The organism is Glycomyces rhizosphaerae (assembly GCF_042647865.1).
Lineage (GTDB): Bacteria > Actinomycetota > Actinomycetes > Mycobacteriales > Micromonosporaceae > Glycomyces > Glycomyces rhizosphaerae.
The window spans coordinates 368,023-424,201 of record NZ_JBHRWO010000010.1 but is presented as its reverse complement, the minus strand read 5'-3'; the positions used below and the strand labels follow the sequence as shown (position 1 = coordinate 424,201).

General features: G+C 70.2%; 51 protein-coding genes (1 of these 51 cut by a window edge). 23 read left to right on the top strand and 28 right to left on the bottom strand.

What is annotated here, in order from left to right; genetic code table 11:
• Window positions 1-85 precede the first annotated feature (85 nt).
• From radA to ACFO8M_RS11610, 3 genes are read left to right on the top strand one after another with little or no spacing between them, the layout of a single operon-like run.
• Window positions 86-1,495, top strand: a complete 1,410-nt coding sequence (radA, locus tag ACFO8M_RS11620; RefSeq protein WP_387974960.1) for a DNA repair protein RadA — start codon at window positions 86-88, stop codon at window positions 1,493-1,495.
• 55 nt (window positions 1,496-1,550) lie between these two features.
• Entirely contained in the window at window positions 1,551-2,066 is a 516-nt protein-coding gene (locus ACFO8M_RS11615) for a GNAT family N-acetyltransferase (protein WP_387974957.1), read from the top strand.
• Between the two features lie 49 nt (window positions 2,067-2,115).
• A complete protein-coding gene (locus ACFO8M_RS11610; RefSeq protein ID WP_387974954.1) occupies window positions 2,116-2,442 on the top strand; it encodes a hypothetical protein in 327 nt (108 codons plus the stop codon).
• 7 nt (window positions 2,443-2,449) lie between these two features.
• Here ACFO8M_RS11610 and ACFO8M_RS11605 read toward each other — a convergent pair whose 3' ends face one another.
• On the bottom strand, window positions 2,450-2,806 hold the full coding sequence (locus ACFO8M_RS11605) for a MerR family transcriptional regulator (protein ID WP_387974951.1): 357 nt from the start codon (window positions 2,804-2,806) through the stop codon (window positions 2,450-2,452).
• Between the two features lie 60 nt (window positions 2,807-2,866).
• On the opposite strand from ACFO8M_RS11605, the gene ACFO8M_RS11600 reads away from it, so the two are divergent.
• Window positions 2,867-3,634 (top strand): alpha/beta fold hydrolase, encoded by a 768-nt coding sequence (locus tag ACFO8M_RS11600; protein WP_387974948.1) that lies wholly within the window; start codon window positions 2,867-2,869, stop codon window positions 3,632-3,634.
• Between the two features lie 99 nt (window positions 3,635-3,733).
• On the opposite strand, the gene ACFO8M_RS11595 is transcribed toward ACFO8M_RS11600, so the two are convergent.
• Window positions 3,734-6,463 carry an ATP-binding protein gene (locus ACFO8M_RS11595; protein WP_387974946.1) on the bottom strand — a complete coding sequence of 910 codons (2,730 nt, stop codon included), beginning with the start codon at window positions 6,461-6,463 and terminating at the stop codon, window positions 3,734-3,736.
• 85 nt (window positions 6,464-6,548) lie between these two features.
• Complete coding sequence (locus tag ACFO8M_RS11590; protein WP_387974943.1) at window positions 6,549-7,151, bottom strand: NADPH-dependent FMN reductase; 603 nt, start codon at window positions 7,149-7,151, stop codon at window positions 6,549-6,551.
• Window positions 7,152-7,361: 210 nt separating this feature from the next.
• Here ACFO8M_RS11590 and ACFO8M_RS11585 point away from each other — a divergent pair, with 210 nt between their 5' ends.
• Entirely contained in the window at window positions 7,362-7,643 is a 282-nt protein-coding gene (locus ACFO8M_RS11585; protein WP_387974940.1) for a hypothetical protein, read from the top strand.
• A complete protein-coding gene (locus ACFO8M_RS11580; protein ID WP_387974937.1) occupies window positions 7,568-8,671 on the top strand; it encodes an MFS transporter in 1,104 nt (367 codons plus the stop codon). The genes ACFO8M_RS11585 and ACFO8M_RS11580 overlap by 76 nt, the downstream gene beginning before the upstream one ends.
• A gap of 221 nt (window positions 8,672-8,892) precedes the next feature.
• On the opposite strand, the gene ACFO8M_RS11575 is transcribed toward ACFO8M_RS11580, so the two are convergent.
• Window positions 8,893-11,739 carry a helix-turn-helix transcriptional regulator gene (locus tag ACFO8M_RS11575; RefSeq protein ID WP_387974935.1) on the bottom strand — a complete coding sequence of 949 codons (2,847 nt, stop codon included), beginning with the start codon at window positions 11,737-11,739 and terminating at the stop codon, window positions 8,893-8,895.
• A 201-nt stretch (window positions 11,740-11,940) separates the two neighbouring features.
• Between ACFO8M_RS11575 and ACFO8M_RS11570 the strand changes: the two genes are divergently transcribed.
• Window positions 11,941-12,579: a hypothetical protein gene (locus tag ACFO8M_RS11570; RefSeq protein WP_387974932.1), complete on the top strand. Its 639-nt coding sequence runs from the start codon at window positions 11,941-11,943 to the stop codon at window positions 12,577-12,579.
• Between the two features lie 287 nt (window positions 12,580-12,866).
• Here ACFO8M_RS11570 and ACFO8M_RS11565 read toward each other — a convergent pair whose 3' ends face one another.
• The 5 genes from ACFO8M_RS11565 to ACFO8M_RS11545 form a co-directional block, all read right to left on the bottom strand.
• On the bottom strand, window positions 12,867-13,772 hold the full coding sequence (locus ACFO8M_RS11565; protein WP_387974929.1) for a hydroxymethylglutaryl-CoA lyase: 906 nt from the start codon (window positions 13,770-13,772) through the stop codon (window positions 12,867-12,869).
• 233 nt (window positions 13,773-14,005) lie between these two features.
• Window positions 14,006-14,593 carry a TetR/AcrR family transcriptional regulator gene (locus tag ACFO8M_RS11560; protein WP_387976358.1) on the bottom strand — a complete coding sequence of 196 codons (588 nt, stop codon included), beginning with the start codon at window positions 14,591-14,593 and terminating at the stop codon, window positions 14,006-14,008.
• A gap of 261 nt (window positions 14,594-14,854) precedes the next feature.
• Window positions 14,855-15,739, bottom strand: coding sequence for a mechanosensitive ion channel family protein (locus tag ACFO8M_RS11555; protein ID WP_387974926.1), 885 nt, complete (start codon window positions 15,737-15,739; stop codon window positions 14,855-14,857).
• A gap of 99 nt (window positions 15,740-15,838) precedes the next feature.
• A complete protein-coding gene (gene dcd, locus ACFO8M_RS11550; protein ID WP_387974923.1) occupies window positions 15,839-16,414 on the bottom strand; it encodes a dCTP deaminase in 576 nt (191 codons plus the stop codon).
• A 62-nt stretch (window positions 16,415-16,476) separates the two neighbouring features.
• Window positions 16,477-18,639 carry a hypothetical protein gene (locus ACFO8M_RS11545; protein WP_387974921.1) on the bottom strand — a complete coding sequence of 721 codons (2,163 nt, stop codon included), beginning with the start codon at window positions 18,637-18,639 and terminating at the stop codon, window positions 16,477-16,479.
• A gap of 95 nt (window positions 18,640-18,734) precedes the next feature.
• Here ACFO8M_RS11545 and ACFO8M_RS11540 point away from each other — a divergent pair, with 95 nt between their 5' ends.
• Window positions 18,735-19,430: a glycosyltransferase family 2 protein gene (locus tag ACFO8M_RS11540; RefSeq protein WP_387974918.1), complete on the top strand. Its 696-nt coding sequence runs from the start codon at window positions 18,735-18,737 to the stop codon at window positions 19,428-19,430.
• 27 nt (window positions 19,431-19,457) lie between these two features.
• On the opposite strand, the gene ACFO8M_RS11535 is transcribed toward ACFO8M_RS11540, so the two are convergent.
• The 5 genes from ACFO8M_RS11535 to ACFO8M_RS11515 form a co-directional block, all read right to left on the bottom strand.
• Complete coding sequence (locus ACFO8M_RS11535) at window positions 19,458-21,071, bottom strand: serine/threonine-protein kinase (RefSeq protein ID WP_387974916.1); 1,614 nt, start codon at window positions 21,069-21,071, stop codon at window positions 19,458-19,460.
• Between the two features lie 1,493 nt (window positions 21,072-22,564).
• Window positions 22,565-23,128, bottom strand: a complete 564-nt coding sequence (locus ACFO8M_RS11530) for a LutC/YkgG family protein (protein ID WP_387976355.1) — start codon at window positions 23,126-23,128, stop codon at window positions 22,565-22,567.
• A 47-nt stretch (window positions 23,129-23,175) separates the two neighbouring features.
• A complete protein-coding gene (locus tag ACFO8M_RS11525) occupies window positions 23,176-24,516 on the bottom strand; it encodes a LutB/LldF family L-lactate oxidation iron-sulfur protein (protein WP_387976353.1) in 1,341 nt (446 codons plus the stop codon).
• A 110-nt stretch (window positions 24,517-24,626) separates the two neighbouring features.
• Complete coding sequence (locus ACFO8M_RS11520) at window positions 24,627-25,343, bottom strand: (Fe-S)-binding protein (protein WP_387974913.1); 717 nt, start codon at window positions 25,341-25,343, stop codon at window positions 24,627-24,629.
• Between the two features lie 82 nt (window positions 25,344-25,425).
• On the bottom strand, window positions 25,426-26,286 hold the full coding sequence (locus ACFO8M_RS11515) for a GntR family transcriptional regulator (RefSeq protein WP_387974910.1): 861 nt from the start codon (window positions 26,284-26,286) through the stop codon (window positions 25,426-25,428).
• 91 nt (window positions 26,287-26,377) lie between these two features.
• Between ACFO8M_RS11515 and ACFO8M_RS11510 the strand changes: the two genes are divergently transcribed.
• The 7 genes from ACFO8M_RS11510 (at window position 26,378) to ACFO8M_RS11480 (ending at window position 32,257) form a co-directional block, all read left to right on the top strand.
• Window positions 26,378-27,367: an aldo/keto reductase gene (locus tag ACFO8M_RS11510; RefSeq protein WP_387974907.1), complete on the top strand. Its 990-nt coding sequence runs from the start codon at window positions 26,378-26,380 to the stop codon at window positions 27,365-27,367.
• Window positions 27,364-28,215 (top strand): amidohydrolase family protein, encoded by an 852-nt coding sequence (locus ACFO8M_RS11505; protein WP_387974904.1) that lies wholly within the window; start codon window positions 27,364-27,366, stop codon window positions 28,213-28,215. The genes ACFO8M_RS11510 and ACFO8M_RS11505 overlap by 4 nt, the downstream gene beginning before the upstream one ends.
• The gene (locus ACFO8M_RS11500) at window positions 28,212-29,042 is read left to right on the top strand and encodes a fumarylacetoacetate hydrolase family protein (protein ID WP_387974901.1); all 831 of its coding nucleotides are present in this window, start codon (window positions 28,212-28,214) and stop codon (window positions 29,040-29,042) included. The genes ACFO8M_RS11505 and ACFO8M_RS11500 overlap by 4 nt, the downstream gene beginning before the upstream one ends.
• Entirely contained in the window at window positions 29,039-30,328 is a 1,290-nt protein-coding gene (locus ACFO8M_RS11495) for an enolase C-terminal domain-like protein (RefSeq protein ID WP_387974898.1), read from the top strand. The genes ACFO8M_RS11500 and ACFO8M_RS11495 overlap by 4 nt, the downstream gene beginning before the upstream one ends.
• Window positions 30,328-31,077 (top strand): SDR family NAD(P)-dependent oxidoreductase, encoded by a 750-nt coding sequence (locus ACFO8M_RS11490; protein ID WP_387974895.1) that lies wholly within the window; start codon window positions 30,328-30,330, stop codon window positions 31,075-31,077. Before ACFO8M_RS11495 ends, ACFO8M_RS11490 begins: the two co-directional genes overlap by 1 nt.
• Before the next feature lie 225 nt (window positions 31,078-31,302).
• Entirely contained in the window at window positions 31,303-31,734 is a 432-nt protein-coding gene (locus ACFO8M_RS11485; RefSeq protein ID WP_387974893.1) for a peptidase inhibitor family I36 protein, read from the top strand.
• Between the two features lie 70 nt (window positions 31,735-31,804).
• The gene (locus ACFO8M_RS11480; protein ID WP_387974890.1) at window positions 31,805-32,257 is read left to right on the top strand and encodes a peptidase inhibitor family I36 protein; all 453 of its coding nucleotides are present in this window, start codon (window positions 31,805-31,807) and stop codon (window positions 32,255-32,257) included.
• Window positions 32,258-32,330: 73 nt separating this feature from the next.
• Here the strand turns inward: ACFO8M_RS11480 and ACFO8M_RS11475 are convergent, their stop codons facing one another.
• Window positions 32,331-33,335 carry a GlxA family transcriptional regulator gene (locus ACFO8M_RS11475; RefSeq protein WP_387974887.1) on the bottom strand — a complete coding sequence of 335 codons (1,005 nt, stop codon included), beginning with the start codon at window positions 33,333-33,335 and terminating at the stop codon, window positions 32,331-32,333.
• A gap of 116 nt (window positions 33,336-33,451) precedes the next feature.
• On the opposite strand from ACFO8M_RS11475, the gene ACFO8M_RS11470 reads away from it, so the two are divergent.
• Window positions 33,452-34,042: an isochorismatase family protein gene (locus tag ACFO8M_RS11470; RefSeq protein WP_387974884.1), complete on the top strand. Its 591-nt coding sequence runs from the start codon at window positions 33,452-33,454 to the stop codon at window positions 34,040-34,042.
• A 243-nt stretch (window positions 34,043-34,285) separates the two neighbouring features.
• On the opposite strand, the gene ACFO8M_RS11465 is transcribed toward ACFO8M_RS11470, so the two are convergent.
• Genes ACFO8M_RS11465 through ACFO8M_RS11455 form a run of 3 tightly spaced genes read right to left on the bottom strand, consistent with a single transcriptional unit; the run spans window position 34,286 to window position 36,597 of the window.
• A complete protein-coding gene (locus tag ACFO8M_RS11465) occupies window positions 34,286-34,828 on the bottom strand; it encodes a hypothetical protein (RefSeq protein WP_387974882.1) in 543 nt (180 codons plus the stop codon).
• 47 nt (window positions 34,829-34,875) lie between these two features.
• Entirely contained in the window at window positions 34,876-35,859 is a 984-nt protein-coding gene (locus tag ACFO8M_RS11460) for a VOC family protein (RefSeq protein ID WP_387974879.1), read from the bottom strand.
• Window positions 35,860-35,889: 30 nt separating this feature from the next.
• Complete coding sequence (locus ACFO8M_RS11455) at window positions 35,890-36,597, bottom strand: TetR/AcrR family transcriptional regulator (protein ID WP_387974876.1); 708 nt, start codon at window positions 36,595-36,597, stop codon at window positions 35,890-35,892.
• A 128-nt stretch (window positions 36,598-36,725) separates the two neighbouring features.
• Here ACFO8M_RS11455 and ACFO8M_RS11450 point away from each other — a divergent pair, with 128 nt between their 5' ends.
• Window positions 36,726-37,436, top strand: a complete 711-nt coding sequence (locus ACFO8M_RS11450; RefSeq protein WP_387974874.1) for a maleylpyruvate isomerase family mycothiol-dependent enzyme — start codon at window positions 36,726-36,728, stop codon at window positions 37,434-37,436.
• On the opposite strand, the gene ACFO8M_RS11445 is transcribed toward ACFO8M_RS11450, so the two are convergent.
• On the bottom strand, window positions 37,433-37,807 hold the full coding sequence (locus ACFO8M_RS11445; RefSeq protein WP_387974871.1) for a MerR family transcriptional regulator: 375 nt from the start codon (window positions 37,805-37,807) through the stop codon (window positions 37,433-37,435). The genes ACFO8M_RS11450 and ACFO8M_RS11445 overlap by 4 nt on opposite strands.
• Before the next feature lie 56 nt (window positions 37,808-37,863).
• Between ACFO8M_RS11445 and ACFO8M_RS11440 the strand changes: the two genes are divergently transcribed.
• Together ACFO8M_RS11440 and ACFO8M_RS11435 are read left to right on the top strand one after the other, a co-directional pair.
• Window positions 37,864-38,994, top strand: coding sequence for an alkene reductase (locus ACFO8M_RS11440; RefSeq protein WP_387974867.1), 1,131 nt, complete (start codon window positions 37,864-37,866; stop codon window positions 38,992-38,994).
• A gap of 244 nt (window positions 38,995-39,238) precedes the next feature.
• Window positions 39,239-40,267 (top strand): phosphatase PAP2 family protein, encoded by a 1,029-nt coding sequence (locus tag ACFO8M_RS11435; RefSeq protein WP_387974864.1) that lies wholly within the window; start codon window positions 39,239-39,241, stop codon window positions 40,265-40,267.
• Here ACFO8M_RS11435 and purM read toward each other — a convergent pair.
• The 3 genes from purM to ACFO8M_RS11420 all read right to left on the bottom strand — a co-directional run bounded on the left by purM (window position 40,233) and on the right by ACFO8M_RS11420 (window position 45,201).
• Window positions 40,233-41,354, bottom strand: coding sequence for a phosphoribosylformylglycinamidine cyclo-ligase (gene purM, locus ACFO8M_RS11430; protein WP_387976350.1), 1,122 nt, complete (start codon window positions 41,352-41,354; stop codon window positions 40,233-40,235). The genes ACFO8M_RS11435 and purM overlap by 35 nt on opposite strands.
• The gene (gene purF, locus ACFO8M_RS11425; protein ID WP_387974861.1) at window positions 41,309-42,826 is read right to left on the bottom strand and encodes an amidophosphoribosyltransferase; all 1,518 of its coding nucleotides are present in this window, start codon (window positions 42,824-42,826) and stop codon (window positions 41,309-41,311) included. Before purF ends, purM begins: the two co-directional genes overlap by 46 nt.
• A 377-nt stretch (window positions 42,827-43,203) precedes the next feature.
• Window positions 43,204-45,201, bottom strand: a complete 1,998-nt coding sequence (locus tag ACFO8M_RS11420; RefSeq protein WP_387974859.1) for a carboxypeptidase regulatory-like domain-containing protein — start codon at window positions 45,199-45,201, stop codon at window positions 43,204-43,206.
• A 358-nt stretch (window positions 45,202-45,559) separates the two neighbouring features.
• Between ACFO8M_RS11420 and ACFO8M_RS11415 the strand changes: the two genes are divergently transcribed.
• A complete protein-coding gene (locus ACFO8M_RS11415) occupies window positions 45,560-45,922 on the top strand; it encodes a sterol carrier family protein (RefSeq protein WP_387974856.1) in 363 nt (120 codons plus the stop codon).
• A 146-nt stretch (window positions 45,923-46,068) separates the two neighbouring features.
• Here the strand turns inward: ACFO8M_RS11415 and purL are convergent, their stop codons facing one another.
• From purL to purB, 4 genes are all read right to left on the bottom strand, one after another.
• The gene (gene purL / locus ACFO8M_RS11410) at window positions 46,069-48,345 is read right to left on the bottom strand and encodes a phosphoribosylformylglycinamidine synthase subunit PurL (RefSeq protein ID WP_387974853.1); all 2,277 of its coding nucleotides are present in this window, start codon (window positions 48,343-48,345) and stop codon (window positions 46,069-46,071) included.
• Window positions 48,342-49,040: a phosphoribosylformylglycinamidine synthase subunit PurQ gene (gene purQ, locus ACFO8M_RS11405; protein ID WP_387974850.1), complete on the bottom strand. Its 699-nt coding sequence runs from the start codon at window positions 49,038-49,040 to the stop codon at window positions 48,342-48,344. The genes purL and purQ overlap by 4 nt, the downstream gene beginning before the upstream one ends.
• On the bottom strand, window positions 49,037-49,297 hold the full coding sequence (purS, locus tag ACFO8M_RS11400; protein ID WP_387974847.1) for a phosphoribosylformylglycinamidine synthase subunit PurS: 261 nt from the start codon (window positions 49,295-49,297) through the stop codon (window positions 49,037-49,039). Before purS ends, purQ begins: the two co-directional genes overlap by 4 nt.
• A 107-nt stretch (window positions 49,298-49,404) precedes the next feature.
• Window positions 49,405-50,823, bottom strand: coding sequence for an adenylosuccinate lyase (gene purB / locus ACFO8M_RS11395; RefSeq protein ID WP_387974844.1), 1,419 nt, complete (start codon window positions 50,821-50,823; stop codon window positions 49,405-49,407).
• 380 nt (window positions 50,824-51,203) lie between these two features.
• Here purB and purD point away from each other — a divergent pair, with 380 nt between their 5' ends.
• Window positions 51,204-52,424, top strand: a complete 1,221-nt coding sequence (gene purD, locus ACFO8M_RS11390; protein WP_387974842.1) for a phosphoribosylamine--glycine ligase — start codon at window positions 51,204-51,206, stop codon at window positions 52,422-52,424.
• Between the two features lie 85 nt (window positions 52,425-52,509).
• A complete protein-coding gene (locus ACFO8M_RS11385) occupies window positions 52,510-53,484 on the top strand; it encodes a phage baseplate protein (protein ID WP_387974839.1) in 975 nt (324 codons plus the stop codon).
• A 20-nt stretch (window positions 53,485-53,504) separates the two neighbouring features.
• Here the strand turns inward: ACFO8M_RS11385 and ACFO8M_RS11380 are convergent, their stop codons facing one another.
• A complete protein-coding gene (locus tag ACFO8M_RS11380; protein ID WP_387974837.1) occupies window positions 53,505-54,719 on the bottom strand; it encodes an arginine deiminase in 1,215 nt (404 codons plus the stop codon).
• Window positions 54,720-54,810: 91 nt separating this feature from the next.
• Between ACFO8M_RS11380 and ACFO8M_RS11375 the strand changes: the two genes are divergently transcribed.
• Window positions 54,811-55,272, top strand: coding sequence for a hypothetical protein (locus ACFO8M_RS11375; protein WP_387974834.1), 462 nt, complete (start codon window positions 54,811-54,813; stop codon window positions 55,270-55,272).
• Window positions 55,273-55,283: 11 nt separating this feature from the next.
• On the opposite strand, the gene ACFO8M_RS11370 is transcribed toward ACFO8M_RS11375, so the two are convergent.
• A protein-coding gene (locus ACFO8M_RS11370; RefSeq protein ID WP_387974831.1) for a hypothetical protein crosses the window boundary here: on the bottom strand, window positions 55,284-56,179 show its end. The gene runs 1,048 nt beyond the window's last position; 896 of the gene's 1,944 nt are visible here — the last part of the coding sequence; the start codon falls outside the window, past its right edge — the gene reads right to left on this strand; its stop codon occupies window positions 55,284-55,286.

The following is a 56,179-nucleotide window of genomic DNA, read 5'->3' as shown; positions in this document are numbered from 1 at the left end:
GGTGTCCAGGTTGCACACGCCCGGCGGCGGGGCCGGGACGCGAATCGAACAGGGCGGTGTCGGGGCCGGAACGTAGGCTGGCGCCATGTCGAAGAGCCAGCGAATCGCCTACGCCTGCGGCGCGTGCGGAGTCCGCGTCCCGAAGTGGGTCGGGCAGTGCCCGGACTGCGGGGAGTGGGGGTCGATGGAGGAGACCGCGGCACCGCCGCGTCAGAGCGCGGGCATCGGCGCCGGCCCCGCATTGCCCGGCGCGCGGCGGCCCGCCAAACCCGCGCAGCGCATCGGCACGGTCTCCGCCGCGCAGGCCGCGAGCCTGCCCACCGGCATCGGCGAATTCGACCGCGTCATGGGCGGCGGCCTCGTCCCCGGCGGCGTCACCCTCATCTCCGGTGAGCCCGGGGTCGGCAAGTCGACGCTGCTTCTCGAAGTCGCCCACCGCTTCGGCGAAGCCGGGTACGGCAAGGCGCTGGTCGCCACCGGCGAGGAGTCGGCCTCCCAGGTGCGCCGCCGCGCCGACCGCACCGGCTGCCTCTCCGAAGAGCTCTACCTCGCCGCCGAGACCGACCTCGGCGCCGTCCTCGGCCACGTCGAGGACGTCAAGCCTTCCCTGCTCATCCTCGACTCGGTGCAGACCGTCATCGCCCCCGACACCGACGGCGTCCCCGGCGGCGTCACCCAGGTCAAGGCCGTCGCCAGCGCCATCACCGCAGAGGCCAAGGCGCGCAACATGGCCGTGATCCTCGTCGGCCACGTCACCAAGGACGGCGGCATCGCCGGGCCGCGCGCCCTGGAGCACCTGGTCGACACGGTCGTCCATTTCGAGGGCGACCGCCATTCGATGCTGCGGCTGCTGCGCGGGGTGAAGAACCGCTTCGGTCCGGCCGACGAGGTCGGGTGCTTCGAGATGACCGAGGACGGCATCGTCTCCCTCGCCGACCCTTCGGGGCTGTTCCTCGACGACGCGCCGACCGAGCCGACGCCGGGCACGTGCGTGACGGTGACGATGGAGGGGCGCCGGGCCGTGCCGGTCGAAGTGCAAGCGCTGCTTGGCAAGTCGGTGAAGGACGGCGCGGTCCCGCGACACACGGTGTCGGGTCTCGACCAGGCCCGGCTGAACATGGTGCTGGCGGTGCTCACCCGCCGCGGCGGGATGCGCCTGCTGGACCGGGAGGTGTACGCGACGACGATCGGCGGCATCCGGGTGCGCGAGCCCGCGTCGGACTTGGCGCTGGCGCTGGCGCTGGTGAGTGCGGAACAGGAGATCGCGGTGAGCACTGATCTGGTGGCGATCGGCGAGGTGAGCCTGACCGGGCAGGTGCGGCGGACGGTGAACGCGGACCGGCGCATCGGCGAGGCGGCGCGTCTGGGCTTCAAGACGGCGATCGTCCCGAAGGGATCGGTCGCGGAGCGCCACCGCGGCATCGAGGTCGTGGAGGTCGAGACGATCAACGACGCGAAGCAGGCGGCGGCGAGGACGTGGGCCCGCCGCGGATAGGGGGTGTCCGCAAGAGGGTTGCCGTGTCCGAGCGGTCGGGCCTACGGTGGCGGCTGTGACTGTTTCTTCTGATTCCGCGGCGGCCGTTGCCGATCTGCACACCGATCGCCTGGTCCTGCGCGTGTGGACGGCCGCCGAGGCGGGCACCGTGACCGAGGGCGGTCGCCTGGGCGACTGGGCCGAGGACTTTCCCGAAGAGGGCGACAAGGTGATGGCGCCGCTGATCACCGTCCAGTCGGCCTGGTTGGGGCCCTTCGGGCACCGCCTGATCGTGGAGCGCGAGAGCGGCCTGGTGGTCGGTTCGATCGGTCTGTTCTGGCCGCCGACGGACGGCGCTGTGGAGCTCGGGTACGGCGTGGTGCCGTCGCGGCGCGGCCGCGGCTACGCCTCGGAGGCCACGCTTGCCATGGTCGAACATGCTTACACCGCAACGGAGGTCGAAGCCGTGTTCGCGCATGTGGAGCCGTCGAACCCCGCCTCCGTTCGGGTGCTGGAGAAGTCGGGTTTCGCGCCGTACGGTCCCGGCGAGGAGGAGGGGACCGTCCGCTACGACGCCCCTGCCCCGCACTGAGCTGCAGCGAGTCCCCCGGCCGATGGCTTGGGGCCCTTAGACTCGGGGTATGACCACCGCAATCGTCCTCGGCGCCATCGGCATGCTCTTGGTGTTCGTCATCGTCAGGTACGGAACGCCGAGGGCGCGGGGCCGGCGGGCCGTCGAGCGGCGCAAGCGCCGGGAGATGGCCGAGTTGCGGTCACGGGTGGCCGCCAACGCCCGGGCCACGTATGATAGGCAGTTCCCGCGTGCGCGGCGCAGCCGCTCGGGCTCCACCTCGTATTCCGGTGGCACGGTCACGTACGGCGCCGATTCGGGGAGCTACGGCGGGTCCGGTTGCGACTCCGGCGGCGGGGATTCCGGTGGCGGCGGGGGCGACGGCGGCGGCTGCTGAGCCGCGATCAGTCGATGACCGGCCGGATGGTCTCCTCGGCCTGCCCGGCCAAGAGGCCGCGTTTGCGGTTCAGGTCGGCGATCTGGTCGTCGAGGCGGTCCAGAGCGCCGCGCATGACCGCGTGCGAATGGTCGCAGTGCAGCAGGCCATCCTTTGTGGCGCATGGGATGAGGTGCCGAATCTCGCGCGTCGAGACTCCCGCTTCGAGGAGTTTCCGGATCTGCTCGACCCGCACCGGGGCGTCCTCGGGATAGCTGCGGTAACCGTGCGCGTCCCTGCCGGGCAGCAGCAGCTCCTGCTCCTCGTAGTAGCGCAGCAGCCGGGTGCTGACCCCGGTGCGGCGCGACAGCTCTCCGATCAACATCGTGACCTCCGGCACAAGTGTGTGGCCTTCACACCGATGTGAAGTCATAACGTCGCGGGCATGACGAACATTTCCGCACCGCGCCCCGCGCTCACCACCGAGGTCCACGGCTACGGTCCCGGTATCGTCCTCGCCCACGGGGGAGGCGGCCGCATCGAGTCCAACTTCGGGACGCTCATTCCCCTGCTCGCCAAGGGCCACACGGTCACCGCGTCCTCCTACCCGGCGGACGACACGGTCCTCGACCTCGACTCGCTCGCCGACGCCCTGGTCGAGGCGGCCGCGACCGAGCGGTTCACGATCATCGGGTTCTCGCTCGGCACCGCCGTCGCGGTGCGCGCCGCCGCCCGCCACCCCGAACGCGTCCAAGGGCTCGTCCTCGCGGCCGGGATCGCCCGCCCGGACAACCGGACACGGCTCGCCCTCGACCTGTGGGGCTCGCTGCTCGCCTCCGGCGACCGGGACTCGTTCGCGCGCTTCGTACTCGGTTCGGCGTTCAGTCCGGCCTTCGTGAACGGCATGGCCGCCGCCGACGTGGCCGCCACGGTCGACCAGATCGCGGCGGACATCCCCGGCGGCACGGCCGCGCAGGCGGCCCTGATCTCCACGGTCGACACCACCGCCGACCTGGCCGGCATCACCGTGCCGACACTGGCGATCAGCGCGAGCGAAGACCTCCTGGTGGACCCGGCCAACCACCGCTATCTTGCCGAGCACATCCCCGGCGCGGAGTACGCCGAGATCAAGGCCGGTCACGTGCTCATGGCCGAGCAGCCGGACGCCTGGCACGACCTGGTCCTGGACTTCCTTGAGCGCCACAGCCTTTAAGGCGGCCCAATCGAAAATCGAGGCGGCGTCCGTGATCGCGCGGACGCCGCCTCCTCTGCTTCCCCGTCCGGACGGCCCGTGGTTCGGGAGCGCGGTCCGCTACAGGCCCAGCCGGGCCAGTTCGTTCCTGGAGGCCACGCCGAGTTTCGGGTAGGCCTTGTACAGGTGGTATCCGGCGGTGCGCGGGCTGAGGTAGAGCTGCTCGCCGATCTCGCGGTTGCTCAGGCCCGCGGCGGCGAGTCGGACCACTTGCAGCTCTTGGGGAGTGAGCTTGTCGGCCAGGTCAGGGGCGGCCTCGATCGGGCCCGCGTCGCCGGCCGCGCGCAGTGCGCGGCGGACGCGTTCGGCCCACGGTTCGGCACCGAGGCGTTCGAATACGGCTGCGGCCGAACGCAACCGGGTCTTGGCCTCGTTGACGCGCCGGGCCCGGCGCAGCCATTCGCCGAGGATCAGGTCGGTGCGGGCGGTCTCGAACGGGAAGCCGTCGTCCTCTTTGTGCAGTTCGGCGGCGCGTTCATAGTGCGCACCTGCTTCCCGCTCGTCCGCGAGCAGGCCCCGGCAGCGTTCGACCTGGGCCATGAGGTGCGGCTGCCCGCTCGCCTCGGCCCACTGCGTGAACCAGTCGAAGACGCCCGCGACCCGCTCCGGTTCGCCCGCGCGCACCGCGGCCTCGACGGCGATAGGGACGAGGGTCAGCGCCTCGCCGGGGGCATTCGAGTCGAGGAGTGCCATCAGCCGGTCCATGGCTTCCTCGTTGCGGCCCATGGAGAAGTCGAGCAGCGCGAGCGGCGAGTCAATGGCGACGACCGTGTCACCGGGCGAATCGGCTTGGGCCGCTTCGATGATCGCCCGGGTGCGCTCCTCCTCGCCGCGGAACGCGGCGGTCACAGCGAGGACGTGGGCGCGGGCTTTGACCGGTCCGATGCGGTGGCCCAGCTCGATCGAGAGGTCCACGGCGTTCTCGGCCAGCGCCTCGGCGTCGCGCCACCGTCCTCTTCGGAACTCGGTGATGCCGTTGAGGATCAGGGCTCGCGGCAACGCCCCGGCCGCACCCCTCTGGCGGGCGAGTCGCACGGTGTCCGAGGCGGTCTGCTCGGCGGCGTCGATGTCGCCGATGAGGAGCTGCCACCAGGCGACCATGCCCCGGTTCTCGGGGGTGACGGATTCGCCGGACTCGTTGTGGACGTTGATGAGCCGCCGCAAGGCGGCGACGGCCTCGCCCACGGTGACCGCGCACGACCGGTTGAAACCGGCGGTCGCGTTGGCGAGGTCTCGCACCAGCCAGGCGTGCTCGATGCCGAGGCGTTCGGCGTGCTCGGCGGCGACCTCGGCGCGTGAGAAGTCCCCTGCCTGCCAGGCAAGCTCGACCGCCCTGAACAGCGGATAGCCGGTCGACTGGTCCCCTGCGGCAATGAAGTGGTCGGCGGCCTGCATGTAGAGGCGGTAGGACTCGCGGATGTCGTTGTCCCAGGCCGTGACGAGGGCGACCATGAGGGTGGCGCGGGCGAGGATCTTGCGGTCGTCGGTGAAGCGGAGGATCTGGCCGTACAGCTCTTTCGCCTTGGGGCCGTTGCCGCCCGCCATGGCGGCTTCGGCGGCGCGCAGGAGGCGGCGGCCGCGTTCGTGCGGGTCGGGGGTGAACGCGGCGGCGCGTTCGAGGACGGCGTACTCGACGCCGTGCCCGCCGCACGTGCCGAGGCATTGGGCGGAGGCTTCGAGGGCCGCGGCGACCGTCTCGTCGGGGCCGGTGGCGGCGGCCGAGAGGTGGTAGGCGCGGCGGAAGTCGTCGGTGTCGAGGACGTCGGCGTAGACGCGGTGGGTCTCGATGCGGCGGAACACGGGCGCGCTCTGGTAGGCGGCGGTGCGGATGAGGGGGTGCCCGAAGGTGAAGCGGTCGCCGTGGAAGCGGACGAGGTCGTCGGCTTCGGCGGCGGCCAGGTCGGTGAGCTGCGCGCCGAGTTTCGCGGCGACGTCGATGACGAGGCCGGTGTCGGCGGTGTCGTCGGCGGCGATGACGAGCAGGAGCGTGCGGGTGGCCTCGGGGAGGCGGTCGATACGGTCGCCGAAGACCTGTTTGAGGCGGCTCGTGGTGGAGCGCATGCCGGTCCATTCGGCGGCGAGGCGCGCGTCCGATTCGACCAGCGGCAGTTCGAGGAGCGCGAGCGGGTTGCCCTCGGCGGAGCGCAGGAGCTGGTCGCGGTCGACGGACTGGTGGCCGCGCAGGCGTTCGGCGAGAAGAGAACCGGCGGCCTCCTCGTCGAGGGGGCCGAGACGGATCTCGTCGAGCCCCGGCGTCGGGAAGTCGGGGGCGTAGCCCTCGCGGACGGTGAGAATCATCAGGGTCGCTTCGGCCGCAAGGCGTTTGGCGACGAAGAGGAGGACGTCGGCGGAGTCGGGGTCGAGCCAGTGCGCGTCCTCGACGACGGCGAGCACGGGCCGGTGCCCGGCGGCTTCGGTCAGGAGGCTCAGCGCGGCGAGGCCGACGGTGAACCGCAGGTCGCCGGGCCGTGCGGTCTTGTCGGGGACGGCCTCGAGGCCGAGGATGCGGGCGAGGACGCGCGCGTGGTGCTCGGGGACGGTCTCGAGGTGCCCGGCGAGCGGCAGCAGAAGCGCCTGAAGGCCAGCGAAGGACCAGGCGTGCTCGGATTCGACACCGGTGCAGCGCAGCACGGTGACATCGTGGGCGCTCTCGGCGGCCGCCGCGACCAGGCTCGACTTGCCGATGCCCGCTTCGCCGCGCACCACCAGGGCCGAGCCGCGGCCTTCGCGGGCTGCAGCGAGGCGGTCGGCGATGGCGGCGGTCTCGAGGTCGCGTCCGTAGAGCAGCACGAATCCAACGGTACCGGCGCATCCGTGCTTCGACAGGGCCCCGGACCGGGTCTTAGGACAGATTGCCTAGACCCGGTCCAAGGACCTAGAACGGGCTGGGCATGGGGGTCGCGTTGCGGGCGTTGGCGAGTGCCAGGGCCCACCAGTGCAGTTCGTCGAGGAGGGTCTTGGCGGCCGACTCGGACTCGCCGAACTTCGTGAACTCGCCGCGCTCGTCGAAGTGCTGGTAGAAGCGAGGGAACGCGATCGTGTTGCGGATCGTCATGGTGCGCAGCTCAGGGAAGATCTGGCGCAGGTGCTGGGCGGCGTTCTGGCCGCCGGTGATCTTGCCGCCGTAAGTGACCATGGCGACGGGCTTGGCCGCCCATTCGTTCATGTAGTAGTCGATCGCGTGCTTGAGGGACGCGGGGATCGACATGTTGTACTCGCCGGCGACCACGACGAAAGCGTCGGCGCGGTGAAGGCGCTCAGAAAGGGCCGCGACGGGCGCGGACGGGTCGCTGTCGGTCGACCACATGTCGCTCTCGACCAAGTGCTGCGGCAGATCGGCGTCGAGCAGGTCGACGAGGTCGACGTCGAAACCGCCGTGCTGCTCGGCGACGCCGGCGATCCACTTGGCGGGGGCGGGGGCCCAGCGGCCCTCGCGGGTCGACCCGATGATGACGGCGAGGTTCAGTTTGTCGCTCATGGTGTTTCCGTTCCATTGGCTGGATGGTTCGGATTCGACGCTACGAACGGATCGACCGGCGGGACATCTGTCGGCCGACTGGAGCGTGACTGGACCGGTCGGCCACGCCGCCGACGGCGGGGCGCGGCGGCCCGCGGCGCAGTGACCGGTCGGGTGTGCCCGTCGAGCGACGGATGCGGAGCCAGTCGGCCGCCGCTTAGCGTGGCCGCCATGACTTCCACGGAAACCACTGCGGCCCCGGAGGCCGCGACCACCACCCGATGGAGAGCGATCCTCGCCGTCGGCTTCGCGCAGCTCGTCGTCGCCGGCGGCATGTCCACCCTCGCCGTCGCCCTCCCGGCCATCCGCACCGACTTCCACGTGACCGAGGCCGCGACGGCCTGGGTCCTGCTCTCCTACGCGCTCCCGATGGGGCCGTGGCGATCGCCGCCGGGCGGCTCGCCGACCGCGCCGACCTGCGCGCCGTCGCCGTCTTCTCCATGGGGGCGTTGACGATCGGTTCGGTCGCCGCTGCGTTCGCTCCGACGTTCGGACTGCTGCTGGCGGCCCGCGCGGTCGGCGGGCTCCTCGGCGGGCTGCTGTTCGGCATGACCGGGCGGATCATCGTCACCTCGGCCTCGCCGGAACATCGAGGCCGGGCGATGTCCTTGATCGCGCTGCTCATGACCGTGGGCGGCATGGGCATGATCGGCGCGGGCGGATTCATCATGGCCGCGTTCGACTGGCGGGGCCTGTTCTGGGTGCTCGCGGCCATGGCCGCGACGGCACTCGCGGCGCTGGCGGTGTCGGTGCCGAGCAACGGGACGGGCCTGCCGCGCCCGGACCGGGCGCTGCTGGTGGACACGGCTACCTCGGGCGGCGCGATCGCCGCGTTCCTGCTGGCGTTCGAGTACGTCGACACCGATCCTTGGATCGCGTTGGGGGCGTTGGCGGCCAGTGTCGCGCTGGTGACGGTGTGGGTGCGGCAGAAGACGTCGGCGCCGACAGTGGCGCTGCTGCGGTCGCCGCAGGTGAGCGGGGCACTGCTGAGCCTGACGCTGCTGTCGGCGGTGACCGGCCTGCTGAACTTCAGCTTGCCGTTCCTGCTCACGGACGTGCAGGGGGTTCGCCCGGAGCTGGTGTCGACGGTGCTGCTGACGTTCATCGGCGGCGTCGCGGCGATGACCCCGGTGGCCGGGTGGCTGGCGGACCGGTACGGGTCCGGTCGGGTCTCGCTGGCGGGCGCGGGCCTGGTGATCGTGGCGGTGGTGCCGCTGCTGTTCGTCGACGAGGCGACGGGCCTGTTCGACTTGGGGACGCGGATCGGCCTGCTGGGCTTGGCATTCGGGATCTTCAACAGCCCGATGAACGCGTACCTGCTGGACTCGGCCCCGGCGGAGCAGTCGGGCACGGCGGGGGCGTTCATGGCGACGACGCGCACGATCGGGTCCTCGCTGGGCCCGGGCTGGCGGCGCTGGCCTGGGGGCTGGGCGCGACGGCGGTGGACGGCTACCGCCTGTCGGCTTGGGTCATCGCGGTGATGCTGCTGGCGGGCGCGGCCCTGCAGGCCACGACGAAGCCGTGGCGGACCCCGGTCCCGGCTGCGGCTGCGGCTGCGGCTGCGGCGTAAGCAGATCGGCCGACGCCGCCGCTGAGGCCGGACCCTTCGGCCGGTCCCGGCTGCGGGCGCGGATGCGCAAAGCACCACTCCCGGGCGGATGCGCACAGCACGTCCCACGGGCCCGGATGCGCCGATCGCGTCCTACAGGTCGAGCTTCGCCAGTTCAGTCCTCGAGGAGACGCCGAGCTTCGGGTAGGCGTTGTACAGGTGGTAGCCCACCGTCCTGGGGCTGACGAACAGCTGCTCGCCGATCTGGCGGTTGGTCAGCCCGTCGGCGGCGAGGCGCACCACCTGGAGTTCCTGCGGCGTGAGCAGTTCGGCCAGGTCGGGCTTCGCCTCGATGGCCGTCGAGTCACCGGCGGCCCGCAGTTCCCCTTGGGCGCGTTGGGTCCACGGCACGGTACCGAGCCGCTCGAAGACCTCGGTGGCCTCGCGCAGGTGCGCCCGCGCCTCGTTGATGCGGCGCACCCGACGCAGCCACTCGCCGTACAGCAGCTCGGTGCGGGCCCGCTCGAACGGGTCGATGTCGTCGGCCCGGTGCAGCTCAACGGCCCGCGCGAAATGCGTCCCCGCCTCGGCCTCGGTCGCGAACAGCGCCCGGCAGCGCTCCACGAGCGCCTCCCAATAGGACCGTCCCGTCGCGTCGGCCCAGTCCGCGAACCAGTCGAACGCCTCCTTGACCTCCGCGAGCCGCCCGGACCGGAACGCGGCCTCCACGAGCGTCGGCACCTGCGTCAGCACCTCCATGGGCGTGACGCCCTCCGCGATCCGCAGCAGCCGCTCGAACGCGGCCTCATACCGTCCGAGCCCGAGTTCCAACAGCCCCAACGCGGTGTCGGCCGGGATCACCGAGTCCTCGGGCGCGTCCTGGATCGCGGCGGCCACGAGCTCACGGCAGCGCCGCTCCTCGCCGCGGATCGCGGCGATCGGCAGCAGCACCCAGATGCGGCCCTGCATGAGCGCCCGGCGGTCGTTCTGCTCGTGCGCCAACTCGATCGCACTGGAAGCGGACGCCTGCGCGTCCGCGTACCGCCCATAGTGGAACTGCGTCTGCGCCTGCACGAGGAGCGCCTGCACCAGCGGGCTCATCGCGCCCCGCTCGCGGCACGCCCGCACCTGCTCGGCCGCCGCCTGGTACGCGGTCGGCACGTCGCCGGCGAGGAACCGCCAGCGTGCGGCCAGCACTTGGTCGAAGGCCTGGAAGTCCTCGTGGAGCGGCTGGTAGTAGTCGTAGAGGGAGCGCAGCGCGTCGACCGCCTCCCCGGCGGTGTCGTCGGGCTGGCGATTGAGGCCGGCCGCGGCGCGGGCGAGGCGGCGCACCCAGGCGTTGTTGGAACCGCCGTACTTGGAGGCGAGCCCGGACGCGTACTTGACCTTCGCGAAGTCCCCTGTCTCCCAGGCGTTCCAGACGCCGCGAAGGAGCGGGTAGCCGGTGTTCTCGTGGCCGGTGGCCGCGTAGTGCTCGGCCGATTCCATCCACACGTCGAAACCCTTGGAGTGACCGGCCCAGGAGAGGATGGTCGCGCGGATCAGCGCCGTCCGCGCGAGCAGCACGTGGTCGTCGGTGAGCCGCTCGGCGGCCTCGGCGAGTTCGACGGCTTTGCCGGTCATGCCTGCGGCGTAAGCGGTCTGGGAGGCGGCGACGAGGCGGCGGGCCCGGTGGTAGTGGTCGGGGGTGAAGCTCGCGGCGCGCTCCATGGCGGCCATCTCGGCGACGCAGCCGCCGCGTTCGGCCTCATAGGACGCAATGGATTCGAGTGCGGCGGCGGCCTTCTCGTCGAGCCCGGTGGTGGCGGCGGCGAGGTGGCGGGCGGCGCGGATGTCGCCGTCGCCGAACGCCTCGGAGAGCGCCCGGTGGGCTTCGATGCGGCGTGCGCGCGGTGCCGAATGGTAAGCGGTGGAGCGGATCAGGGGGTGGACGAATTCGATGCGGCCGCGGTGGTACCGCAGCAGATCGTCCACTTCGGCCGGTTCGAGGTCGGCGAGGCTCGCGTCGAGCTTCGCGGCGGCCTCGGCGATCACGGCGGTCTCACCGGTCTCCTCGGCGGCGGCCAGCAGCATGATCGTGCGGGTGCTCTCGGGGAGGGCGATGATGCGCTCGGTGAACGCCAACTTGATTCGCGACGTCGTGGAGTAGCGGCTGTTGGAGGTGTCGGCGCGCAGCAGCGACTCCTCGTTGTCGGCGGCCGGGAGCTCCAAGAGCGCCAACGGGTTCCCCTCGGACATGCGCAGGATCCAGTCGCGGCTGGTGAAGGGGATCTCGTCGGCGCGCATGTCAAGGATCGCTTGGGAGGCATCGAGATCGAGCGGCCCGAGGGTCAGCTCGGGGATGCCCGGGGCCGGGAAGTCGGGCGCGAAGCCGTCGCGCACGACCAGGACCATCGTGATCGACTCGGTCGACAGGCGCCTGGCGGCGAACAGGAGCGCGTTCGTGGAGTCCCGGTCGAGCCAGTGGGCGTCGTCGATCACCACGTAGACGGGCTGCTTCGCGGACGCGTCCACGAGGAGGTTCAGGAGGGCCAGGCCGACCTGCAGCGAGTGGGCGCGGCCGGTGCCGTCGCCCATGCCGAGGGCGGTGCGCAAGGCCTCGGCCTGAGCCGCGGGGAGACGGTCGATCCGGCCGAGCAGCGGATGCAGCAGCATCTGGAGCCCGGCGTACGACCACGTGTGCTCGGCTTCGACACCGAGGGTGCGCAGGACGGTGAACCCTTCCGCGCGGGGAATCACGGCGTCGACGATCGCGGACTTGCCGATCCCCGGCTCGCCGCGCACGACGAGCGCGCCGCCGTGGCCGACGCGGGCGCCGTCCAGAAGCGCCTGGATCGAGTCGAGTTCCGCGTCCCGCCCGTACAGGACCGGGCGCCCTGTGGGGGCCGACTCCTCATGGAGCGCAGGCGCACTGCCCTCGAAATCGACGGCGCCGCCAAGGACCGCGCCGGGCGCGGCGGCATTCCGTCGGGCGCGCGCGGTGTCGGCAATGGGTTTCACGACGGCTCCATCCTCAGGACGACCGGGGACTCCCCCAGCGTAGCCACGGCGGGAGGCACCTCGCATCTGTCATTCGACTGGGGTCGACCGGGACGGCCTCCACCAGGTCGAACATGCGCGCCTACCGGGTTCGGGTCCCAGTCGCCGAGCCCAGTCGTCCGACCGGGGCGCGGGCGCGCGAACCGCTTTAGCGTCATTCCCATGACCGCACCGACCGATATCCAGACACCGCAGCGAGGGACCGCCCCGCCGCGGGGCCCGCTCCGCTGGGCGCCGGCGCTGTGGGCGACCTTCGCGCAGGCCGTGGCCTTCGCGGCCGCCGCTGTGACCGCGTTCCTGACCACCGACATCGCCGCCCATTTCCACGCTTCGTCCGGCACGCGGCTGTGGCCGTTGGGGGCCTTCGCGATCGGTCTGGTCGTGGCGGCGAACGGCACACGACGCACCGGCACGCTCGGCCGCGTCCGATACACGGGGGCGATCGCTCTGGCGGCGTTGACGTTCGGTGCGCTGGCTTTGGCGCTCGCGCCGGGCTTCGGCTTCGCCGTGGGCGCGGCCGGGGCGTTCGGCGTCGCGGCGGGCTTCACGATCGCGCTGGCGGGGCGGGTGGTGGCGGCCGCGGAGATCGGGGACGGCTCCGGCTCGGTGGTCCTGTCGGCGGCGGCACTGCTGACCGGGATCGCGGCGGGGGTGGGCGCGCTGTTCGCGGAGCCGCTGTACGGCTGGCGGGGCGTGTTCGGCCTCATCGTCGTTGCGGCGGTCCTAGCGGCGTGGAAATTCGCGGAGTATGTTCCGGATGATACGGGCATGTTAGCGACATGTGACGTGAGGTTCGTCTGAGTTTCCTTGATACCCCTGGGAACTCCACGGTTCCGATGTCACCATGAGTCGTCCGGGTATTCGGAGGTTTTACCCGGCACGCGGGCACCGGCCGTCCTGTGGCGGTGTCCGAAGGAAGGCCCCGGGGAGGTTCGAGACCCCGGGGCCTTCGTCATGCGGCGGGGCCGGTCCTGCGCTGCTCTGGACGGGACCGGTCGCCGGCCTGTCAGGCGCCAACGGAGATTCGGACGGCCGGGAAACGGCTTCGCCCGCTTCCTGAAGCGTGCTTCAGGCGGCTTAAGGCTGGCCTAAGGTTTCGGCGTCAGACTTGTCCTCGGTCCGGCGCGGAGGACGCCGGATTCGAGCGGACGGCCCACGATCTCTTGGGCGAGCTCGGCAGTGCGGATGAGGGCTTCGAGGTCCACACCGGTCTCCACACCCATGTCGTGGAGCATGTGGACCACTTCCTCGGTCGCCACATTGCCGGAGGCGCCCGGAGCGAACGGGCAGCCGCCGATCCCACCGACACTGGCGTCGAACTCGACGACGCCGCGATCGAGCGCAGTGAGGAGGTTGGCGAGGGCGGTCCCCCGAGTGTCGTGGAAGTGCATGAGCATCGGCAGATCGGTGTCGATGGCGTCGAGCAGTTCCGTGACGCGGCGAGGGGTGCCCATTCCGGTGGTGTCGCCGAACGCGACTCGACCGGCCCCAGCGGCCTCGGCCGCCTCCACGATGCGGGCGACCCGAGCGGGAGCGATGTCGCCTTCGAAGGGGCAGCCGAAGCTCGTGGCGATGATGACCTCGACCGAGGCCAGCTGCTCGCGAGCCAGGCCGCAGATGTCGGGCAGCTCGGCGAGCGACTCGGCGACGCTGCGCCCGATGTTCGCGAGGTTGTGCGTCTCCGAGGCGGAGACGACCACTTCGACGGCGGTGAACCCGGCGTCGAGGGCCCGCTGCACGCCGCGGCGGTTGGGGGCCAGGGCGCTGTAGCGGATCCCGGAGTGCTTCTCGATTGCCGCCCACACTTCGGCGGCGTCGGCCATCTGCGGGACGGCCTTGGGGCTGACGAAACTGACGGCCTCGATGCGCGACAGACCGGTGCGCGACAACGCGTCGATGAGCCGGATCTTGTCGGCGGTGGGCACGGGCGGTTCGTTCTGCAGCCCATCGCGAGGAGCGACCTCGCGCAATGAGACCCGATCGGGCTGGTGCATGTTCCGCCTCCCCGGGCCGCGACCCATTGCGGCCCACCAGCCCATGCTATCCCCCGATCCCGAAATGCGGGACCGGCCGGCAACAGGAAAGGAGGCAATGCCGCGAACACGCCCCGCTGCAGAGGGGTGCGCACGAAGAACACGACCAGCGGCGGTCAAGGCCACCAGTCGGTGGCGGTGGCGGCTGTGGTGGTGAGCGGGTGGGTGGGGTGGGGGCGGGGGGGGGAGGGGCCCTAGCCGGGGTCGAGGGCTCGGAGGGCTGCCGCTCGTAGGAGGGCTGCGGTCTCGTCGGCGCTGACCTCGTCGCCCAGCGAGAGATACGGGGTCGAGTTCATCAGGCCGAATGCGCCGTGGGCGAGCACGCGCGCCTGCTCCGGTTGCAGGCCGGGCCGCAGACGGCACAGGACGCCCACCCATTCCTCGACGTACACGCGCTGGAGCTTGCGCACCTGCCGCCGCGGTTCCTCCGGCAGCCGGTCGAGTTCGTGGAGGTGCAGGATGACGATCTCTGGCGAGTCGATCACGACCTCGAGATGGAAGTCCACCAGCGATTCGAGCGCCGCCTGCGGATCCTCCGAATGCAGCGACGCCCAATGCCGCCCGCCCGCGAGCAGCCGCTCCGAGACGGGGATGAGGGCATCGGCGAGCATCTGCTCCTTGCCGCCCTTGAAGTGGTGGTACAGCGCCGGCCCGGTGATGGAGGCGGCCGCTCCGATGTCGTCCATCGACACACCGTGGTACCCGTGCTTGGCGAGCAGTTTGACGGCGACGTCGAGGATCTCGCGGCGGCGTTTGGAGCCGCCCCGGTTATCGGCATTCATCTCCACCTCGATGAGGCTACTCGGGCGTACACGTATGAGCAGGGAGCAAAAGCCCACTTTCCGGGGTGCGCAAGTCGTGAATCGGCGCGTGGGCGACAAACGGTACCGTGCGGCGCCCAGACGCGAATCGGCCGCACCCCGTTTCCGGGATGCGGCCGACCTGTCGAGCAGTACCTTCCATTCGGCGGCGCCACCGCCGAGACGGCGCCGCACGTTGCCGCCACGGGAGACCGGACACATCGCCTCCCGGGGCGTCGCTCTCTAGGGTTCGTTCGGCGGCATCGGACGCTCGGTCTCCAGACCCGATCCGGCGCTCGTCCCGGCCGCACCGCGCGGGCGCGCGCCTTCGCCCATCGCGCCGCCCATGCCACCGGCTTCGCCCATGGTTCCGGACGGCGCCTGTGCGTCGGCCTCGGTCCCGTACCGGCCGGACCGATAGGTCTGCGACATCGACTCGGTCGCGTCCCCTTGGCCCATGCCGGCGGACTCCTTCACCCGGCTCGCCTCGTCCTCGGCGGTGTCGAGCATCCGCTCCCAGCGCTCGCGCATCGGTCCGATGAGGCCGCCGCCGACGCCGACGATGACGACGCCCGCGACCATCGCCAGGACGGTCCACATGATCGGCGTCGTCACGGTGGTGGCGATGCCGACCTGCCCGAACGCGGCGACCGCACCGAAGAAGATGATGGCGACCTGGCTGATGCGGGCGACCGTTCTGCCATATGTCGTACCGGATAGCGTGTCGCTGACCAGCCCGTACACGGCGTTGGCGATCGCGAAGGCCACCACGACGATGACGAGCGCGACGAACAGCTGCGGCAGCCAGCCCACGAGCTGATTGATCAGGGTCGACACCGGGTTGGTCCCGAACGCCCCGAACGCCAGCTGCAGTGTGAACAGCAGCAGCGCGAAGTACACGAGTTTGCCGAGCAGGGCGCTCAACTCGAATTTGCCGGTGAAGCGGCGCAGCCCGGACTTCTCGCCGGCCTTGTCCAGGCCGACTCGGTGGAGCAGCTTGCCGACCATTCTGCCGATCCACTTGCTGACGATCCAGCCGATGACGAGGATCGCGAGAAACGCCAGGGCGCGCGGCAAGAACGCGATGACGCTGTCCCACATGTTCTGGAAGCTCTGCGAGATGTCCATGACCGCAGGTTAGGCCGAATAACATCCCTATTCAGGCGATTCGCCGGAGAAACACGTGACACCGGTGTAAGTAGAACCGGCGATTGCGGACAAGGCGGCCTACGTGGGCCAAGTGCGCCAGTGCATCCACGATTTTGAAGGGGTGGGCCCGCGCTGGTCCTGGTAGCGGGAGAAGTTGGCGCCGGCGCCGTACGGGTGCTCGGCGGGGCTGGTGAGCGCGAAGACGCACAGCTGCCCGATCTTCATGCCCGGCCACAGGGTGATCGGCAGGTTCGCGACGTTGGAGAGCTCGAGGGTCACGTGCCCGGAGAAGCCCGGGTCGATGAAACCGGCCGTGGAGTGGGTGAGCAGGCCGAGGCGGCCCAGGCTGGACTTGCCTTCGAGGCGGGCGGCGAGGTCCGCGGGAAGGCTGATGACCTCGAGGGTGGAGGCGAGGACGAACTCGCCGGGGTGGAGCACGAACGGCGTGTCGTCGTCGACCTCGACGGCGGAGGTGAGGTCGTCCTGCTGCTTCGCGGGGTCGATGTGGGTGTACTTCTGGTTGTTGAAGACCCGGAAGCGCCGGTCGAGCCGGACGTCGATGCTGGAGGGCTGCACGAGTTCGGATTCGAACGGCTCGATGCCGAGGCGGTCGTTCTTGACGGCATCGAGGATGTCGCGGTCGCTAAGCAGCATGGCCTCAGGTTAGTGCCCGGCCCGTCGGCGCAGCTCAACGACCCCTGCGGTGCGTGCGCGGCTCACGATTCGCGCGGCGGCAGCGCGTACGCGACGGTGCCGAGGTCGTGGAACTCCCAGCCCTCAGGGGTGAGCATCGCGCATTCGTCGATGTCCTCGGCGCAGACGATCGCGTCCATCGAAGCGGGGTCGGCCGGCGCCTCGCCGGGGACGATCGACTGGAGCGCGTGGATCTCGATGTCCTCGGGCAGCAGGATCCACCACGGGTACTCCCAGGAGTCGTTGCCCTGCACGAGGCCGACGCGTTCAGGCTCGGTGGCGGCGACCGCCGCGGCGGCCTCTTCATATTGGGGCAGCCATTCCTGCCGTCGCACGAAGCGCTCTTCGAGGTCGGTGAGGCTGAAGACCGACCAGGCGCCGGCGAGGCGCCGCGGGTAGCCGTAGGCGACGGTGAGGACGCCGGCGAGCGAGGCGGCGACGGCGACCGTGGTGACGAGCGCGCAGGCTGCGCGGCGGCGGCCGCGGTCGGCGACGGTGCTCACGAAGCCTTTGACGAGCCCGGCGGCCAGGAGTCCCGCGGCGGGGGCGCCGAGGACGACGAGGAACATGACGAGCCGGTTCACCCACGGCTGCCAGGAGACGGTGCAGACGACGCCGACGAAGGCGACCGCGACCGCGGCGGCGTAGGCCCGGCGCAGTCCCGGGCCCTTGATCGCGAACCAGCCGAGCCCGGCGAGGGCGGCGAGGCCGGTGATCGGGAACGCGGCGCGGTCCTCGTCCGGGTACCAGGCCGGGACGGGGAACTCGCTGGAGCCGAAGGTGATCCGGGGGTCGTTGGGGTCGACGCCCATGAGGTTCGCGAGGCCGTTGATCGCGGCCGCGAACGCGTCCGAGAGGAAGAACAGGGGCGTGTCGAGGCCGGTCTGACTGACGCGCAACCCGTTGATGAGGAGCAGGCGCGGGTCGGCGGTCTGGACGCCGATGGAGTCGCGCAGCACCTCCGGGCCGAGCACGTGCCCGAAGGCCTGGTGCATGCGGAACAGGAAGGGCCCCACCAGGATCAGGGCGATGGCGAGGATCACGAGCGAGGAGACGACGGTGGCGGCGCGGGCCGTGGCGGCGCGAGAGGCGTCGGCGCGGGAACAGCGCTGGGGGCTGCGTCCGCACAGGCACGGGCGGCGGCGGTGGCCGTCGCGGACGAGCCGGCCGATGCCCCACACGAGCAGGAGCGGCGCGGCGGCGAGGAGTCCGGTGCTCTTGGTGACCGCGATGAGCCCCAAGGCGAGTCCGAGGTAGAGGGCGTCGCTGCGGGGGGCGGTGGCGCGGAGGATCGACGCGCCCTTCGCGTCACCTGGCCGGGTGAATTCGTCGAGGACGATCGTGGCGAGGCAGGCGACCCACGCGGCGGCGACGAGGTCGACCTGGGTGCTGGAGGCCTGGAGGAGCACTTCGGGGGTGGTGGCGAGGAGGAAGACGGTGGCGAGCTGGGCGACGGGGCCGCCGCCGAGCTGCGCGGCGATGCGGGAGGCGGCGAGGGCCGCGCCGACGCCGGCGAGGAACTGGATGAGGTTGTAGGCGCCGTCGCCGCCGGAGAGGAGGCGCAGGTGCGTGAGGAGGTATTCGGAGCCGGGGCCGATGTCCACCTGGCGGTGGATGTCGGTGGGGAAGACGGCGACGGTCGCGTTCTGCACCCAGTGCTCGATGCGCGGCAGGTGGTAGGTCTGGGAGTCGAAGTTGTTGGGGGACGAGGCGATCGCGAGGATGGCGACGCTGATGGCGAGGATCGCGATGACGCAGCCGAGGACCCACTGCCAGGCGGGGGCCGCCGCGGCGGCGGACTTGGTGCGCCGCCACGTGCGGCGGGTGGCGCCGCGGCGGGACCGCAGTTCCTCGCGCAGGGCGTCGAGGGGCTGGCCGCGGCCGAACAGGCGCGCGAACGGGCCGGGCGAGGCGCCGACCGGCTCGGGGGCGACGTCGCGGACGCTCCGGACGAGCACGGCCGCGACGACGGCGACCGTGGCCGCGATCCACGCGACGAGGATCGTCGCGGGAGTGAGCGCGGTGAAGAGGGAGGCGGCCTCCACGACGGCGATCGCATACGCCCCCAACAGGACCGCGGCACGGACGACTGCCAGGCGCGCAGGAGCGAGGACCGCCCCGTCGCGGGGGCGGAGGGCGTAGGCGAGCGCCGGAAGCAGGACCAGGAGCCACAGGACGAGCAGCACCGCTCCATTCAACACGACCCGTCCGGCCGATGCCGTCCTGGCATGAGCGCGTTATGGTTGTGCAATCTTGTTCGATCCGCGGGGATGGAGCAGCAATGCTGTTGTCAATTCTCGTTCCGGTCTTCAACGAGGAGCGCCTCGCTGCCGGAACGTTGAAAGAGCTGCTCGCAGTGGAGTTCCCCTGCGAGACCGAGATCGTTGCCGTCGACGACGGCTCCCGCGATCGCTCCTGGGAGGTTCTGCAGACCTTTGAGGACAATGCGCGCGTGCGGCTGATCCGCCACGACCGCAACAGGGGCAAGGGCGCGGCGATCCGCACTGCGGCGAAGGCCGCCCTCGGCGACCACGTGGTCGTCTTCGACGCCGACGGCGAGTACGACGCCGCCGACCTGCCGAAGCTCCTCACGCCGGTGCTGGACGGCAAGGCCGAGGTCGTGTACGGGTCGCGCTCGTTCGGTTCGCACTCGGCCTATTCGTTCTGGTACGTCATGGGCAACAAGGGCATCACGCTCGCGGCGAACATCCTCTTCAACTCCTACATCTCGGACCTGGAGACCTGTTACAAGCTCCTGCCGCGCCAGATGTACCTGGACATGAACATCCGCTCGGGCGGCTTCGGCATGGAGGCCGAGCTGACCGCGAAGCTCCTCAAGCAGGGCATCCGGCCGTACGAGGTCCCGATCTCGTACACGGCGCGCAGCCGCGAAGAGGGCAAGAAGATCACCTGGACCGATGGCGTGCAGGCGCTCTGGCTCCTCGGCCGCGAACGCGTGCGCCGCACGAAGCGGTAGCGGCGGCCTGTCGGCGGCCCCGCTCGGTCACTCCGCGGCGGTCCGCCACTCCTGTCCGGTATCGCCTTCACTGCACGGGTTGATCACCGGCGAGTAGTGGCCTTCAGCGGTGTTCGGCTCGTCGGGCACGTCCAGACAGTAGTTGCCGTCGCCGGAGGCGCGGACCTGCCAGAAGTCGGCATGCTCCTCCTCGTCGGTGCGCAGGTACGTGAAGTGCCAGGTCGTCTCGCCGCAGTGCTCGGCGAGGTTGAGGTATTCGCCGTCCCACCAGAGGCATTCCGTGATGGTTTCGCTGCTGTCCGGTCCGGACGTGAATTCGTACGAGTGCGTGAGGCTCACCTCGTCGCCTTCGACGGTGAATGCGAACTCGTCGATGCCGTTGTCGTCGCACAAGCCCATTCGGGCGCTCGGCGGCGGCGTGTCGAAGTAGCCGATCAGGCAGTCGCCGGTCGCCGCGCTCACCAGGACCGACATGTCCGGGAGCGGTGGTTCCTCGGCCCGCGTCTCCTCGGCGGTCGAGGGCTCGGTCGCCTCCGGCGAGCTCGAGGAGCCTTCCCCGCCGGTCGGATCCTCGCCGGCGCTCTGGCCTCCCGGTTCATCCCGATCGAAGAAGTGCATCACGCCGATCGTCACGGCGACCGCGGAGATCACCGCTGCGAGACCCAGCAGCACGCCCCGGCCGCGACGGCGCTTCGGCTCCTCCGATGCAACCGCGAGCGGCATCGGGGCGGTGGCCCGCGGCGGCGGTGACGAGGTCACCAGCAGGTCCACTGTGGTTCGATTGGATTCCTGTGCGACCGGCCTTGCCTGTGACACAGCGACTCTGCATTCCTGCGCGAACATCCCTGCGGTGGCCGGACGATCCACCGGGTCCTTGGCCATCACCCAGTCGACCAGATCGGCCACGCCGGACGGCACGCCTGCGGGCAGCGGCGGCGGCGTCTCGTGCAGGTGCCCCGTGATCACGGCCGCCGGGGAGTTCCGGTCGAAAGGCAGTGCGCCGCTGAGGCATTCGTAGGCGACCACTCCGAGCGAGTACAGGTCCGAGGCCCCGGTCAGCTCCTCACCGCGCAGCTGCTCGGGCGAGGCGTACCCCACCGTTCCCAGCACAGTGCCGGTGGCGGTCAGCGCGGTCTGGTCGCTGCGCAGAGCGATCCCGAAGTCGAGGATCGTCGGCGCGCCCTTCGTGTCGACGATGATGTTGGCGGGCTTGATGTCCCGGTGCACGATCCCGGCCCGGTGCGCGGCGTCGAGCGCGTCCGCCACCTGCGCGATCAGCGGCAGCACCCGGTGCGCGGGCATCGGGGCAAGGCTGCCGATGAGCGAATGGAGCGACCGGCCCTCGAGGAATTCCATGACCAGGTAGGCGAAGGCCTCCCCGTCGGCGGTGTGCTCGGAGCGGATGTCGTAGACGTCGACCACACCGGGCGCGTTCAGGGCGGCGACCGTGCGGGCCTCTTGAACGAAGCGCAGGCGGAAGCTCTCGTCGTCGGCGAGGGCGGCGTGCAGGACCTTGAGGGCGACCGGCCTGCGCAGCATGGTGTCCTCGGCCCGCCAGACCTCCCCCATGCCTCCCGCGCCGATCCGTTGCTGAAGGAGGTACCGATTGCCCAGCAGCACACCGGGTCTTGTGAGGAGCATGACGGCGATTATGCCCGGCTCCCACCACTACGGGGCGTTCATGTCGAATCGCCAATGCGTTACAGGCCGGTGGTACGCCGCACCGTGTCCCCGGCGAGGTCGGCTCTCGGTCAGGGTTCAAGCAGTCAGCGACGAAGAGGCGGGTGGCGGGGTGGAGTCGGGTGTCGGAGCTCGGGTCGGGCCGGGTGGCGGGGCGGGTCTGGTTCGGTTGGGGCGCAGCCGATCAGGGTGCGCGTGGGGTGCGGAACGTGAATGGTTTCGCATCGTGTGGGTGATGACGGCCGGACCTGCATCGGGGATAATTGAGATACGTACAGGGACAGGGAATTCGTACAGGTGTCGAGTAGGTGCAAGCAGACTACGACAAGCCTCTGGCTGAATCGACAAACCGACTTGTTTCGAGGCACTCAGCCCCCACCGGGGGTTCCAGATCTCATCCCAGTGCTATCGCCCGCAGCTGTCCGCGCCCCCGATGGGCCGTGACTGGGTGGACGGTTTCCTTGTTGGGATCACCCCAACCAGAAGGCAGTGCCGCACACGGCGGCACACGCGAACCGAGCAAGACCGCCAGCGTGACCGGCAATGCCATGCCGAGCAATAGAAGAACCGGTTCGGCACTACCACCAGCACGTCCATGGCGAGCATCATCCCCGTCCGGGCGTCACAATGCGCGAAAGAGCCCGTGCCTCCAGGACGGACCCCAGGCAAGGCAAGCACCGGGAGGCGAAATCGCCACCCGGAAGCTACTCGGAAGTCCACCGGGAGGCTGAACCACTCCGGCAGGGACGGAAGGCAACAACACCCGCCCGACAGGAACGGCGCGGCCAGGCGGTGGACCCACCAGAGCGAAGCCGAGTGAAGCGGGGCGCGTGGGCGCTTCGCAGGATCGACTACGAGACCACGAGAGGAGGTGACGCGACCATGCAGCATGCGGCCATGCCCCTGCAGCGGCGCAGCGAAAGCCACCTCGACCGCGAACCAGTCCTCGAGACCACCCGCACCCGACCGGTCATCGCCCTGCCCCGCAGCACCAGTGCCAACCGGCCGTCGCCGCAAGCCGCACCAACCCACAGCTACAGCTACAGGTACAGCCACAGCCACAGCCACAGCCACAGCCACAGCCACAGCCACAGCCACAGCCACAGCCACAGCCACGATCCTAGCCCGGCCGGGGTCCCGAGTGCGGCCTCAGCGACGGCAACGCACCCGAATCCCGCCGTCGCCGTCGCCGTCGCCGTCGCTGATCGCTCTGACCGCCACCGGCAACCAACCCTCGCGGCAGCATCACACCCCGGATCTGATCCTCGCCGTTCTGTCGCTGACTGCTTGAACCGCAACCGAAGACCGGCCTCGACCTCACAGTGCAACCAGGGTCCTACTGCCGCCTTCGGCTCTTCGGCAAGGCCATCGCCTGGCCCCGCATTCGGCTCCGGCGCACCACCGGCGCGCGCGCTCCGCAGTCCGATCGCGATGTCGAAACGGGTGGACCGAGTTCAGTCTTCGAGCAGCACCACATCGAGGCGGCGCGGACCGTGGACGCCCTCGACGCGCTGCAGCTCGATGTCGCTCGTCGCCGACGGGCCGGAGATCCAGGTCTGCGGGGCGGTGCGGTCGAGCATCGGCAGCGCCTCCGCGAGATGGCCCACGATCTGGTCGCGCCGGACCACCACGACATGGTGGTCCGGCACCAGCGTGACCGCCCTTCTCCCCTGGGCCGCACCGGCATCGAGCATGATCGTGCCCGAGACGGCCACCGCCGCGGCGCAACCGGTGAGCACCGCGTCCATGCCGTCGAGGTCCGCAGTGGACAGACTGATGTCGGGGACGAACTCGGCTCCACCGATCCGCCAGTCCTCCGAGAGGTCGGTGGGCACGACGACGCGCTTCGCATCGCCGATGGCCTCAGCGATCGCGGCGAGGCCGTGGTGGACGTTCGCCTTGTAGTCGACCAGCCGGTCGATGAGCATCGCCGTGATGTCCACGTCCGCAGCCAGCGAACGCCGGTACTCGCGCGGCGGCTCCGGCGCCTCGCCCGCACCCTCCAGGGCCCGGCGCATCCGCGCCAGGATCTCCTCACGAGCACTTTCGTTGTCGCGCTTGACGCTCACCGCTGCCGCCCCTTCCACCAGTCCCGGAAGTCCTCCTTCGGCGGCACCGGCAGGTCCCGGCTCACCGTCCACTTGCTGCCAGGCCACGGCAGTCTGCGCAGGTAGCCCTTGCGGCGCCACGGCATCGACCCGAATCTCGCGACCCGCAACGCGGTCCGCCACAGCTTCGGCCGCGCCATCACGGCTTCCGCGGCGCCCATCGCCGCCTTCTCGCCCGCGTTGTGCGGACCCTGCTGGCGCAGGTGGACGAGCACTTCGGGGATGTTGATCTTGACCGGGCAGACCTCGTAGCAGGCACCGCACAGGCTTGAGGCGTAAGGCAGGTCGTCGTGGCGGCCCGGTTCGAGCTGCGGCGCGAGGATCGCGCCGATCGGCCCCGGGTAGACGTGTCCGTACGCGTGCCCGCCCGTGCGCTCGTACACCGGGCACACGTTGAGGCAGGCCGAGCAGCGGATGCACGAGAGGGCCTGGCGACCGACCTCGTCGGCGAGGACGCCGGTGCGACCGTTGTCGAGGAGGATGACGTGCACGTCCTTCGGCCCGTCGCCTTCGCGCGAACCCGTCCACACCGAGGTGTAGGGGTTCATTCTCTCCCCTGTGGAGGATCGCGGGAGCAGCTGCATGAAGACCTCGAGGTCCCCGAACCGCGGCAGGAGCTTCTCGATGCCCACGATGCTGATCAGCGTCTCAGGCATGGTGAGGCACATGCGGCCGTTGCCTTCGGACTCGACCACGACCAGCGAACCGGTCTCGGCCACCGCGAAGTTCGCGCCGGAGACCGCCACCTTCGCCGACAGGAACCGGCGTCGCAGGTGGAGCCGGGCGGCCTCGGCGAGCGCGGCCGGTTCGTCGGTCAGGTCGGTCGGCGCGTCACCCATCTTCTGATTGAAGATGTCGCGGATCTCGGTGCGGTTGTAGTGGATCGCGGGCACCAGGATGTGGCTGGGCTTGTCCTCGGCGAGCTGGACGATGAGCTCGGCCAGGTCGGTCTCGAAGGCTTTGAGGCCCACGGCCTCTAGGGACTCGTTGAGTTCGATCTCCTGGGTGGCCATCGATTTGACCTTGACGACCTCGTCGGCCCCGGCCTCGCGCACGATCTGCGCGGCGATCTCGTTGGCCTCCTGTGCATCGCGCGCCCAGTGGACCGTGGCTCCGGCGGCGGTGGCGTTGCGTTCGAACTCGACGGCGAGTTCGGGGAGGCGGTGCTGCACGTCGGCTTTGATCGCGGCGGCGGTGTCGCGCAGCTGCTCCCAGTCGTCGAGTTCCCCGGCGACGCCTGCGCGTTTGGCGCGGATGGTGCCGGTGGCGTGTGCGAGGTTGGCGCGCAGTTGCGGCATGCCGAGGGCGACCTTGGCGGCCTTGGGGAATGTGGTGCCGGAGGGGATGAGGGAGGCGGCCGGGACGATGGCGGCGGCGGGGCGGGCTTCGGCGCTCACACGGTCGGTGCTCATGCGGTGCTCGCGAGGATCTCGGCGTAGTGGACGGGTCGCGGGGCCTTTGCGGCGCCGGGTGTGCGTCCGAGCCGGGAGATGCCGCCGCCGATGTGGGTGAGGCAGGAGTTGTCGGCGGCGGCGAGGTATTCGGCGCCGGTGTCGGTGGCGTGGCGGCATTTGTCGGCGAGCATCGCGGAGGAGACTTCGCTGTTCTTGAGGGCGAAGGTGCCGCCGAAGCCGCAGCACTGCTCGGCGGCGGGCAGGTCGATGAGTTCGATCCCGGCGACGGCGCGGAGGAGGCGGATCGGCTTGTCGCCCAGGCCGAGTGCGCGGGTGCCGTGGCAGGTGGGGTGGTAGGTGACGGTGTGGGGGAAGCGGGCGCCCACGTCTTCGACGCCGGCGACGTCGAGAAGGAATTCGGAGAGTTCGTAGACACGCCGGCCGATTGTCGAACCGGTGAGGTGCGGGCACTGGTCGCGGGCCATGGCGGCGCAGGAGCCGGAGGGGGTGACGATGGCGTCGTAGGGGTCGAAGACGGCTTCGAAGTTGCGGGCCAGTTTCGCGGCGTCCTTCTTATAGCCGGAGTTGGCGTGCATCTGGCCGCAGCAGGTCTGCGCGGCGGGGAAGTCGACGTCGTAGCCGAGCCGTTCGAGGATCGTGACGACGGCTTTGGGGGTCTCGGGGAAGAGCGCGTCGTTGACGCAGGTGATGAACAGGCCTACGCGTGGCATCGCGGTCGCACCTCGGCTTCCGTACTCGAGCGGTCGGTCGGGGACCCGGTCGGCAAGGCGGGGTTGTCGCGGTCGTCGGTCTTCATCGGGTCGCCCTGGTGCGCTTGGTCTTCGGGGCCGGTGGCGTGGTGCGGGCCGCTTCGAAGGCGGCTCGGTGGCGGATTCGGGAGCGGTCGAGGTGGCGGCGCATCGCCTCCTCGGCGGCGAGCGGCTGCTGGGCGATGATGGCGTCGGCGACCGCCAGGTGCTCGACCTCGGTCTCGCCGATCGACTCGGGCTCGATGTAGGCGCGGTGGAGGTGCAGGTGGGCGTCGAGGCGGCGGATCGACTTCGCGAGCTGTGCGCTGCCGCTCAGTTCGGCGACCGAGTTGTGGAAGCGGGCGTCGGCTTCGGTGAAGACGAGCTTGTCCGCGCCGGCGTCGGGTGTGCGCGCGGCGGCGAGCAGTGCATTCGCTTCGGCCGCAGCCAGAGCTGAGGCGTCGGCCAGTACGAGGCCGGTCGCGTCGGGCACGGCGCCGCTGTGGGCGAGGGCCGCTTCGGCCGCGCGGCGCTCGGCCGCGGACATCGGGGCCGCGCCAGCGGCTTCCGTCGTGAGATCGCCGTCCACTGCTCCGGGAAGGACCCATCCGCGCTCTGCCGCTCTTCGGGCCGCTCTCGGTTCCAGGAGCAGGCGGATCTCGAAGAGGTCGTCGAACTCGGCGGCGGAGAGCAGCGGCTCGACGGTGTAGCCGCTCAGCGGGCGCCGGGCGAGGAGCCCTTCGGATTCCAAGCGCGCCAGGGCTTCCCGGATCGGCGTCTGCGAGAACGCGAGCTGCTTGGCAAGGCCGTCGATGCTCAGCTTCGCGCCCGGGACCAGCTCGGAGCGCATGATGCGGGACTTCAGCTCGGTGTAGGCCTCGTCCGCGAGCGTGCGTTTCTCCGGGGTCGCCGATGTAGCCGTCATGCGCATAATCCTATAGGATAATGACGCGACGGCGCGGTTCAGCGTCGATCGAGCTGCTTTATCGCCCCATATGTTCGTATTGGAGAACCCCGTGGTCGAAGAACGGCACCCGCTTCCCTCCCGTGCGCTCGGCGATACGTCTGTCTCCTTGAGCGTCGTCGGGCTCGGGTGCGCTCCGCTCGCCGGGCTCTTCGATCCCGTCGACCCGGCCGTCGCCGCCGCCACGGTCGATGCCGCCTGGGCCGGGGGCATTCGGCATTTCGACACCGCCCCGCACTACGGCGCCGGGCTCTCCGAGGAACGGCTCGGGAGCGCTCTCGCCTCTCGGCCGCGCGAGGCGTTCACCTTGTCCACCAAGATGGGCCGCGTCCTCGTCGACCACGAAGGCCCCTGGGACATCTGGGGCGAGCCCAACGGCAAGGCCTCCGTCTTCGACTTCTCCTACCGCGGTGCGTTCGATGCCTATCTCGGCAGTCTGGAGCGCCTCGGCACCGACCGCGCCGAGATCGGCCTCATCCACGATCCCGACGACCACCGGGCCGAAGCCCTCGCCGGGACCCACCGGGCGCTCACCGAGCTCAAGGCCGCCGGGCGCATCGGCGCCGTCGGCATCGGCATGAACTCCACCGAGGCCGCCGCCGACCTCATCTCGCGCGCCGATTTCGACGTGGCGCTCATCGCCGGGCGGTACACGCTGCTCGACCAGTCCGCCCTGGACCGGCTCTACCCCCTCTGCGTCTCGCGCGGCGTCTCGGTGATCGCCGCCGGTGTGTTCAACTCCGGGATCCTCGCCGACCCGAAGCCCGGAGCGCACTTCAACTATGCGGAGGCCGACCGACGACTTCTGGCCCGAGCCCAGGCGATCGCGACGATCTGTGAGCGATACGACACGCCTTTGCGGGCGGCCGCGCTCCAGTTCCCCGCCGCCCATCCCGCCGTCGCGTCGATCGTCGTCGGCGCGCGCAACCCCGAAGAGGTCGACGACGCCCTCGCCATGTACGCCCACCCCATCCCCGGCGCCCTGTGGCACGACCTCAAGCGAGCCGGACTGCTGGCCGAGGAGGCACCCGTACCGTCATGAGCAGCGCTCTTGTGATCGACGCGCACCACCACGTTTGGACCGCCGACTACCCCTGGCTCGCGAGCAAACCGGAGTTCGAGCCGATCCGCCGCGACTACGGGGTCACCGACCTGCGCGCGAACCTGAAGGCCGCCGGCGTCGACCGCACGGTGCTGGTCGAGGCCGGCTGGGGCCACCCCTCCGAGACCGTCGAGTTCCTGCATCTCGCCGGGGCCGTAGACGAGATCGCCGGGGTCGTCGGCTTCATCGACCTGCTCGACCCGGAGCTGGCGAACACCTTGGCGCGCTATGCGAACCATCCGCGCGCGCGATTCCTCGTCGGGCTGCGCGACCAGGTCCAGGGCCGTCCCGAAGCCGATTTCCTCGCCAGGCCCGAGGCCGTCACCGCCCTCAAGACCATCGCCTCCAACGTGCCGACCTTCGATCTGATCGTGCGCGTCGATCAGCTCCCGGCCGCCGCCAAGGCCGCCGCCGCCGTGCCCGAACTGGGGTTCGTGCTCGACCACCTCGGCAAGCCCCAGGTGCGCGACGGCGACGCCGGCCTCAAGGCATGGACCGAGGCCGTCACCCCGCTCGCCAAGCAGCCCAACGTCACCGCGAAGCTCTCCGGCCTCGTCACCGAGGCCGACTGGCAGCACTGGACCGCCGCCGACCTGCGCCCCTTCATTGAGACCGCCCTCGAACTGTTCGGGCCCGAACGCCTCATGTTCGGCTCCGACTGGCCCGTCTGCGAACTGGCCGCCACGTACACCCGCGTCAAGGACGCCTTCATCGAGGTCCTCGGCCGCACCGATCCCGACGTTTTCGGCGGCACCGCCGCCCGGACCTACCAGCTAGGAGAGCAATGAAGTACGTGCGCATCGGCGAGCCCGGAAATGAATCCCCAGCGGCCTTCCACGAAGGCAAGTTCTACGACCTGCGAAGCCGCTTCGATGACATCGACCCCGCAGCCATTCCCCGTGAGGGCATCGGCGACGTGACCGCGTTCCCCGTGCTCGACATGATCGGCAAACGCATCGCCCCGCCGATACCAAAGCCCAGTGCGATCGTGTGCATCGGCATGAACTACGCCGCCCACTGCGCCGAATCCGGGGTCGAGCCGCCCGCCGAACCGGTCGTGTTCTACAAGCACCCCAATACGATCGTCGGCTGCGAGGACGAGGTGCAGATCCCGCGCGGATCGGTCAAGACCGACTGGGAGGTCGAACTCGGCGTCGTCTTCTCCAAGCAAGCCTCCTACCTCGAGTCCGAAGAGGACGCGATGGAATGCGTCGCAGGCTTCGTCGTCGCCAACGACCTGTCCGAACGCGAGTTCCAGATCGAGCGCTCCGGCGGCCAATTCGCCAAGGGCAAGGCCTGCCCCACCTTCACGCCGCTCGGACCGTTCCTGGTCACCCCCGACGAGATCGCCGACGTCCAGAACCTGCGCATGTGGTCCGACGTCAACGGCGAGCCCCGCCAGGCCTCGAACACGGGCGACATGATCTTCTCGGTCGCCCACATCATCTTCCACATGTCGCAGTTCATGGCCTTCGACCCCGGCGACCTGCTGCTCACCGGCACCCCCGAAGGCGTCGCGCTGTCGGGGCGCTTCCCCTATCTCAAGGCCGGAGACGTGGTCGAGACCGGCATCGAAGACCTGGGGCACACCGCGAACCCGACGGTGCAGGCGTGACCATCACCGCGGTCGACGTCCTCGACATCCGCTTCCCCACCTCGCGCGGCCTCGACGGCTCCGACGCGATGAACCCCGACCCCGACTACTCCGCCGCCTACGTCGTGCTCCACGCCGACGACGGCCAGGAGGGCCACGGGTTCACCTTCACGATCGGCCGCGGCAACGACATCTGCTGCGCCGCCATCGAAACGCTCAGCGAGTACGTGATCGGCACCGATGTGGACGGTCCGGCAGCCCTCGCCGATCTGTACCAGCGCCTCACCCACGACTCGCAGATCCGCTGGCTCGGCCCCGAGAAGGGCGTCATGCACCTCGCGGCCGCCGCCCTCGTGAACGCCGCCTGGGACCTCGCCGCCCGCCGCGCCGGACTGCCGCTGTGGAAATACCTCTCGACCCTCACCCCCGAGCAGATCGTGGCGTGCATCGACTGGCGGTACCTCACCGACGCCCTCACTCCCGAAGAGGCCCTTGCGATCCTGCGCGAAGCGGAGCCCGGCAAGGCCCAGCGGGTCGCCGAGGTCGAACGCGACGGCTACCCCGCGTACACCACCTCCCCCGGGTGGCTCGGCTACGACGACGAGAAGGTCGTGCGCCTCGCCCGCGAGGCCGTCGCCGAGGGCTACACGCAGATCAAACTCAAGGTGGGCGCCGACCTCGACGACGACCGCCGCCGCTTCGCCGCCGCCCGCACGGCCGTCGGCCCGGGCATCCGCATCGCCATCGACGCGAACCAGCGCTGGGACGTCGACCAGGCCGTGGAATGGACGAAGGCCCTCGCCGAGTTCGACCCGTGGTGGATCGAGGAGCCGACGAGCCCGGACGACGTGCTCGGCCACGCCGCGATCCGGGCGCGCCTGGCCCCCATCAAGGTCGCGACCGGCGAGCACGTGCACAACCGGGTCATGTTCAAGCAGCTCCTGCAGGCCGGTTCGATCGACTTCCTGCAGATGGACGCCGCGCGCGTCGCCGGGGTGAACGAGAACCTCGCGATCCTGCTGCTGGCCAAAAAGTTCGGTGTGCCGGTGTGCCCGCACGCGGGCGGCGTGGGGCTGTGCGAGCTGGTCTGCCACCTCTCCATGTTCGACTACGTCTCGGTGAGCGCCTCCATGGAAGACCGCGTCATCGAGTACGTCGACCACCTGCACGAGCACTTCACGGCCCCCACGGTGATCAAGGGCGGGCGCTACCAGGCCCCGACCGAACCCGGTTTCTCCGCCGAGATGAAGCGCGACAGCCTCATCCGGTTCTCCTATCCGCACGGTCCTGAATGGAGAAGCAACTGATGAACGGCTCCCACGATTTCGAAGGCCTCACTGTCGTGATCTCCGGCGGGTCCTCCGGCATCGGCGCGGCGGCGGCCGACGCCTTCGCCGCTCGCGGTGCGAACGTCGCGGTGCTCGATCTCAACGCGAGCGAGCAGCACTGGTCCCACAAGTGCGATGTGGCCGACGACAACCAGGTGCGCCTGGCCGTCGCCGCCGTCGCGGAGCACTTCGGCGGCATCGACATCGTGGTGAACAACGCCGGAATCGGCGCGGTCGGCACCGTCGAGGAGAACTCCGACAAGCAATGGTTCCGCGTCCTCGACGTGAACCTCCTCGGCATGGTCCGCCTCTCCCGCGCCTGCCTGCCGCACCTGCGCGAGTCCAAGGCCCCGGCGATCGTCAACACCACCTCGATCGCCGCCCTGACCGGGCTCGTGAAGCGCGCCCTCTATTCGGCGTCGAAGGGCGCGGTCCACTCGCTCACCCTGGCGATGGCCGCCGACCATGTGGCCGAAGGCATCCGCGTCAACTGCGTCAGCCCCGGCACCGCCGACACGCCCTGGGTGCAGCGCCTTCTCGAACAGGCCGAGGACCCCGCCGCCGAGCGCGCGCGACTCGAGGCCCGCCAACCGACCGGCCGCCTCGTGAGCGCCGAGGAGGTCGCGGCGGCCATCGTCTACCTCGCCGACCCCGCCAACAAGTCCCTCACCGGCACCAGCCTCGCCGTCGACGGCGGCGTGTCCGGGATGAGGCTGGTCCGCAAGTAATCCAAAAAGGAGCATTCTAGTTTAATTGCAGCGCAACGGGTGTGAAGGGATCGTTCCCACACACCCGTTGCCTTGTTTCCCAAATAGAGACTAGGTTCACGAAAGACATCTTTCACCCCACGGCGGCGCGTCTATTCAGCACACGGATCACAACAAACCAGCTGATTTCGTGACAGACATGCATCAACTGGGCGCAACGAGCGCCGCGAGCTGAAAGGTGCCGCCATGGGCAGCGAGAAGATCAACACGATGAAGCGCCGTCTGGTTTCCGGAGCGGCGATGGCCGGCGTCGCCGTGGTCGCGGGCCTCGCCCTGACCGCCGGTTCGGCCCAGGCCGAGACCACCGACGTCGGCGTCATGGCCGGCACCTGCGCCTCCGGCTACGTCTGCGGCTGGGAGGACGACGGCTACGGCGGCGACAAGTGGATGACCTGGAACCCCAGCGGCGTCGGCGACACCTACGAGATCGACGGCTGGGACGGCGACAACGAGATCACCTCGGTCATCAACAACTCCGGCCACGGTATCAAGTTCTACGACCAGGACGGCCAGGCCGGCAGCACGCTCTGCGTCGGCGACGGCGTCAGGATCAACAACCTCCAGACGTACGCGTGGAACGACCGCGCCGAGAGCGCGAAGGCCGTCAGCAGCTGCTGATCGGCTGCAGCACAAGCGATACGAGGAATCGATCCGGCGCGACGAGCGCCGTAGTCTGAAAGGTACGAACATGCGCAGCGAGAAGATCGAAACGATGAAGCGCCGTCTGGCGGCCGGCGCGGCGATGGCCGGAGTCGCCGTGGTCGCGGGCCTGACCCTCACCGCCGGTTCCGCGCAGGCCCAGACCACCGGGATCGACGCCGAGATCCTGGCCGGCGGGTGCGCCTCGGGCTACTTCTGCGGTTGGGAGAACAGCGGCTACAGCGGCGACAAGTGGGTCAACTGGCGCGTCGGCGGCGTCGGGACCGTGTACGAGATCGACGGCTGGGACGGCGACAACGAGATCTCCTCGTTCTCGAACGAGTCGAGCCGCAAACTTCGGATCTACAACGGCGACAACGCCACGGGCGCCTCGATCTGCATCGGCGCGGGCGACGACGTCCGGAATCTGAACGACGAAGGTGCCGGTGGCGGCGCGTACAACGACTGGATGGAAAGCATCAAGGTCGTCGCATCCTGCTAAGCGGTACTTGAGGTTACGAGCCGGGTCACGGAGGCAGGCGCCGCCGCCGCGACCCGGCTTTCGCGTGCGCGGTTCAGACCTTGACGCGGAAGCGGCTGCGGTAGTCGGTCGGGGTCGTGTTCAGGATGCGGCGGAACGCCCTGACCAGGGTGTCGGTGGTGCCGAAACCGCAAGTGGTGGCGACCCGGTCGAGGGTGTCGTCGGTGGTCTCCAGGCGGTTGCGCGCGGCCTCGACGCGAGCCGACTCGATGTACGCGCGCGGCGTCATCCCCAACTCGGACTTGAAGACCCGGGTGAGCTGGCGCTCGCTGACGTGGGCCTCGGCGGCCAGATCGGTCACGGTCAGCGGCTCGGCCAGATGCCGGGTGATGAAGTGGCGCAACACGTCCACGCGGCGGGTCGTCGACACCGGACCGAGCGAGACACTGAACTGGCTCTGGCCGCTGGGCCGCTTGAGGAACATGACCAGCTGCTGGGCGACCTTCAGCGCGAGCTCTTCGCCGAAGTCGTCGGCGACCAGCGCCAAGGAGAGGTCCAGGCAGGCGGTGAGGCCGGCACCGGTCCAGACGTCGCCGTCGCGGATGAAGATCGGGTCGGCGTCGACCTCGACCTCCGGGTGCTCGGCGGCGAGCTGGGCGGCCGTCGACCAGTGGGTCGTGGCGCGCCGTCCCTCGAGCAGCCCCGCTGCGGCCAGGACGTGGGCGCCGACGCAGACGGAGGCGACGCGGCGGGTGCGTCCCGCGAGTCGCCGGACCCATTCCACCACAACGGGATCGGTGAGGGCGCGCGTCCGCTTCGCGTCGTCGAACTCAACCGAGCCGGGCACGATGAGCGTGTCGATCGAGCGCCGCGCCACTTCCTCGAACGTCGCGTCCGGCAGCACCCGGACGCCGGCCGAGGTCGTGACCGGGTCCATCGTCGCGGAGGCCAGCAGGACCTCGTAGCCGGTGTCAGCGTCGTCAGGAGCGCTGCCGAGTTCGCGGCGCAGCAGCGCGAACACCTCCGGTGGTCCGGTGACGTCGAGCAGGTCGACGCGATCGAAGAGGACGACCACCACGAGGCGCTTGACAGGGCTCATGACTCCTCCACCTTGATGTCGGTTTCTGCACCTTACCTGTCATTGCCGACATCGGCGAATCGCCGTAGCGTTGTTCCCGTCAACCCCGCAAGGAACACGGGAAAGAAGGAAACACCATGCCCTCCAACACGATCCGGCAGCTCACCGGTGCCGACCAGACCCCCGCCGCGCTCGCCGACGCGACCCTGATCCTGGTCGACTACCAGAACTCCTACACGCGAGGCGCCATGGAGCTCACGGGCTGGGAGGCCGCGCTCGACAACGCCGCCGCGCTCCTCAGTGCCGCCCGCGCGGCCGGGACCACCGTGATCCACGTGCAGCACGACGGCGGCGAGGGCAGCCTCTACGACATCCGGGCCGAGATCGGCGCGGTCCACCCGAAGGTCGCCCCGCTCGAAGGCGAAGCCGTCGTCGTCAAGACCGCCCCGAACTCCTTCGTAGGCACCGAACTCGGCGAGCTGGTCGACGCCGCCGGGCACCAGGACGTGATCGTCGTCGGCTTCATGACCCACATGTGCGTCACCTTCACCTCGGAGGGCGCGATGCTGCGCGGCAATCGGCCCACCGTGGTCGCCGACGCCTGCGCGAGCCGCCCGCTCGCCACCGCCGTCGCCGAGGTCTCGGCCGAGCAGCTCCACCAGAGCGCGCTCGCGACGATCGCCGACGTCTACGGCGTCGTCGTCCCCACGGCCGCCGACCTCAAGTAGCGCTTGACGGGACCGGTCCCCTCGGGGCGCTGCCATGCTTGGGTGATGGTCGCTCCTCTCGCCTTGTGGCTCTCCCCCGGGCGGCGTCGAAGTTGGCGCGGACACCCCTCCTCGATGCCGACCCACCTCGACGACGTCCTCGGGGAACTGCCGTCCCTCCGAGCCGGGTTCGAAGCGCCCTCGGCGCGTAGGGCCGGGTCGATCAGGTCCCTGCCCGCCTGCGTGCGGGGTGTCGCTTCAGGATCATTTCGGTCTCCGGGAGAGGTGGATACCCACCAACGGTAATCCGCGGCCGCCTGGGGCGGAAGGCCTTGGGGCGGTGTCCCTTGCGGCGATGGCGGCGGCGACTCCTTTTATCCCGCTGAGGATCAGGTCGCCGTACGGCCCTTCGGGGAGGTGCGAGGCGCTCTTGTCGGCCTCGTCGAGGTGGGCCTCGGCGGCCGCGAAGGAACCGAGTCGGCGGTAGTCGTCGGCGAGGTTGAGGTGCAGCGACGGGTAGAAGCCCGCGATCTGGAGGCCGGCGTGATGCGCTTGCACGCGTTCGTCAGTGGCCGCATCGGCGGCGTCCAGGGCGCGGATGTCCCAGGCCAGGGCCTGGGCGGCGTCCTCGAAGAGGTCGGCCATGGAGTGCGCGAGCGTGCAGCGGTGCAACGGGTCGCCGACCACGCCGATCTCGGCCCAGAGGTCGAGCAGCGTCGCGCGGGCGGCGGCCTTGTCGCCGGTCTGGCCTGCCATGACGGCCCGGCCGATGGCTTCCATGATCGGGTCGGCGGGTGTTTCGGTCATGGCGGCAATCCTCCCGCAGTGGTACGACCCTTTCGCCGACGGTCGCCTCAGGCCATTGCCTGGCGGAAGACGACGGCCGCACCGTGGGCGGCCGCGGCGGGAATGAACGGCTCGCCGTCGGCAGTTCGCCCGAACCCGATCTTGTTGTCGCTCAGCCATTGTTCGGCGGCGTCGAGGTCGCCTGTTTCGATCACGTAGGCGCTCAAGGCCGGCTCGGCTGGTGGGACTTCACCGGGCAGCCAGGCGGCCAGGTCGTTCGCGGTGGCGAGGGTGAGACGGCTGCTGCCGAGGTCGAACGTGCGGGTGCCGCTTCGGGGAGCGATGCCCAGGTAGCGCTCGTAGCGTTCGGCGGCCTCGTCGAGGCCATCGGCGGGGAAGCACAGGACGCACTCCGCCAATGCCTTGGCGCCGTTCGGATGCGCAAGGCCGATCTGAGCGTCGAGGACCGCTCCGGGCGCGTCCTCGGCCGCGCCGACCCGGCCTTCAGGGAGGAGGCCCGGCGGGGCGGTCGGGTCGTCGTCGCTGATCTCCAGGAACTTGATCGGCTCCATCTGCGTGCCCTCGGCCGTGACGATCGGCCGCTGCGCGGCCCGGGCACCGGTGTGGCGGATACCGTTTCGATCCCAGCGGACTGCGGTCGCCTCGGCTTTGGTCGTCGTGAAGACCAGGATGTGTGCGCCTTCGAACCGGTCGAGGCGGGCCGCGAGCCCGGAAACGGACTGCTGCAGGGCGTTCCGGGTCGCGTCCAGGTGCGCATCCGGGATCTGCAGCGGGGCCAGCCTCGCGCCCTCCGGCAACCGGTCGGAGTCATCGGGCGCGAACGCCAGCAGCTCGATGAAGCTCCTGGGGAAGTCGGCGTGGGTGTTGCCCGCCCCGATCGGTTCCGGGACCGCGCCGGGCGCGGGCGGCAGGGCCGGATAGGAAGGCGGGCCGAGATGAAAGCCGAAGGCGCGGAAGGTGTCGAGGGCGGCGTTCAGATCGTGGACGATGAGGCCCACATGATGGAGGCCGGTGATCTCGCTGCTGGTCATGCCGAGGTCCTGTCGCTTGAAGCGGATGGGTCAGTCGGCCGCGGTGCCGTAGGCGGTGCGGCGGAAGTCGTCGGCCAGGCGCTGGAAGGCGTCGATGACCTGCGACGCGGCGGCCTCGTAGCGTTCGGCCGATGGTGCCCTGACCGGTTCGAAGGAGCGGTGCAGGACCTCGGCGAGCTGGTCGGCCCGCTGTTCGAGGCTCAGGCGAGCGGGCAGGAGCGGCTCGGCGGCGAAGAAGCCGTAGGCGATCGCCTCGGCCGCGTAGTCGATCTCGTCCAGGTCGAGACCGGGCCGTAGGAGCCGCCCCGCCTGCAGGGCTTTGAGGTATTCGCGGACGGCGGCGCGCTTGGACGCCGCGAGAGCCGCGCGCGCGGGATGGTTCGCGACGTATGCGAGTTCGGCGGTGTCGGTCACGAAGATGCGGTTCAGGATCGGGCGCCGCGCTGTCGCGTTGAAGTGGCGCCGGAGGTACCGGGAGAGCGCCGCTTCGCCCGGGTCGGCCCTGATCGCGGCCACGACCTCGTCGTACATCGTCGCCGCTTCGCGCGCACCGGCCGCGATCAGCAAATGTTCGCGGCTCGACCAATGCAGGTAGACCGTGCCCTTGCCGACCCCGGCCCGCCCCGCGACCTCCTCGATGCGGAGGCGCCGCGCGCCGTCGCTCATGACCAGGGCCGCAACGGCATCGAGGATCGTGTCGGCCCGCTGCCGCAGGTCCGCGCGCTGGCTCAGGGCCATGTCCGCCTCCCGGAAACTTCCGAACTCATGACCAGGATTGTATTTCAGTCACGAGTTTTCGCACAAGTGCAATGTGCGACGGGACCTGGAAGGAGCGCCGGGTCACAGTCCTGGATAGGCTGGGGAGCATGGATGCTGCGTCGTTTCTTCGCCATTTCCGGCGCGAGCTTGACGCGTTCGGCGCCTGTCTCGCGAACGGCGACCTCGCCGCCCCGATCGAGCACGGCGACGAGGGCTGGACCCTCGCCGAACTCGCCGCGCACGTCGGCACCGCGAACCTGTTCGCCGCCGCGGCCGTCACCGACTGGGACGGCGGCACCGAGCCGCCCGACGGGACCCCGCCGAAGGTCCCCGAGGACCGGTACGAGCTGACGCGCTGGGTCGACGGCACCGGCGAGGTGCTGGCCATGGCGCTCGACGTCGACCCGAACGCGCCCGCCTGGGGCTACTACACGCCACCCAACGCGGGCTACTGGCAGCGGTCGCGCGCCGTGTCGATGATGCTGCACCGCTGGGATGCCGAACGGGCCGTGGGGGAATCGGGTCCGCTCGACGCCGAGCTGGCCTGCGAGGGCATCACGGAGGTCTTCGACGTGCTGGCGCCCAGGCAGATCGGACGCGGCAAGGCCTGGCCGCCGGACGTGTGCATCCGCTTGGAGGCCACGGACACCACCGAATGGTGGGTCTTCGGCCCCGGCGACCCGGTGGCCGACATCGCGGGCACCGCAGGGGATCTGCTGCTCCTGCTGCGCGGGCGGCGCTCCCCGGACGACCCCGTGTTCCTGTGGACCGGCGACCGCGAGGCCGCGCTCTCGGTCCTGAAGGGCCCGTTGACCTAAGCGGAGGCCCCTTGCGAGGGAAGCTGGGCCGCCTCGATGACCTCGTCCAGGATCTCCCTGGTGCGCAACAGGTCCGCGATCTGGCCGTCGATGCGTTCGCGCTCGATCCGCAGCTCCGCGGCCAGGGTTTCAGTGGTGGCCTCGTTGGGGCCGCCGTCGTCGTGCATGCAGGGCAGCATGTCCGCGATCGTGCGGGAGGAGAGCCCGGCCGCGTACATGATCTGGATGCGCACCACCCGGTCCACCGCCCGCTCCGCGTACTCGCGGTGGCCGCCCGGGGTACGGCCGGATTCCAGCAGGCCCTGCTGCTCGTAGTAGCGCAGCGAGCGCTCGCTGACGCCGGTCCGACGGGCGAGTTCCCCGATTCGCATGGCCTGCCTCACAAATCCTTGAACCTGACATGGATGTCAAGTTCTACGGTACCCCCATGACGAACCAAGCCACGGCCCCGAGCCTCTTCGCACCCGCCCGCCTCGGCGCAATGGAGCTGCCGAACCGACTGGTCATGCCCCCGATGAGCCGCAACCGCGCCGCCGCAGGCGGGGTGCCGACGCCGCTCATGGCCGAGTACTACGCGCAGCGCGCCTCAGCGGGCCTCATCGTCGCCGAAGCCAGCTCCCCCAACCAGGTCGGCTACACCTACCCGGACATCCCGGGCATCTTCACCGACGCCCAAGTGGAGGGCTGGCGGCTCGTGACCGACGCGGTCCACGACGCGGGCGGCCGCGTCTTCCTCCAGATCGAGCACGGCGGCCGCATCGGCCACCCCGAGACCAGCGGCCTGATCCCCTTGGCGCCCTCGCCGATCGCGCTGCCCGGCTACATCCACACCCCGAGCGGCCACGGCGAGCCGCCCGTCCCACGCGAAATGTCCACGGCCGAGATCCGCGCCACGATCGGCGACTTCACCGCGGCGGCCCGCAACGCGATCCGCGCCGGAGCGGACGGCGTCGAGGTCCACGCGGCCAACGGCTACCTGCTCAACCAGTTCCTCGCCACCAGCACCAACCATCGCACCGACGCCTACGGCGGCACGGTCGCGAACCGCATCAGGTTCGTGGTCGAGGTCGTCGAGGCCGTGGCCGCCGCGATCGGACCCGAGCGCACCGGCCTGCGCCTCTCCCCCGGCAACCCCCACAACGGGATCGCGATGGACGACGCCGACGTCCTCTTCCCCGCGTTGCTGGAGGCGCTCGCCCCGCTCGGGCTCGCCTACCTCCACCTCGCCTACGCCGCCCCGACGCCGCTGTTCGCACGGCTGCGGCGGCTCTGGCACGGCGTCCTGATCGCGAACCCCTCGGATCCCGAAGCGGCCGAATCGGATCCGATCCCCGCCGACGGCGGTCTGGGCGCCGCCAACGGAATCTTGGACGCGGGCGCGGACCTGGTCGCGCTCGGCCGGCCGTTCATCGCCAACCCGGATCTGGTGGAGCGCCTGCGGACCGGCGCACCGGTCAACCGGCTCCGCGGCGACCTGCCGCTCTATGGCGGCGGCGCGGCAGGCTACACCGACTACCCGGTGCTTGAGGACGCCGACACGCGCTCGGCCGTCGCCTGAATCGGACCGCGGTGCCGGTCACAGTGGCGTCTCGTTGGAACGTGACCGGTATCGCGGAGTATCGGCGCAGCTCAATCCTGCTGCGTCCCAAACCACACCATATATACCGACCTGATAACAAATTCGGTCCAGTTCGGGTGTGGCGGCATCAAAATTCACTTTCGCAGGCGAACATCCATCTATGCCTTCTGAATCGAACCGGCCTGCGACCGCGCGCAGGAGTGCGGGGATCACGGACCGAGGTGTGACCGTCCGTGACGACGCGTTCGTCGGACAGATCATCACGCCGCTGCGCCGCTACATCCCGGTGGGCTGGTTCGACTGGGAGCCGTACGGGAAGCGGCCCAAGAGCTGGTGGCCCGACCTCTTCATGTTCCTGGGGTTCCTCGCGCTCGCGTTCCTCGTGAGCTACCCGTCGTGGCTCGTGCGCCTCGACGTGGAGGTGCGCCTGTGGGCCGTGGACGCGAACGACCTCGAATGGCTGACGGCACTCGCCAAGGGCGGGGCCGAGTTCGGCCAGGCGCGCACGGTCGCGACGGTCACGCTGCTCATCGCGATCTGGTGCGCGCTGCGGTCGCGGTCGATCCGGCCGCTGCTGATGTACGTGATCTCGTTCATCACCCTGGCCAGCATCCTCGGTCTGAAGCACCTGCTGGGCCGGCCGCTCTCGCAGCACCCGTTCAAACTCCTCGGGGTCTCGCCCGACGGGCCGATGCTCTTCACGTACCACGCCGAGGGCGGCGGCAACATCGTCGACGCGACCGCGTTCCCCTCAGGGCACGCGGTGAACTCGATCCTGCTGTTCGGCCTCATCGTGATGCTGATCGGCCACGTCATCCCCGCGTGGGCGCGCTGGGCGCTGCTGATCGCCCCGCCGGTGATCGTCTTCACGTCGCAGGTGTACCTCGGTCAGCACTGGCTCTCGGACGAGCCCGCCGGGTTCCTGTTGGGCCTCATCATCATCCGCAGCGCCAAGCGGGTGCCGTGGCACACGATCCCGCTCGGGCCGCTGTCGGTGTTCGACCCGGCCACGAGGCGCACGATCCTGATCTCGGTGCTGCTCATCCTGGGCGTCATGCTCACGCCGACGCTGCACCTGGTCCCGGCGCTCATCGCGGCCGCCGTGCTGCCGACGCTCGGCCTGATCTGGCTGTGGCTCAGCACGAAGGCGAAGCAGCACCGGGAGGCGGCCGAAGCCGAGGCCGCGGGTCAGGGTCCCGACGGGGACCCTGAGATCCCTAGCCAGCCGTCAGATAGTCACCCGAGAGCTTGACGCGGCCGTCGCCCTCGGTCACCTCGCCGATGGTCCAGGCCTCGACGTGGCGCGCGGTGAGCACGGCCAGCGAGCGGTCCACCTGGTCGGGGGCGACGATGGCGACCATGCCGACGCCCATGTTGAAGGTCCGCTCCATCTCCTCGGCGCCGATGCCGCCGGTGCGCTGCACGAAGTCGAAGACGGGGTTGGGCGTCCAGGTGCCGCGGTCGACCTCGATCTGGAGGCCTTCGGGCACGGACCGTACGAGGTTCCCGGCGAGCCCGCCGCCGGTGATGTGCGCGAAGGCGTGCACGTCGCACTCCTTGGCGAGCTCGAGGCAGTCCTTGGCGTAGATGTGGGTCGGGGTCATCAGCTCTTCGCCGAGGGTCCGCTGGTTGCCGAACTCGGGGACGACGGTGCTGAGGTCGACCTTGCCGACGTTGAACAGGGCCTCGCGCACGAGCGAGAAGCCGTTGGAGTGGACGCCGGAGGCGCGCATGGCGATCGCGACGTCGCCGGGCTTGACCCGCTCGGGGCCGAGCAGCTGGTCGGCCTCGACGACGCCGACGCCGGTGGCGGAGATGTCGTAGTCGTCGGGCTTCATGACGCCGGGGTGCTCGGCGATCTCGCCGCCGATGAGCGCGCAGCCCGCGTAGCGGCAGCCGTCCGCGATGCCCGCGCCGATGTCGGCGATCTTCTCCGGCACGACCTGGCCGGTGGCGATGTAGTCGAGGAGGAACAGCGGCTCGGCGCCGCAGACGACGAGGTCGTCGACGACCATCGCGACGAGGTCGATGCCGACCGTGTCGTGGATGTCGAGCTTCTGCGCGATGACGAGCTTGGTGCCCACGCCGTCGGTGGAGGAGGCCAGCAGCGGCTTCTTGTACTTCTCGGTGTCGAGCGCGAACAGCCCGGCGAAACCGCCGATGCCGCCCACGACCTCGGGCCGGACGGTCTTCTTGATCGAGGGCTTGAGCGCCTCGACGGCCCGGTCGCCGGCGTCGATGTCGACGCCCGCGGACTGGTAGGAGATGGTCCTCGGAGTGGTGGTGCCGCTGCTCACGCTGTGGTCCCTTCCCGCACTTGCGTGCTCGCTTCGGTCGATCGCTGGGCGCCCGGCGTCGCTGCCTCCGGCGCTTCCATGAGGTGCTTGCCGATGAGGTCGGAAGCGGGGAGTTCGATGGGGTACTGGCCGTCGAAGCAGGCCATGCAGAGGCGGGACGCGGGCTGCTCGGTGGCGCGGACCAGGCCCTCGATCGAGACGTAGCCGAGCGAGTCGGCCCCGATCTGGGCGCGGATGCCGTCGGTGTCGAGCGATCCGGCGATGAGCTCGGCGCGGGTGGCGAAGTCGATGCCGTAGAAGCACGGCCACTTCACCGGCGGCGAGGAGATCCGGATGTGGACCTCGACCGCGCCGGCCTCGCGCAGCATCCGCACGAGCGCGCGCTGAGTGTTGCCGCGCACGATCGAGTCGTCGACGATGACCAGGCGCTTGCCCTTGATCTGGTCGACGAGCGGGTTGAGCTTGAGACGGATGCCCAACTGCCGCAAGGACTGCGAGGGCTGGATGAAGGTGCGGCCCACGTACTGGTTCTTGGTGAAGCCCTGGCCGTACGGGATGCCGGACTCTTCGGCGTAGCCGATCGCGGCCGGGATGCCCGATTCGGGGACGCCGATCACGAGGTCGGCCTCGACCGGGTACTCGCGGGCGAGGGTGCGGCCGACCTCGACGCGGGTGGCGTAGACGTTGCGTCCGGCCAGCTTCGTGTCGGGGCGGGCGAGGTAGACGTACTCGAAGAGGCAGCCCTTGGGCTCGGGGTTCGCGAAGCGGGTGGAGCGCAGGCCGTGCTCGTCGATGGTGAGCAGCTCGCCGGGCTCGACCTCGCGCACGAAGTGGGCGCCGATCGTGTCGAGCGCGGCGGTCTCGCTGGCGACGGCCCAGCCGGAGGCGAGGCGGCCGAGGACGAGCGGGTGCACGCCCTGCGGGTCGCGGGCGGCGTAGAGCGTGTTCTCGTCCATGAAGACGAGGCAGAACGCGCCGCGCAGCTTGGGGAGGACGCGCTCGGCGGCGGAGGACACCGACTCGTCGGGGTGGGCCGCGAGGAGCGCGGTGATGAGGTGCGTGTCCGACGTGGTGGTGCCCATGTCGATGCCCAGGCGGTCGACCTCTTTCACGAGGTCGGCGGTGTTCACCAGGTTCCCGTTGTGGGCCAAGGCGATCGCGGTGCCCGTGGAGGTGGACCGGATCGTCGGCTGGGAGTTCTCCCAGGTGGGGGCGCCGGTGGTGGAGTAGCGGGCGTGGCCGATGGCCAGGTGCCCCTGGAGCGGGGCGAGCGTGGACTCGTCGAAGACCTGGGCGACGAGGCCGAGGTCCTTGTAGACGACGGTGCGCGCGCCGTCGGAGACGGCGATGCCCGCGGCTTCCTGGCCGCGGTGCTGCAGCGCGTACAGCCCGAAGTAGGTGAGTTTCGAGACCTCTTCCCCGGGGGCCCAGATGCCGACGACGCCGCAGGCGTCACGGGGGCCGGGATTGTCGGGATCGAGTTCCGTGGTGAGTCGACCGTCACCTCGGGCCACTGCAACTCCTCGGTTGGTGGATATTCGGCGGAATCGCCACCCTCAGTCTATCGGACCAGCGGGAAGTCGCCACCGTCCAGCGACGGCGGGTGTGTGCCGCGCCCCTCACAAGAGCGCAGCTCGCAAGCTCGCCAACAGCGCAGTCGAGGGGAAACTCACCGCATAACGGCAGAGGCGGGCCGGATTCACCCGCGAGTGAGAGCGGTGCCGGGTGGGGTCGCCATCGCGAAAATGTCGTACCCCGATGCCACCCTTGTCGTTGGGGGCGTTCGATTCGCTGAGCGTCTTCGGCGTCCCCTCCGCCAGACCCCTCGAAAGGAAACGCCGTGACGGGATCACCCGTCACGGCGTTTCACATACTGCTGCTTGCGTATCGGCTACCAGGAGCGGGGGCGGTCGTCCCACTCGCCCCAGTTGCGGCGGTCCGTGCGCTTGGAGTCCGGGTCGTCGCCCTCGCCCTCGCGGTTCGGCTCGCCACCGTACGGCGCGGCCGGGGGCTGGGACTGGTCGCCGTACTGCGGCATCGCCCGGGTCGCCCCGTACTCGCCTGAGCCGCTGGCACCTGCGGGCGGCGCGGGCTGCTCCTGCGGCGCGTACGGGTCGCGACGCATCGACTGGCTTTGATACGGATCGCTGCTCGGCGGTGCGCTTCGCGGCGCGCTCGGGGGCGCGCTGTGCGAACCGTGCGCACCGAAGCTCTGCTGGCCGCCCTGGGCGCCGTGGCTCTGCGAGCCCGGGCCGTACTGCGGCGCGCTCGGCGATCCCTGCGGACCGTAACTCTGCTCGAGGGGAGCACTCGGCGCACCGTAATTCTGCTCACGCGGGGCGCTCGGCGCACCGTAGCTCTGCGGGGCGCTCGGCGCGATCCCCGGGTTCTGCGGATCGAACATCGAACCGGTCGGCCCCGCCGGCGGCGGCGTGGGCGACGGGTGCGGTCGCGTCGAACCGAGGTCGCCGTACGGGCTCACCGATGCGGCCGGAGACGGCCCCGGGTGCGGCCGAGTGGCGCTCGGGTCGGAGTAAGGGCTCGGCGGCGCGGACGGGGCCGCGTGCGGACGCGTCGAACCCAAGTCGCCGTAAGGACTCGACGGAGCCGCCTGCGGCTTCGCGCCGAGGTTCGCCTGCGGCATGATCTGCGTGGCGTCGGAAGCGCCGGGGCCGCCCGGCTGCTTGACGACCGGCAGGATCGTGGTCCCGTCCGGACCCAGGCTCGGACCAGTGGGGCCCGCGCCGAAGCCGCCCTGCGGCATGACCTGCGTCGAGTCCGACGCGCCGCCGTAAGCGGGCCCGAACTGGGTCGGCGCGGCAGGATTCCCGGCGCCGTCGACGAGGCCGCCGGGATGGATCATCGTCGGCGCTTCGGCTCCCGGGCCGGGAGCGGCCTGGTACACGCCGGGCGTCCCGACCTGGGCCGCGGTCGGCTGGTGGTCCGGCGGGACGTCGGGGGCGAAGCTCTCGTCGTCGTCATCGTCCTTGTCCTTGCCGCCGCGCAGCAGGAACACGATGCCGACGATGCCGCCGACCACGAGCAGCGCACCGATGACGATGAGGAAGATCAAGGTGCCGGACATGCCGCCACTGTCCTTCTTCTCGGTCTCGGCCGCTTCCGCGCTGGTGGGCGGGGCGCTGGTGGGCGCCGCGCTCGACGGCTCCTCTTCCTGGACCTTCGTGATCGTGATGTTCCGCGTGATGGAACCGCTGCCCTCGCCGGCCTCGAACTCCTCGGTCTTCTCCTCGAAGCCCTCCGCGGTGACGACGATCGTCATCTCGCCGGGCGCGATCGGGTTGGAGTTGTCGCCGGTGAACGAGTACGCGCCGTCGTCGCCGGTGGTCGTGTCGCGCTCGTTGCCCTCGCCGTCGGTGAGGACGACCTTCGCTTCCTTGACCGGATCGGCGTTCGAGGTGACCGCGCCGCTGATCTCGGAGATCGTCGAGGTGGTGGCCGTGCCGACCACGTTGAGGCCGCTCGACTGGCTCTGCGAGTTGAAATCGACCTTGAAGTTCCCCGAGGCCTGATCGCCCTCCGGGAGGTCGGACTCGGACACCGTCGCCACCGTGAACGAGACGGTGCGCTGCCCGCCGGGCTCGACCTGCGGACAGGTGACCTTGTCGGCGTCGTCGCGGGTGCACAGGCCGGCGCCGCCGTCGTTGTCGATCGCGCTGACGTAGTCGTTGAGGCCTTCGACCTTCGCCTTGATCGAGATGTCCTTGGGCTCGACGGGGTTGTTGTTCATCACCGTGAACGAGATGACCGTGGCCTGACCGCCGACGCTCACCGGGTTCGGATTGAACGATCCGTTGAACCACCCGGCGACGTCCTGCGCGACCGCCGCCTGCGGGAACGCCAGGACACCGAGCAGTACACCGCCCGCCACCGCGAGGCCGGCCAGCCTTGCGCGCAGGCCACCCCCTCGCCCGCGCCGGGACCGCAGGACGTTAGTCTGGGTCCCGCTCGGTTCGGCAGCTACGGTCATCTACATCCCCTCCTGGGCATGTGTCGTCCAGCGCTCACTCGCAGCGATCCGCCACGGGCAGGCACGACGAACCCACGGAAGCGGGCCGTCGTCGCCACTATGCCTGGTCTCATTTCGATCACGGGACCGGGGTGGAGGCACTGCGCCATGCTTGAAACGCTCGGTTGTCCGAGTGCTCGGTCAAGTCCTCGGTAGTAAAAGCACTGCCGTTCGGCGACGTGCCGTAACGGGCAGTCTAACGTGGTTCGGAGGTTCTCCCGTGGACGCTGTGGTCGATGCCATTGCCGCGTTCGACGACGACGAAGCCCCCGACCGGGAGACGCTGAAAGTCGCCGTTCGCGCGCTCCTGAAGGCCCTTGCGGAAAAAGCCCCTGGTCACACGGTAGAAGTCCGCGTGCCCCCGTACGGCGCGGTGCAATGCGTCGAAGGCCCGCGCCACCGCCGCGGCACGCCGCCGAACGTCATCGAATGTCAGCCGCTCGTGTTCCTCGCCCTCGCCACCGGCCGCACCACCTGGCAGGAAGCGCTCGCGAGCCACCAGGTCTCGGCCTCCGGCCAACGCGCCGACCTCAGCGAGCAACTGCCGCTCACCACGCCGACCGGCGAACTGATCGAGGAATAGCGGCTCCGCTTCAGCTCCCCTTCAGGTTCGTCCCCGTAGCTTTGCAACCGGGGACCCTTAGCCAGAGGTACATCGGGCTTTTGGCGTGCGCCGAAAGCGAACCGCCCCGGAACCGAAGTCCCGGGGCGGTCCTTATATATAGAGCCTTACTCGCCCAGCTGGGCGCCGATGCGGCCCTTCCAGGACGCCTCGAGTTCCTCGCGACCGATGTCGAAGTGGTCCCGCAGGTGCAGGCCGTCGGTGTTCGCGTCGGTCACGCCCAACGGCGTGATCGGCAGGCTCCGCTGCTCGCACGCGCTGCGCACAGCCAGCTCCTGGCCGCGCGGGATCACCACGAGCACACGCCCGGACGACTCCGAGAACAGGTACGTGAACGGGTCCGCGCCCTCGGGCAGGAGGATCTGCGCGCCGAGCCCGGAGTGGCAGATCGCCTCCACGAGCGCCTGCGAAAGCCCGCCCTCGGACAGGTCGTGCGCGGCGGCGAGCTGCTCGGTCTCGGCCAGTCGCGAGAGCAGCTCGGCGAGCTTCATCTCGTGGTCGAGGTCGACCTTCGGCGGGAGCCCGCCGAGGTGCCCGTGCATCACGTTGGCCCATTCGGAGCCCGAGAGCTCCTCTTCGGTGGTGCCGATCAACGCGATCGTGTCGCCGGTCTTGCCCAGCCCCAGCGGGATACGGCGGGCCACGTCGTCGATCACGCCGAGCACGCCGATGACGGGCGTCGGGTGGATCGCGTCGCGGCCGGTCTGGTTGTAGAACGAGACGTTGCCGCCGGTGACCGGGATGCCGAGCTTCTGGCAGCCGTCCGCGATGCCGGTGACGGCCCGCTCGAACTGCCACATGACGTGCGGGTCCTCCGGCGAACCGAAGTTGAGGCAGTCGGAGACGGCGATCGGGGTCGCGCCGGTGACGGCGACGTTCCGGTACGCCTCGGCGAGCGACAGCTGCGCGCCGACGTACGGGTCGAGCCGCGCGAAGCGGCCGTTGCCGTCCAGCGAGATCGCGATGCCGACGCCGGTGCGCTCGTCGAGACGCACGACGCCCGCGTCGTGCGGGGTGCCGAGCACCGTGTTGCCGAACACCGAGGAGTCGTACTGCTCGGTGATCCACGACTTGTCGCACAGGTTCGGGCTGGCGGCCATGTCGAGGACGGTCTGGCGGATCTCCTCGTCGGTCGTCGGACGCGGCAGCGTCTCGGCCCGGTCGACGGCGATGAGCCCCAGGTCGTTCGGCTCGGCGATGGGCCGGTTGTAGACCGGGCCCTCGTCGGCGAGCGACTTCGGCGGGACGTCCACGACGGTCTGGCCGTGGAAGTCGATCACCAGGCGGCCGGAGTCGGTGACGGTGCCGATCTCGGTGGCCAGCAGGCCCCAACGGCGCGAGCGCGCCAGGACTTCCTCGGCCTTGGCCGGGTCGACGATGAGGAGCATCCGCTCCTGCGACTCCGAGGCGAGGATGTCGTGCGGCTCCATGCCCTTGGCGCGCAGCGGGACCAGTTCGAGGTCGACGTGCATGCCGCCGTCGCCGGCGGCCGCGGTCTCGGACAGGGCGCAGGTGAGCCCGGCGCCGCCGAGGTCCTGCACGCCCACGACGAGGCCGGCGTCGAACAGCTCGAGGCAGACCTCGATGAGCAGCTTCTCGGTGAACGGGTCGCCGACCTGCACGCTCGGGCGGGCGTCGCCTTCACCGCTCTCGGAGAAGGTGGCGCTGGCGAGGACGGAGACGCCGCCGATGCCGTCGCGGCCGGTCTTGGCGCCCATGAGGATCACGGTGTTGCCGACGCCGCTGGCCTGCATGGACTGGAGGCGCGAGCGCGGCATGACGCCGACGCTGAGCGCGTTGACCAGCGGGTTCCCCTGGTAGCACGGGTCGAAGTAGGTTTCGCCGCCGATGTTGGGGAGCCCGACGCAGTTGCCGTAGTGGCCGATGCCGTCGACCACGCCCGGAAGCACCCGGGCGGTGTCGGGGTGGTCGATGGCGCCGAAGCGGAGCGAGTCCATGACCGCGATCGGGCGGGCGCCCATGGCGATGATGTCGCGGATGATGCCGCCCACGCCGGTGGCCGCGCCCTGCTTGGGCTCGACGTACGACGGGTGGTTGTGCGACTCGACCTTGAAGGTGACGGCGATGTTCTCGTCGATGGCGACGACGCCGGCGTTCTCCCCGATCCCGGCCAGGAGGCGCGGGGTCTTGGGGTTCTTCTCGCCGAACTGGCGCAGGTGCACGCGGCTCGACTTGTACGAGCAGTGCTCGGACCACATGATCGAGTACATGGCGAGCTCGGACTGGGTGGGACGGCGCCCGAGGATCTCGCGGATCCGCTGGTACTCGTCGTCCTTGAGGCCCAGTTCGGCCCACGGCTGTTTCTCGTCGGGGGTCGCGTCGGCGACCCCTACCGTGTCGACGGCGACGTTGAGTTGGCTCATCGGTTGGCTCCACTGGTGTCGACGGCCCCGGTGAGGTGGGCCAGGACGGAGGCGACGATGCCGAGACCGTCGTTCGACGGGCCGGTCAGCTCGTCGACGGCGTGCTCGGGGTGGGGCATGAGGCCCACGACGTTCCCGCCCTCGTTGGTGACCCCGGCGATGTCGCGCATCGAGCCGTTCGGGTTGTCGAGGTACCGGAAGACGACGCGGCCGCCGGCCTCGAGCTCGTCGAGGACGGCCTCGTCGGCGACGTAGCGCCCCTCGCCGTGCTTGGCGGGGAAGACCACTTCGCTGCCCGGCTGGTACAGGCGGGTCCAGGCGGTCCGCTCGGTCTCGACGCGCAGGCGCGCCGGGCGGTTGCGGTAGCGCAGGTGGGCGTTGCGCACCAGTGCTCCCGGGAGCAGGTGCGATTCGCACAGCACCTGGAAGCCGTTGCACACCCCGAGGACGGGCATCCCCTGGGCAGCGGCGGCCTTGACGGTGTCCATCACCTGCGAGAAGCGGGCGATGGCGCCGCAGCGGAGGGCGTCGCCGTAGGAGAAGCCCCCGGGCAGGAACACGGCGTCGACGCCCGCGAGGGCGGCGTCGTCGTGCCACAGCCCCACCGGCTCGGCTCCGGCCAGGCGCACCGCGCGGGCGGCGTCCCGGTCGTCGAGCGAGCCGGGGAAGGTCACGATCCCGATCCGCGCGGTCATGCGCCCTCGACCGCGCCGGACTCGATCGAGAGCGTGAAGTTCTCGATGACCGGGTTGGCCAGGAGCTGGTCGGCGATCACTCGCGACTGCTCCTCGACGTTCTGGGCGTTCTCGTCGAACTCGATCTCGACGCGCTTGCCGATCCGCACCGACGCGACGTCGTTGACGCCGAGACGGGGCAGCGCCCCGAGGACGGCCTCGCCCTGGGGGTCGAGGATTTCGGATTTCAGCATCACGTCGACCACTACACGGGCCACGGGCGCACTCCTGTCGGTCACATGGACGGGACAACAGTGCAAGCATATTCACGGGCCCTGACCAGGGCCAGCACCGCGCTATGAGTACGGTGCCAGGTCACAGCAAGTCATAGGATGTTTCCGGGCCGGTAGGCCGCGGCCTCGGGGTGCGCTTTCGCCGCTCGCGCCACTCTTTCGGCGACACGGTCCACCTGATCGCCTGCGGCGCCGATGAATTCACCCGTATTCGCTACGAGGGCGTCAAGGCCGGCCCGGTCGAGGGGCAGGCGCGGGTCGGCGGCGAGGCGGTCGAACAGGTCGTTCTCCCGCTGGCCTTCTTCGCGCATGGCGCGGGCAACGGCGACGGCGTGCTCCTTGATGGCCTCGTGCGCGTCTTCGCGGCCGCCGCCCTGCTTGACGGCCGCCATGAGCACCTTTGTGGAGGTCAGGAAGGGCAGGTAGCGGTCGAGTTCGGTGCCGATGACGGCCGGGTAGGCCCCGAAGTTGTCGAGAATCGTGAGGAATGTCTCATACAGACCGTCGACGGCGTAGAAGAGGTCGGGGAGCGCGACGCGGCGGACCACCGAGCAGGAGACGTCCCCTTCGTTCCACTGGTCGCCGGCGAGTTCGCCGAGCATCGCGGCGTACCCGCGCACGACCACGGCGAGGCCGTTCACGCGCTCGGAGGAGCGGGTGTTCATCTTGTGCGGCATGGCGGAAGAGCCGACCTGGCCGGGCATGAAGCCCTCGGTGGCGAGCTCGGCCCCGGCCATGAGGCGGATGGTGATCGCGGCGGAGGAGGGACCGGCGACGGCCTGGACGAGCGCGGAGCCCACCTCGTAGTCGAGCGAGCGCGGGTAGACCTGGCCGACGGAGTCCATGACGCGCTCGAAGCCCAGGTGGGCGGCGACGCGGGTCTCGAGGTCGGCGAGTTTCGCGGTGTCGCCGTCGAAGAGGTCGAGCATGTCCTGGGCGGTGCCGACCGGGCCTTTGATGCCGCGCAGCGGGTAGCGGGCCAGGAGGTCTTCGATGCGGTCGAGGGCGGCGAGGAGTTCCTCGGCCCAGGTCGCGAAGCGCTTCCCGAGGGTGGTGGCCTGGGCGGGCACGTTGTGGCTGCGTCCGGCCATGACGAGGTCGCGGTGCTGCTCGGCGCGGGCGGCGAGCCGCACGAGGGCGGCCACGAGGCGGTCGCGGACGAGTTCGAGCGACTGGCGGACCTGCATCTGCTCGACGTTCTCGGTGAGGTCGCGGCTGGTCATGCCCTTGTGGATGTGCTGGTGGCCGGCGAGGTCGGAGAACTCCTCGATGCGGGCCTTCACGTCGTGCTTGGTGACGCGCTCGCGGTCGGCGATGGAGGCGAGGTTCACGATGTCGAGGACGCGCTCGTAGTCGGCGATCACGCCGTCGGGGACCGTCACTCCCAGGTCGTGCTGGGCCTTGAGCACGGCCAGCCACAGGCGCCGCTCGGCCTTGATCTTGCCGACGGGGTCCCAGATGTCGCGCATCGGGGCGGAGGCATAACGCTCGGCGAGCACATTCGCAGTCACGCGGCCATCATGACATTCGGCACGCGTGCGCGAGCAGGGTCGGTCGCCGACCGTGACCTGGGCGGCGGCGCGGGTTCGGCGATCGGGGCGCGCTGCTGGCATTCTCCCCGCTACCCGCCCTAGTAAGGGTGGGTCACTGTCAGACCATCCCAAACCCCCACCCACCCAGGGGACCGTGCCTCCCACGATGCCGCTCGGGTACGACGAGAACCGGAGTCCGCGGCGCCCGTGTCACCCGAAAGGGGTCCCCGAGTGGCGGCCTCCGGGACGCGGCGCCGATCGCCCGGGGAGCCGGTTCGCGGGCGCGCGGCGGTCCCGAGTTGCGGGAACCACTCGGCGTGGCGGTTAACCAGCACGTATCCGCCACGTAAACTAGGGGCGTGCGAGTACTCCTGATCGGCTCCGGCGGCCGCGAGCACGCCCTTGCGGCGTCGCTGGCCGAGGACGAATCCGTCACCAAGCTCATCTGCGCCCCGGGCAACCCCGGCATGGCCGCCCTCGGCGACTGCGTGCCGGTGAACCAGACCGACCCGGCCGCCGTGGCCTCCCTGGCGGTGACCTCCGCGGCCGACCTCGTGATCGTCGGCCCCGAGGCGCCGCTGGTCGCGGGCGTCGCCGACGCGGTGCGCGCCAAGGGCATCCCGGTCTACGGCCCGAGCGGCGAAGCCGCCCTCATCGAGGGCTCGAAGGCCTTCGCGAAGGAGGTCATGGCCGCCGCGGGCGTCCCGACCGCCGCCGCGCGCGTCTGCAAGACCCGCGAAGAGGCCGAGGCCGCGCTCGACGAGTTCGGCGCCCCGTACGTCGTCAAGGACGACGGCCTCGCCGCCGGCAAGGGCGTCGTCGTCACCGACGACCGCGCGCAGGCCCTCGCACACGCCATGGACTGCGACCGCGTCGTCATCGAGGAGTACCTCGACGGCCCCGAGGTCTCCCTGTTCGTCGTGAGCGACGGCAAGCACGCGAAGGCGCTGCTGCCCGCCCAGGACTTCAAGCGCATCGGCGACGGCGGGACCGGCCCGAACACCGGCGGCATGGGCGCGTACACACCGCTGCCGTGGGCACCGGACGACCTCGTCGCCGAGATCATGGAGCGCGTCGCCGAACCGACCCTGGCCGAGCTGGCCGGGCGCGGCAAGCCGTTCGTCGGCACCCTGTACTGCGGCCTGGCCCTGACCTCCAAGGGCCTCAAGGTCGTCGAGTTCAACGCCCGCTTCGGCGACCCGGAGATCCAGGCGATCCTCGCCCTGCTGGAGACCCCGCTCGGCGGGCTGCTCTACGCGGCGGCGACCGGCAAGCTCGAATCGTTCGGCCACCTGTGGTGGCGCGAAGGCGCGGCCGTGTGCGTCGTCGTCTCCAACGAGGGCTACCCGGGCGACACCGTGACCGGCCGCCCGCTGTACGGCGCCGACGAGGCCGGGATCTTCCACGCCGGCACCGCGCTCGACACCTCGGGCCAGCTCATCGCCACCGGCGGTCGCGTCCTCAACTGCGTCGGCATCGGCGGCTCCATCGCCCAAGCCCGCCAAGAGGCCTACGCCCTCGCCGAAGGCGTCAAACTCGAAGGCGGCTACTTCCGCAAGGACATCGCCGCCAACATCTAGACCGATCGCCGTTCGCCCCGATGCAACCCGCATCGGGGCGAACGGCGTATAAGCGCCAGAACACCCGATTCCGGTTGAAAGGCGCATGTACGTGGCTCGCATCCCCGGCGCCTCCCGCATGAAACGACGGCACCTCCTCGGAGGCGGCGCCGCGGCCGCCCTGGCCGTGGGCGGCGGCCTGCTGTGGAGCCCCTTCGCCGGGGCCGCCACCCCCGACGGGCGCTTCGCGCTCGACGCGGACGCGCAGAAGTTCCTGCGCGAGAAGGCCCTCCACCACACGACGGTGCTCCAGTCGTTCGCGTTCGACAACACCAACAAGCACCTCTACGTCCTGCAGCTCATCGGCGAAGAGCAGGACGGCGACCTGGTCCTCACCAAGCTCGACCACGCCGGCGCCAAGCGGGGGCACATGCGGCTCAACGGATTCGGGCACGGCGTGGCGATGGGCGTCGAGCCGGCCGGGTCGGCCCCCTGGATCTGGACCGAGGCCGACGCCAACCCCGACTCCGGCTACGGCCGCGGCGTCACGCGCTTCAAGTTCACCGACGGCAAGACCCTCACCTCCGGTTCCTCGCCGGTCTTCAAGCCGGTGCCGGGCTCGACGAGCAACACCCCGAGCATCGACGCGCTGAACAACCGGATCGCGATCCGCTACCGCAAGGACGACACCGTCGCATACAAGATCTTCAAGCTCTCCGACTTCACGAACCAGACCTACACGGCGCAGCACACGTTCGAGCAGACCGGCATCCAATCCGGGGAGACCTTCCAGGGCTGGTGCCTCCACGGCGACTGCGTCTACCAGCTCACCGGCACCAGCTACACGGCCGAGACCGGCGCGAACCCGCCCTCGAAGAAGGGCAACGCCCACGTGTCGAGCATCGACGTCACCACCGGAGAGCTCAAGGAGCGCAAGCGCACCGAAGCCGCCTACTCGCTCGGCTTCCGCGAACCCGAAGGCCTCGCGGTGCAGCTCACCTCACCCCCGCGACTCCACATGGGATTCGCGTCGGGGACGAGGGGCGCCCGGAAGTTCTCCCTCTACTACAAGGCCCAGTAAGCGGGCCAAAGGCGCACGCCTCAGACGCCGTCCCTGGTCGAAGGACAGGACATGCACCTCGGGCCGCCTCGGCCCGAGCCGAGTTCGGAACCCGGGATCGTGAGCACCTTGATGCCCGCGCGTTCGAGGCGGGCGTTCGTGACCGTGTTGCGCTCGTAGGCGACCGCCACGCCGGGCGCGAGGGCGAGGGTGTTGTTCCCGTCGTCCCACTGCTCGCGTTCGGCCGTCACCACATCACGTTCCCCGGTGTGGATGATCTCGATGCGCTCGACACCGATCGCCTCGGCCGCCGCGTCCAGGAACCGCCTGGGGCCCTTGATGTCAAGGCTCGCGCCGCCGTCGGCGCTCGTGAGCGTGTACGCCTCCAGACGCTGCTCCGCCGGGGCGTACATGACCATCCGGTCGCGATCGACCATCGTGCAGACAGTGTCCAGGTGCATCGTCGCCCGCCGCTGCGCGATCGGCACGACCAGCACCGTGTGGATCCGGCCGTGCTCGAAGGCCTTGCGCGCCAACCGCTCAGCACCGGCCGGAGTGGTCCGCTCGCCGACGCCCACCGCGAGCACGCCCGGCGCGAGCGCCAGCACGTCGCCGCCCTCGAGGTGCTCCAGCGACGGGTCGTACAGCTTCGGCACCGCCGCGAACCGCGGATGGTGGTGGTAGATGATCCCCGTCAACGTGGTCTCGCGCCGACGCGCCGGCATCGCCAGGCTCGTCACGGCCACCGCATCGCCGATCCACACCGAGGAGTCCCGCGTGAACATCATGTTCGGCAGCGGGTCGATCACGAACTCCGTGGCCCGCATCATCTTGTGCCGCAGACTCAGCGAGGAACCGAACTCCTCCTTGGTCAGACCCTCCACGAGGACCGCCGCGAGCCGCTCCGGCTCCAGGTCCGCCAGATAGGCCGCGAGCTCGCGCCCGAGCGTCTGCCCCAGACGCGGATCGGCCGTCACCGAGACGCTCACCGCCGCGCGCGCCTCCGGCAGCACCAGGCACTCGGCGAGCAGCGAGCCCACGTACAGGACCTCGACCCCGTGCTCCAGCAGCGTGCCGGCGAACCGGTCGTGCTCGGCCTGCGCGCGCTCCACCCACGGGATCCCGTCGAACAGCAGCGCACCGGTATTGCGGGGCGTCAAGCGGCGCAGTTCACCGCCGGGCCGATGGAGCATGACACTGCGCAGGCGCCCCACCTCGGAGTCGACACCGAAAGCGGGCGCGTCATTGGCACTCATGATCTGAGGGTAGACGCGCGGGGGACGAAGATCAACTTTTCTCTGTTAACGTGGACAGACTGAGCGTAACGCCTACCCCCGGGACGCCCAATTGACGCAACTCGAACTGGTCATCCCGCTCCGCGCCACCGCGCCCGGACCCGATGGCAGGAGGCTGGATCCGGCGCTGGCCACCTGGCGCACCGCCGTCACCGCCAGCGCCGACGCCTGCATGCTGCTCGCAGCCGATACGCGGATCGTCGCGATCTCCCGCGCCGCAAGGCAAGTGCTCGGCTTCGGCCCCGAGGTGGAGCTCACGGCGCCGCGTTTCCTCGACGCGGGCATCCGCTTCCTCGACTTCACCGCCGGCGCCCATCCGCTCGTCGACTCCGAGTTGGCTCGGCTCGCTCCCGTGCAGACGCTTCAGACCGACTCGCTCGAGCGCAGCCTCATGCGGATCGAGCACCGCGGCGTGCACCGGACCTTCGACGTGACGGCCTCGCCGCTGCACGCGCCGCCGCGTCTGGACGCGGTGGGGTCCTTGACGTTCCTGACGCCCATGGGTCCCGCTTGACCGCGTCCCGGTCACGGGTTCAGGTCGTAGACCACCGCGGTGTCGGTGCGTTCGACGTCCACGCCGTACGGGTCGCCGCCGGTCTCCATGCCGGCCCATTCGCTGCCGGGCAGCCAGTCCGGGACCACCACGACGGTCTCGATCCCCGCGTCTCGCAGGGCCGCGATGGACTCGTCGCTCGGGAAGGACTTGGACATCTCACGGATGCCCGTCGTTTCGGTCGGGGTGAACGCCGCGCTGCCGTTGGCCATGTCGACGAAGCCGTCGACGGTCCAGAACTGCACGCGCGTGTCGCGGCCGTCGGAGGGCAGGAACAGGACCGGTCCGTCCAGTTCGGATACGGCGACGGGGGCGGCGGGCGGCTCGTGGTTCGGTGCGGACGACATGCCTTCCGCGAGGACCAGCGCCATGGGCAGGAACAGCAGCGCGTGCACGCGCCGTGGCGCGCGCACTTTCAAGCGCCGGTCGATGCGGGCCTCGTGCGCCAGTTCGTCGGCGCCGTCCGCGATGCGCGTCAGCGTCCCGGCGGCGAGGATCGCCAGGAGGATCGTGATGTAGAGGACCATGCGTCCTGGAGTGCGGACCGCGTCGAAGCCGGGCGCGTAGTCGTACAGCAGCCGCCATGCCCACGCGCCGTCGTCGAGGAACCTCGGGCCCATGGCGAGTGCGGTGGTGACGCCGATCCCGAGGGCCAGCCAGAACCGCTGCCAGCCGCTCCACACCGACCACGACAGGCCGGCGAGCGCGAGCGCGAGCAGCGTGAAGCCGACGAGCAGCGTCTGCTCGGGGGGCCAGGTGAGGTCGACGCGAGCGGCCTCGTGCGCCGCGCCCCACAGCCGTGACTCTTCGGGCGCGATGATGAAGCTCTGCCAGGTGGGGCTGAACCACTCGACGTAGCCGTAGTCGC

Bases quoted from the DNA above. Each gene is read 5' to 3' on its own strand.
- radA (WP_387974960.1), top strand. From the start codon at position 86: ATGTCGAAGAGCCAGCGAATCGCCTACGCCTGCGGCGCGTGCGGAGTC.
- ACFO8M_RS11610 (WP_387974954.1), top strand. From the start codon at position 2,116: ATGACCACCGCAATCGTCCTCGGCGCCATCGGCATGCTCTTGGTGTTC.
- ACFO8M_RS11605 (WP_387974951.1), bottom strand. From the start codon at position 2,806: ATGTTGATCGGAGAGCTGTCGCGCCGCACCGGGGTCAGCACCCGGCTG.
- ACFO8M_RS11600 (WP_387974948.1), top strand. From the start codon at position 2,867: ATGACGAACATTTCCGCACCGCGCCCCGCGCTCACCACCGAGGTCCAC.
- ACFO8M_RS11590 (WP_387974943.1), bottom strand. From the start codon at position 7,151: ATGAGCGACAAACTGAACCTCGCCGTCATCATCGGGTCGACCCGCGAG.
- ACFO8M_RS11585 (WP_387974940.1), top strand. From the start codon at position 7,362: ATGACTTCCACGGAAACCACTGCGGCCCCGGAGGCCGCGACCACCACC.
- ACFO8M_RS11570 (WP_387974932.1), top strand. From the start codon at position 11,941: ATGACCGCACCGACCGATATCCAGACACCGCAGCGAGGGACCGCCCCG.
- ACFO8M_RS11565 (WP_387974929.1), bottom strand. From the start codon at position 13,772: ATGCACCAGCCCGATCGGGTCTCATTGCGCGAGGTCGCTCCTCGCGAT.
- ACFO8M_RS11560 (WP_387976358.1), bottom strand. From the start codon at position 14,593: ATGAATGCCGATAACCGGGGCGGCTCCAAACGCCGCCGCGAGATCCTC.
- ACFO8M_RS11555 (WP_387974926.1), bottom strand. From the start codon at position 15,739: ATGGACATCTCGCAGAGCTTCCAGAACATGTGGGACAGCGTCATCGCG.
- dcd (WP_387974923.1), bottom strand. From the start codon at position 16,414: ATGCTGCTTAGCGACCGCGACATCCTCGATGCCGTCAAGAACGACCGC.
- ACFO8M_RS11540 (WP_387974918.1), top strand. From the start codon at position 18,735: ATGCTGTTGTCAATTCTCGTTCCGGTCTTCAACGAGGAGCGCCTCGCT.
- ACFO8M_RS11535 (WP_387974916.1), bottom strand. From the start codon at position 21,071: ATGCTCCTCACAAGACCCGGTGTGCTGCTGGGCAATCGGTACCTCCTT.
- ACFO8M_RS11530 (WP_387976355.1), bottom strand. From the start codon at position 23,128: ATGCGCCGGGCCCTGGAGGGTGCGGGCGAGGCGCCGGAGCCGCCGCGC.
- ACFO8M_RS11525 (WP_387976353.1), bottom strand. From the start codon at position 24,516: ATGCCGCAACTGCGCGCCAACCTCGCACACGCCACCGGCACCATCCGC.
- ACFO8M_RS11520 (WP_387974913.1), bottom strand. From the start codon at position 25,343: ATGCCACGCGTAGGCCTGTTCATCACCTGCGTCAACGACGCGCTCTTC.
- ACFO8M_RS11515 (WP_387974910.1), bottom strand. From the start codon at position 26,286: ATGACGGCTACATCGGCGACCCCGGAGAAACGCACGCTCGCGGACGAG.
- ACFO8M_RS11505 (WP_387974904.1), top strand. From the start codon at position 27,364: ATGAGCAGCGCTCTTGTGATCGACGCGCACCACCACGTTTGGACCGCC.
- ACFO8M_RS11500 (WP_387974901.1), top strand. From the start codon at position 28,212: ATGAAGTACGTGCGCATCGGCGAGCCCGGAAATGAATCCCCAGCGGCC.
- ACFO8M_RS11490 (WP_387974895.1), top strand. From the start codon at position 30,328: ATGAACGGCTCCCACGATTTCGAAGGCCTCACTGTCGTGATCTCCGGC.
- ACFO8M_RS11485 (WP_387974893.1), top strand. From the start codon at position 31,303: ATGGGCAGCGAGAAGATCAACACGATGAAGCGCCGTCTGGTTTCCGGA.
- ACFO8M_RS11480 (WP_387974890.1), top strand. From the start codon at position 31,805: ATGCGCAGCGAGAAGATCGAAACGATGAAGCGCCGTCTGGCGGCCGGC.
- ACFO8M_RS11475 (WP_387974887.1), bottom strand. From the start codon at position 33,335: ATGAGCCCTGTCAAGCGCCTCGTGGTGGTCGTCCTCTTCGATCGCGTC.
- ACFO8M_RS11470 (WP_387974884.1), top strand. From the start codon at position 33,452: ATGCCCTCCAACACGATCCGGCAGCTCACCGGTGCCGACCAGACCCCC.
- ACFO8M_RS11465 (WP_387974882.1), bottom strand. From the start codon at position 34,828: ATGACCGAAACACCCGCCGACCCGATCATGGAAGCCATCGGCCGGGCC.
- ACFO8M_RS11460 (WP_387974879.1), bottom strand. From the start codon at position 35,859: ATGACCAGCAGCGAGATCACCGGCCTCCATCATGTGGGCCTCATCGTC.
- ACFO8M_RS11455 (WP_387974876.1), bottom strand. From the start codon at position 36,597: ATGGCCCTGAGCCAGCGCGCGGACCTGCGGCAGCGGGCCGACACGATC.
- ACFO8M_RS11450 (WP_387974874.1), top strand. From the start codon at position 36,726: ATGGATGCTGCGTCGTTTCTTCGCCATTTCCGGCGCGAGCTTGACGCG.
- ACFO8M_RS11445 (WP_387974871.1), bottom strand. From the start codon at position 37,807: ATGCGAATCGGGGAACTCGCCCGTCGGACCGGCGTCAGCGAGCGCTCG.
- ACFO8M_RS11440 (WP_387974867.1), top strand. From the start codon at position 37,864: ATGACGAACCAAGCCACGGCCCCGAGCCTCTTCGCACCCGCCCGCCTC.
- purL (WP_387974853.1), bottom strand. From the start codon at position 48,345: ATGAGCCAACTCAACGTCGCCGTCGACACGGTAGGGGTCGCCGACGCG.
- purQ (WP_387974850.1), bottom strand. From the start codon at position 49,040: ATGACCGCGCGGATCGGGATCGTGACCTTCCCCGGCTCGCTCGACGAC.
- ACFO8M_RS11385 (WP_387974839.1), top strand. From the start codon at position 52,510: ATGTACGTGGCTCGCATCCCCGGCGCCTCCCGCATGAAACGACGGCAC.
- ACFO8M_RS11380 (WP_387974837.1), bottom strand. From the start codon at position 54,719: ATGAGTGCCAATGACGCGCCCGCTTTCGGTGTCGACTCCGAGGTGGGG.